Origin of the sequence: Acinetobacter sp. YH01005 (genome assembly GCF_013420465.1) — a bacterium.
GTDB classification, from domain to species: Bacteria; Pseudomonadota; Gammaproteobacteria; order Pseudomonadales; family Moraxellaceae; genus Acinetobacter; species Acinetobacter amyesii.
This window is the reverse complement of the sequence record NZ_VOYA01000005.1, coordinates 115,344-173,014: the sequence shown is the minus strand read 5'-3', so window position 1 is coordinate 173,014 and position 57,671 is coordinate 115,344. Positions and strand designations below refer to the sequence as shown.

Sequence of the window (57,671 nt, the reverse complement as noted above, 5' to 3'; positions counted from 1 at the left end):
GAGTAACCTATTAGACTTTTTGGTGCTTGGTAAGAAACGTTTTGGGGAGCGTTCAGAGCATCAAAAAGTCTAGCCTATTTTTTTTGTGAACATTTTTGTGGTTAAATCTTTCAAACAATAGACCTTTTCTAAGGCCATAAAAAAAGCCTAGAGAAGGTCACTCTAGGCTTGGAAAACTGGGGTTTATCGTCTATTTATCTTTCAGATAAACAGTGAATAAACAATATGAACATTATTAGACTAATCACTCTAAACTTACAAGTCATTTACTCAAAAAACTACACCAAAATCAATATAAATTAAACGTTTGATTAATAAATAATTAACTATCAATCTTATCTAAATTACGGTCTTTTAAGCTTAAGTTCCCCTTCACAATATCAGACAGCATGCGCCAATCGGAAATAAAGCTGTATAAAGGCTGCTTGAAACTTGCCGGCTTATTTTTTTCAAAGAAAAAATGTCCGACCCATGCACAGGCATAGCCTGAAACCAGACCATAAGCAAAATACTTTGGTTGTTTTTTTAAAATTGCTTTCGTGAAGAAATAGAGTCCTATACTGCTGCCTGTGGCATGTAAACGTCGGCTCATGATATTTCGATGTTCAGTCAAATAAAATCGATAAAATTGCGAGTAGTCACGAATAGGCAACTGAAATTCGGGCTTTAAATCTCGATTAAACTCGGGTTGTACTTGTGAATTCATGTTGTGCTCATCCTGAACTTATTTTAATCAACATAGCTTAAAATTCGTCCGCATTAAAGGCGTAAAATTTTATTTTGATCCCATGAAAGTCGAACCATTGTGAATTATACAATTGATGGAATATCCATCTTTTAAAACTTTTCTTCGTCCAAAAGCAGAGTTTTCAAATCCGTCAAGTCTTACTTCTCAACTGTTTTTCGCTACAATCGATACGCGTTTAACTCATAGAAAATTTACGCACATTTTAGTTTTTCATTTTTATAAAAATTTAAAGATCGCTTCATGCCAGATCATGAAGTTGTGACATCAGGACAGAAAACCATGGTTGAAGTTGAATTAAAGTTCCAGATTCCAGAAGCACGTCGAACTGCATTATTAAAAGCACTCGATCCAAAAAAATCGGAACAAATTCAACTTAAAGCTAAATATTTTGATACCCCAGATCGACAAATGGCCCAGCAGCATGCAGCCTTGCGTCAACGTTTAGAAGGAACGCGCTGGATTCAAACCTTGAAAGCTGCTGGTAAAAGTCACATTGAACGGTTTGAACATAATTTAGATTTGGGTGAACTTGAACAAGCCCCTGCCCTAGATTTATCTGTTTATAGCAATGAAGCTGAAGTTCAGTCGGTTTTAAAAACCACTTTAGGTGATCAGCAAGATTCGCTACAACTTCAGTTTGAAACTGAGATTCTGAGAACTTATCGCGTCATAGAGTTTGAAGATGCCAAGATCGAAGTTAGCTTAGATATCGGCTGTATCCGTAGCAACAATACAGAAACAGAGGTTCACGAAGTTGAATTTGAACTTAAAAGTGGCTCTATTCAATCACTCCTTGCCTTTAGTTTTGAATGGGTTAAAAAGTACCATTTGTGGTTAGATGTTCGTAGTAAAGCTGAAATTGGAAATTTGCTGGCATTGAATCAAACTGTGAGTCCAGCAGTTGAGGCTAAAGAATTTCAACTCAGTAAAAAAGACACTGCCGCAAAAAACTTACGACTTTTAATTGCACAGGAAATGCAGCACCTTCTGCCTAATATTGCCGCAATTTCTGCAGGTGTTGCTCAGGCCGAGCACATTACACAAGCTCAAAAAGCACTCCATCATTTACAATTAACCATTTCGCTGTTTAAAGATTGGAACAGCGATATCGTTGAAAAATGGGCTGTGCAATTGGGCGCATTTAAACAGCAGTTTGAACAATTACACCATTTTGAGCACATGCAAAATACCTTGGGTGGCTTTTTACAAAACCCAACGACCTCAGAAAATTTAACCAAAGATATTTTGTATGCCAAAGAGAAGTTAGGCAATTTGGTTAAATCGACTCAAAATGTGCATCATTATCTTGAGCTTTTAATGTTTAGTTTGAAAGTCGATGAAGCACCGCAACAACATGATTTTAAATGGTATGCTCAAACTACCCTTCAAAACCAATATAAAGCCCTGCAAGAGGCTTTAAATGATGCCGACATTAACAATTTTGAAAGCTTAGATGTGCTTTCTCAGCGCATACAAGAGCTTAAATTTAGCTTCCCAATTTTGACGTCTATTTATGATGTAAAAAATTTGCAGAAATACAGTAAAGCACTCAATGATGCACAAGTTGCGGCACAGGAATACCAAGTCCTTTCCTCTTCTGCACAGTATATTCAGCAAACAGAGCTGGAAGCTAGCGATTGGTTTGTTCTCGGTTGGTTGACTGCAAAGCAAGAGGTTTATGCAGATAAACTTTTAGAAGCGACAGAACAATTCCTTGTCAGCCGAAAACTTATTAAATAAAACCTAAGGGAGATTGAATGAGTCTCCCTTTTTATTTGCGTCCCACATTATTATATAGATATTCATTTATTGGACATTCAGATTCGAATTCGGCTATTTTCAATTCATCAATTCCTTAGTTTGACTCAGTTACATTGAAATATTTTGAGAAGCTATTATTTTTGTTTTCTGGATAAAAACTTTTAAAATAAGCTATCTGAAAAATTAGATTCAGGGTGGTTTTATGTTGAATAGTCACATACCTGTAATTTATCCCCTATTTTCATTTTCACTTATATTTATCCTTTTCCCATTACTAAGTGCTTGTAGTGAACAACATAAGCCTGTGCAAAGCACCGAATTAAGGCGCACGGCATCCTTACAAGTCGAAAAGCCGCTTTCTCCAACTCAAAACTTTGATCAGACACGACGAACCTTTAAAGTCCTGCGCAATAATAATGAGGACTATGGTGATGAGTCTTACCAAATCAAAACCGATGCTGGCACACTGAGTATTTACAGTATGAACTTGAATCCGCAACAAGGTCAGTTACTATCTAGCGTCAAGTCCGGAGAATGTCTAACTCTATCGAGTCAAAGCGATAATTTAATTGCGGTTGACGGTTATATCAGTGTGATGGAATTGGGCGACATTAAAATTCATCCCTGCAAATAAACTTCAATATAGTATTTGCATATCAATCATTCAAAAAAACTAAGAAAATTGCCTTAAGGCTACACTGCTATTGGGGGTTTAATTCATAATCCATACTGATTTAACCTTGTGCTAATAACCCCCATGATTTCATGGCATTACTCACCATGCGTTGTAATTGTGTCAAGGCCATACCATCACGTGCTTGTATCGTCATCCCTTGCAATAAGGTCATATAAAAATCAGTCAATTGCTCTGCATGAGCCAAACTTTCAATTTCGGCATTTGCCATAGTGGCTATTTTCACATTAGGGCGTGGATTACATAATCCAAAGCATCCTTGTGCAGCGAACTAAATTCACGTTCTAAGTAATATCGTCAACATATTTAATTAACTGATGTTACGCACGTAAAAGTAATTACGCATTTTTAAAATGATTTTTAAGTCTATTCGACGGAGTCTTACATCTAGGGTTTAAATAAAGGGATTAGCCTTCGGCTGGAGGTACTCTTACGAAACGTTGTTTCTCATTCGGCAAAAGTACCCAAAACCATTGTCATCCGCAAAACTCGTTCACTAGCGTCTACTTATTCAAAGTATCGCAAAAACATCTTTAAATAGATGTAGTTCTGTCTCAAACACTTGCGGATGACGTTGCCGCGTATCGCTCTTTTATTTGAATCAAATGGCGCTTCTGATGTTACTGCGTAACATCAGTAATTAACGATATTTATTAATTAACGATATTTCCCAAAGATTTTCCACGTATTGTTATCTGCTAAAGGGTCACTATAGCTATCACTACGGGCTTTACGTGGTTTGTCACGGGCATCCACCAATTTAAAGTCGTTTTCGACACTGAGTACAATGCCATTCACATAAAAACGGGTACGGGTATAATCACTTTGCCCATGTTGAAATACATAGGTTCTGAGGTCAATAAATTCACGGTGTGCGACTAAAGCTGCCGTGTCATCGCTGTCCAGCCATAGTCGCATCGCTTGAATTTGATCAGCTTCAAACTGCCCACATTTTTCAACTAAGCTGGCAATACCCCGAAAGGTTTTAGATTCTTTCGCCCGTGTTTTGTTGATTCGAATACGATCCACATGAAAATAAAAAAGCGGCAGATTCAAATGACTCGGCAAATGGACTGCATCGAGGACTTCATCTTCCATAAAGGGCTGAAATAAGTCCTGAGCACGTTCAATTAAGCCAGTCCACTGCGCATAATATTCGGCTACTTCAGACGCTGTACCATAATAAATGGGCAGCCCTTCTACATTGGCTAAGGTTGAGGGCGGCCAAACATTTTGTCGAAGTAATGCAATATCACTTTTCAGACTTTGCACTGCGATTGCATCTTGCATGAAGCATTCCATTTTACTTAGGCTATTTTTTAGATTAAGTCAAAGGTTTAGTTTCTGCAAGGCTTTGCCTATAATACTGCATTAGATTTTTATGCTAGGACACATTCATGGTTCAAAAGATTGAAGCTACTGATGTAACCGAAGAAGAAGCGTTGAATGCAGCTTTCTTTGAACGTGCGGATGAATTTATTAAACAAGCCAATGAATTTTGTCGTGTTGAAAAAGGTTCTCAAGTTAAACCTGCAGAAATGCGCGGCCAAGTGAGTGCTGCCATGTTATTTGGTACTGCTCGCTTTAATACTTGGGTTGCTGCCAATGGCTTCAAAGATGGCAAAGAAATGCGTGATGCCAAAGATCAAGTGATGTCTTATATTCTTCAACAATTTCAAATGATGCTTGAAGATAATTATGATGAATATTGCGAACAGTTTGAAAACTATCTTCGCTTCCGTCATAACGAAGAATTCCATGCAAATAAGCATGATGACCACCACGATCATCAGCATTAATCAAAAGCCCTTCGGGGCTTTTTTTATACAACTTCTCTTTCACAAAGCTTTGATTTAATATTCAGTCATAACGTTGTATTTTCATCATTCAAACTATTTTCAGTACCTTGCGTATTCGGAAATACAATGAAATACGCAAGAAATGGACATGGTTTTAAGGACAAGGATAGCAATGCAGACGCTCGATTTTGCCATCGTGGATTCACATATACATCAATGGGATCCATACAATACCCCACATGCCGCTTCACTTGCCGTGAAATTATTGGGTAAACATCCCTACTTGCTCGACAAAATGATGCGCTTAGTTAAGCCGCAAGAGTTAATTGACACAGTTGGTTTAACCAAACATGTGACGACACCGTATTTGCCTGAAAATTATAAGCAAGATGCAGGACATTATCTGGTCGATCAAATCGTACATGTAGAAGCGAGCTGGCATGACCATAAAGGCAAAGGGGTGGTTGGTGAAACAAAGTTTATTGAATCTTTAGACTTTAATGCTCAAAAGATTAAACTTGGCGCCATAGTCGGCACTGCAGACCCATGTGACAGTAGTTTTAAGAAAATTCTTAAAATGCATAAACAAGCTTCCCCACATTTTCGTGGCATACGAAAAATGGCAGCTGTACATGAAGACCCAAAAGTTCATGCATGGACCAATGAGCCCCATCTCTATACCAATAAAAAATTTATGAAAGGTTTTGAAGCTCTTGCTCAAATGAATTTAAGTTTTGATGCATGGGTTTATTCAGACCAAATTCGTGATTTAACCGCTTTAGCACGTGCTTTCCCTGAAACATCTATCGTTCTGGATCATTTTGGGACACCTGTCGGTGCCTTTGGACCTGTGGGCTCACATACAGGCTTAACCCAAACTTCACGTGACAATATCTTGTTTCGTTGGAAAGATGATTTAGCTGAACTGGCAAGTTGCCCAAATGTTTATACCAAAATGTCTGGATTATTCATGCCGGTGCTGGGTCATCAGTTTCATAAAGAACAACGCCTTGCATCCAAACAAGAGATTTTCGATTGCGCCTTTCCGCTTATTTCTCATGCTCTACAATGCTTTGGGAAATACCGTGTGATGTTTGGCTCTAACTTCCCGATGGATAGTGTGAGTGCATCCTTGGTGAATATTATTGACGCCTTTTCAGATGCGGTCGCGAGTTATGATCATGATGCACTGACTTTAGTCTTCCAACGAAATGCCCGTCAGTTCTACCGCCTATAAGTTCGTTAAGATAATCTTACAATCAAGTCATACAATGCAGCTCAAAAAAAATCCTCCAGATGGAGGATTTTTTTATTAAGTTTATTTTTGAGTAGATTTTACAGCTTGACCATATTGGTCAGCCATCACCTCAACCAAACGCTCAGGTTGAATATATTTTTTGATGACAGCATTAACATCCGCTTTGGTCAAACTAGCAATGCGTTGATCACGCTTTTCACGATAGTTTAAATCACGACCTTTTTCTAACTGTGGAATCAACATGCTATGAATGCGACGGTCATCTTCAAGTGCAGTTAAACGCTTTTTCAAAATACTGGCTTTGGCTGCTTCTACTTCCTGTTCCGTCACGCCATTTTTCAATAAGTCTTGCAACACTTTATGAACAGACTGAGAAACTTGTGCTGATTTACCCGCAGTGTAGTTTGCATCAATACTCAGTACACCTGAATTCACCCATTCATCAAAATTAATGTCTGCACTAAAACCATAAACCAGTGCATTCTTTTCACGTAACTCTTGAGCTAAACGTGAAGACAACTGTGAATCACCAAGTATGTGGCGTAATACTTGTAGTGCAGGAGAATCGGTATGCTCTACACCTACAGGTAGAGTCATAATGGCTTGGTAACTACCAAACTCACGCTGTTCAGACAATGCATGCACTTTCTGTGCAGGATACGCTGTAAATGTAGACTCTAAGCGTTGATAAGGTTCGCTGGTTTTCCAATCTGCAAATTCTTTTTTCAGAATTTTTTCTATTTGCTTGGTATCAAAATCACCTGTTACCGCAATTTGTGCATGCTGTGTTTTAAAGAATTTTTGATGTAACTGCTGCACTTGATCACGTGTAGCCGACTCAATTTGTTTTTTCGCAAGTTCAGGTTCGAAGTGATAACGAATATCCCCCGGCTCATAGATCTCGACAATACGCGACAGTGTCATTGCAGCAACGGTATCCGGCTCTGTATAAGGTCGATCTAAACTCGATAAACTTTGCGCTTTAATTAAATCAAATTGTGACTGTTCAAATGCTGGATTTTTAATAACATCAATAACATATTGCAAAAAGTCAGCAAATTTTTCTTTGCGAGCAACCACTTGAATCATCAGGCCATTATCATTTGCACTGATCGTTGCACCACCACCAACATCAATAATTTTATCGGCAATTTGCTGTAAACTTTGATCTTTAGATGCACGGAACATGAGATAAGCTGTCAAATCTAGCAACTCACCTTTATTCATTAAGCTTTGCGCTGTACCAAAATCCAATGCAATCGTGGCATAGGTTTTGTCATCACGGGTTTTAGTTGGAAACAATGCATACTGAATGCCGTTTTTAAATTTAGCTCGCTGAATCTGTTTTTCTTTCTGATTTAGATATTGCTTAGACTCAGCTACATATTGCTTCACTTCAGCTCGATAAACACTCGCATCTTTCAATGGCTCTTCTGCAGGCGCTTGCTGATCTAAAGTTTCAGCAGGTTTCGACGCTGCTTGTTGCTGTGCTTTCTTTTGATCTTCAGGTGTAGGCAGAATATTTCCTGTGACACGGTATTCAGGCTTTAGAAAATCCTTATACACTTGATTCACGTCGCTTACACTCAGCTTTTGTACTTTATCTAAGTCTCGGAAATATTGAGACCAGTCCCCGTTATAAGCCACAGTATAAGAACTAAGACGCTCGCCAAGTGCTGTTGCGCTATTTTTGACATTGTCAGCCATATTTCGAGTCAGGCTTTTAACACGGTTTAGCTCGACGTCATTAAAGGCTTTGGTTTGCTCCACACCTTGTGCAAGACTGGTTGCCACTTTGTTTGCATCATGACTTGGGCCATATATCGCCCCCATAAACACCAAATTAAAATCTTTATCTAACCATGTGGTCGATTGAACTGCGGTTGCTGTCCCTGTTTCCACCATGCTTTGATACAAATGCCCACTTGGCTGTAAGGTATACAAAGTTGGAGATACCGCCAAAGCAGTTTTAATCGGTTCGACTGCACCATTTAAATAAATATTAAATTTACCAAAGTCACTGCCCTTATGAACTGTAAATTCGCGTTGCTTTAATTTCGTTCCATCTAATTTAGGGACTTTGGCCTGTTCAGGAATTTGACGTGCGGCAATTGGGCTAAATTGTTGATCAATTTGTTTTAATACTGCCGCTTTATCGAACTTACCAGAAATCACCATCACTGCATTATTTGGCGCATACCAACGACGATAAAACTGATTTAATTCGTTCATATTAATCGATTGGAGCTCTTTCAAATCACCTATCGGTAAACGACCTAAAGATTGATTGCCATAGGCTTCTTTTAAAACTTGGTCGATTAACACTGAAAATGGCTGATCTAAACGAATTTCACGTTCACGCTTTACGATATCAATTTCTGTCGGTACAAATTTTTCCTGAAGTACCAATTTATCCATCCGTTCTGCTTCTAAATGCAAAACTTGATCGATTGAACTTTGTTCAGGACGAATCACATTGGTATATTTCGTTGAATAATAATCCGTACTGGCATTGGTCATCAGCGTGAATTGGTCTAAGCGACGCTGAAATTCATCACCTTTGACATTTTCAGTCCCTTTAAAGGCCAAATGTTCAAGCAAATGTGCCAAACCACCTTTGCCCGCAGGGTCATTTAATGAACCCGTGAAATACACCGTATTCATAAACACTTTGCTTTCTTTATCGTTTTGCGCCAAAACCACACGAAAACCGTTGTCTAATTTATATTCTTCAATGGCTTGTTCAGTTTTAACCAATACAGGTTGAGCAAAGAGGCTTGTACTTAAACCTGCAAAAAAAAATGAAAGCGTTAAATGTTTAATACGCATGTAATTCAAGTGTCCTTTATATTTAGTATCGATCAGCGCTGTGCTGTCGATCAGATTGGTTTTGATTTTATGCTGAGCTTTTCAGGATTAATAGTTACTTTTTATTAAATACATGCTGCAGAATGAGACAGCATGTATTTGATTTATGTTCAGATATAAATGTCAGACTGCATATATAAACAAGCATAGCCTGAGATTTCTATACGGTCATTTTCGAGCATTTGACAATGTAACTCACCACCACGGCTTGATGCTTGATACGCCAAGATCTGACGCTTGTGTAGAAGTTCTGCCCAAATAGGCACGATTCCGGTATGAATAGAACCCGTAACAGGATCTTCATTGATGCCATTACCCGGTGCAAAATAGCGTGAAATGCAGTCATATTGCTGGGCTGCCGCAGTGATTGCAACATCAGTAATCGTACCCGGCGCGGTAATTGCGGTGCGGATTTTGCCGAGTCGTTTTAAAATTTCAAAATTCGGTTGTTCATCCAAAACCTGTTGAGCCGTTTCATATTCCACGATATACGCCTGCGCATTCAGATAAACCTGCTTAAAAGGTTGACTCAACCCTAGACGTAGCTCTTCAGGATATTCGCTCACGACCTGTGCCCGACGCACAGGGAAATTCATCAGAATTTTTCCATCTTCAGCTTTATTTACGCTAAAAATACCGAGATTTTTGACATGAAATTGGATGTTTTTTTCTACAGTATAAAACTCAAAAAGCACATAACTGCTGGCCAATGTCGCATGTCCACAAAAATCCACTTCAGTGGTCGGCGTAAACCAACGAATTTCATAATTGCTGCTGTCGATTTTTTTCACAAATGCAGTTTCAGACAGATTATTTTCCAAAGCAATCTGTTGCATCAAGTGTTCATCTAACCATTCATCCAACACCAAAACCGCCGCTGGGTTGCCTTTAAATAACACTTGGGTAAATGCGTCCACTTGATACATTTTCATTGATAGAACTCCTGATTTAGTGATTTATATTAAAGGCTTTTGAAAATATTTCATGCGTTATATGCTATGTAACAACACTTTTTAATAAAACATCTAAGTTTTAGATGCACTTAAATATAGGTACAATTTTGAAAACGCATATTCACCCTGTTCCTTTAGAAAAATCATACCGACTTTTAAATCATGGGCCGACTGTGCTCGTCTCTGCTCAGGATCAAACCCATACTGGTGTCATGACTGCAGCATGGGCATGCGCCTTAGAGTTCAATCCTGCAAAAGTGACGGTAGTACTGGATAAATCAACTAAAACACGTGAGATTATTGAAAATTCAGGTTATTTCGCCTTACAAGTACCGACACTGAAACAACTCAAACTGGTCTATGCACTTGGCATGATGAGCCAACGTGATGCGCCAGAAAAATAACGCCAATGTGGCGTGGAATTATTTCAATTTAATAACTCAAATATTCCTGTGGTTGAAGGTTGTGCTGCTTGGCTACTGTGCAAACTTATTCCTGAGCCGCACAATCAACAAGCGCACGATCTGTTTATTGGCGAAGTCATTGCTGCCTATGCAGACGACCGCGTCTTCCGTAACGGACATTGGTATTATCATGAAGTAGCAGATGAATGGAAAAGCCTACACCATGTTGCTGGCGGGCACTTTTATACCATTGGTAATCCCGTATCTGTAGACGAGACACCAGACTAAAATAGTGCTATGAACTCTGTCGTTTACCTAAGGTTGAAAATCAATAATCATCCGTTTTGAGCATTTTCATGCTAACTTTAACTTAATTTTAAATATTGAATGAATGGATATGACGTTTAAAATACATACATTGGATGTCAAAAATTCACTGCAAAATTATATTTGGCTGCTTGAACACACCGAAAGCCATGATGTCATTGCAGTAGATCCTACTGAAGCTGCCTTGGTCGAGCGCTATTGTCAGGAACATCAACTCAATCTTACGCAAATTTGGCTAACGCATTGGCATAAAGATCACGTCGGTGGCGTACCAGAACTTATTCAGGATAAAAACATTGCTGTTTACGGTCCCCGTGCAGAATTGAGCCGTATTCCATGGGTGAATTATCCTCTCGATCATAATGACCGTTTTGAATTTCATGGTCTTGAAGTTGAAATAACAGCAACGCCCGGCCACACCCTCGGTCATATCGTATATTTTATCGATGACATTCATACACTTTTCTGTGGCGACGTATTATTTGCTATGGGCTGTGGACGTGTATTTGAAGGTACTTTTCAACAAATGTACGATTCATTGAACCGTATTGCCGCATTCCCTGCAGAAACTCAAGTGTATTGTACTCACGAATACACCCTGTCGAATGCGCAGTTTGCGCGGCATGTTGAACCCGACAACCTTGCCATACAACAGCGTTTTGATGAGGTTGAATCCCTACGCATGCTTGGACAATGTACTTTGCCAAGCAGCATTGAATTAGAACTAGAAACCAATCCATTTTTACGCGCAGAAAGTGTTGAAGCGTTTCAGCGCTTAAGAGAACTCAAAGACAATTTTTAATTGGATTGCGAGTTATAAGCATTTTAGATTTCATCACAAATAAACTGTTTTATTTGTGATGAATGTTTCGGGTCGATTTATCATTTTATATTTATAAAATTTGATTGCTTGCAGCAAATTCGTCCAATTCAGCTTGAGTCACAACTCGAACCGCTTGCATTTCATCGATACGCACCATCAATAAGCCACCTAATGCAGGCTGATAACGTCGCGCACTGCCAAAAGGCGTATATGCCACTTTGGATTGCTCCGAAAAGACCAACCAATCTTCATGTCCAAGCATCACCGCAATAGGCGTCTGCCCCGCTTGTTGCATCTGTTCAATTTTTGCTTTGACATCGTGCTCAATGTTTTGCATGCATTCAATCTATTTATATCGATGGGACATAGTATAAAAGCATTTCGACAAATCTTGATGAGAAATAGCTTTGCAAGCTCACCTATCCAGCGAATTAGGCTTTGAATAAGCCGCATTTTTGCAATCAATACCGCACACCTTATCCACTGTGATTTAAGTTAAGCAATCGATTATTTTGCGCACAGCTTCTCTATGCACATAGGACAGATTTTAAGCCAGCAGTTAAAAACCAAATTTTTAAAATACGTTATATTTACTTACATTAAGTTTAGCTTTTTATAAAACAGCAAGTTAAATGAGTTTATACAGTTTACAAGCCGATAATCTGTTTATTTATCCATCAAAATTTCATATTTTAAATAAAAGTTTTCCATTTCCCCTTTAAAAAATATTTTGACACCCCTATTTAATATTTTAATGATTGATAAGGAGTTCGCTCGTGAAAAAAGTGGTTAAAGCAAAAAATTTAGTTGCCTTCCGTCTTTGGTTAGAAAAGTTAGGATATTCTGTTCGCACATTGGCAGATAATCGTGGATTTACATTCAGTTTTAAAAAAGAATATGGTCTAGTGACTGTAGATTTGTCTGGTAATGCTTTGGCCATGCAGCTCGGTGAAGAGTTTGAAGATCATTTAAAGGCGTAATCTTCTCTATAATTTATTCGAACGATTTGAAATAAATGATTTAATTCGATTGATTCGAATCCACATTTCAAAATTTGCCCGTATATTCGGGCTTTTTTTCACCTTTGTTTTACTGATTCATTTTAACGAGAGAAATTTCAGACAATAAAAAAACAAGATAAGACATCTTGCTGTATCTCTTGGTTCATCATCTTTCCTTTCATTAGATTTATTTCTTTAGATTATGTCTTCAGAAAAGACCATGTTTAAGACACTGATTTTTTCGCATTTCAAAAACAAAAAAAGCAAGGTATAAAACCTTGCTTAATCTAATGGTGGGGACGGAGAGACTCGAACTCTCACACCTCGCGGCGCTGGAACCTAAATCCAGTGCGTCTACCAATTTCGCCACGTCCCCAACTCGGGTGCTGACAATGTCAGACTTTAATTTGTTTTAAAAACCTGTTTATTTGGCAACTTAATAAATTAAGTGGTGGGGACGGAGAGACTCGAACTCTCACACCTCGCGGCGCTGGAACCTAAATCCAGTGCGTCTACCAATTTCGCCACGTCCCCAACAGGGTTGCTGACAATGTCAGACTTTTTAAAACTTGGCAGAGGATCAAGGATTCGAACCTTGACGAACGGTTTTGGAGACCGTCATGCTACCATTACACCAATCCTCTGTGACCTTCATTACCAAACTCATGTTTAGTAATTCAGTGGTGGGGACGGAGAGACTCGAACTCTCACACCTCGCGGCGCTGGAACCTAAATCCAGTGCGTCTACCAATTTCGCCACGTCCCCGATGGCTGTGTATATTATAGAGATCACCCCTACATGACAAGCCTTTTTTATAAAAAAGCATCTTGTTTGTTTAAATAAAAAACAATAGTGCTTTTTTTGTATTTTTCTTAAGCAAATTCAGCAACTAAGTCGCTTTTTAAGCGATAAAAATCCACCAATCTGTCATTTTTTTGCTTCATCAACATGTGTTGCAATAGCTGACTAAACCCTTGATATTGCATTGGCAGATCAAGCTTTAAGCGTTGGCAATGTAAATAGGCCCAATCTTGATAGTTTTTTGCCTCCAAACGCTGTGATGTCAGCCATTCCAAGAAAATAATCCCCAAAGCGTAGATATCACTGTGCAAAGATTTTGCTTGTCCATGGAAAAGTTCTGGAGCCATATAACGTGGTGTCGCAGTTAAGGCATTTTGTTGGTCAACAGCCAACGGGAGCGCTTGCTCAAAATCGATGAGCCTGCACTGCCCCTGCCAATTCACAAAATGCTCTTGTTTTAAATCTGCATGTATCCAACCGTGCAAGCTTAATCGTTCAACCACATCGAGTGCTTGCCATAGCACTTGCCTCACCTGCGCAAGGCTCAAATTCGATGCAGGCTGTACGAACCAAGGCTCGGCATTCGGGAGTATTAATAGGCGATCAATAGACTCTTGCTGAATACTGAGATGCGACTGTTTTATCACTTGAAAAGGTAGCGTGATGCTGTTTTGTGTAGACGCTTGACTAAATAGTTGGTACAGCTCAATTTCACGACCAAAACTAGCTACATGTTCAGGACTGCTGTCACTGACTTGCGCCTTGAGCCAATAACGTTGTTGATTGAATTGAAATTGATATAGACGACGCCCAAAAACCAAACTTTTAGATTTGGTTTTTGGCTCATAAATGATTTGCGTTAAATCTGTGGATTTAAACCGCAATAAACTCTGCATGTCGTTGGCTGGGTTCATTTTGATAATTTAATAATTCCAAACAATGCTGAATGGTCTTACCGATACGGGCTTGCGTTTCGATTAATGAAATCTTCGGCCATGTGGCTCTTTCACCTTCACGTTGCAATACCTTAAACAGATAAGGTCGAGGATTTTGCAACATATAACTATAGTGTCTTAAGCCATATTTCCCCACAATATTGACATCACCATAGTAACGCTGATCCATCACGCCATAACCATGATCAAGCAAACGTCTAACAGGTGGAATACTTCCTGCGCGCTCACGGGCAAAATCCATAACCCCTTTACTAATCACCTTACCTTGACGACGAACGATCCGCTCAGGCCAACTCAACATGCTTTTACGAAAGCGTGCAGCATCATCCTGCATAAACGGCACAATATGCGGATTGACCTGACTGGCGATACTATAATTAATATTATATAGACGTGCCATTTTCTCCTGTGGGAAATCACTGCGCACACTACCATCTACCCAACGTGTTGCCGACATATATGGCGTAAATTGCCCGTCATAACGCTTACTTGTCAGTCGTACCGGTGGAAATAGAATGGGCACTGCACATGATGCCAGCACTGCACTCCATACCAACAAATCGGGTGATGTATAGGCATTCATAATTCTTGCATCTTGTGATGCATCATAAGGCGCAACTGCCACATTGATATGCAGACCAGATTGCTTATAGGCTTCGGAAAAAGTTAAGTCACCTAAGTTTTCAACCAAAAACTTTTTCAGATATTTTACATCCGCCAAGCCGCCATTACCCTGCACTAACTCAGTCAATTTCCGAAAGTGAAATGCCTCACTAAAGAAGTTTTGTCCGTTTAATAAATTGGTAAATTCTGACGGTTTAGATACACCCAACATCCCTGTCATAATGGCGCCAGCACTGGAACCTGACAAAACTTTTGGCATGAGGTCTTGTTCCATCAGCGCTTTACACACACCGGTATGAAACAAGCCTAAAGTTGAACCGCCGGAAAACATCAATACAGGTTGTCCATAGGCTTTTTGGCTTTGTTCAAAGAATTCAATTTTTTGTGCAGCATCAAGACAAACGCATTCTTCAGATGCGATAAAAGCCAAACTTTGACTCACCTCATCAACATAGTCTTCAATAATTTTTTTGGTGCCGACGTAGGCTACTGTAAACAGCAAGGGATGGGCAATATTGCCCACATCATAAGTTAAACCTTCACTTAAAATATACATCAAATCTCGGGTACGTTTCTGAGCACGATATCGTCTCAGTAACCCTAAACGATGAGTAATAATTTCTGCATCAAAATACGGTGAACTATTATCGAGTTTCCATTCTTGCGCACCCGATTCTTCATCTATTTTAAGTGCGATATCTTTCCATTCTTCATAACATTCAGCACAGTCGAGCTGACGCTTTAATTTTTTTATCCGATATGCCTGATGTGGATTAATACTTTTTGAAAACCCTGTAAACAACATGACTATCCCTCAGCACACTTTAAACTGTTCCCTCAGCTAGATTTATAACAACTTTTTGGTTGTTCGAATAGCGCATATCTGCCTGAACAATCATTAAACTTTGACATATTTCAGCGATTATAACTGCATTATTGATGTACACTGCTGTCATATACCAACCAACAACAAGACACGACACGCTGACTTATCATGGCTACAATTGATTTACCTGACAATATCCTTCAATCGCTATCTACTGTACTCTTAAAACTACAGCACAGTTTGCCTGAGCTGAAGCAAGCACCCGATTTTTCGAGTATCGCGTTTAAATGGCAAGATAAACAGCTTAAAGCCATTCAACAGCCCAAAGTCATGTATTTAGAAGATTTAAAAGGAATTGAACGTCAAAAAGAAAAAGTGATTCAAAACACTTTACAGTTTTTAAAAGGCTTACCTGCCAATGATGTTTTACTCACTGGCTCTCGTGGTACAGGTAAATCATCCATCGTCCGTGCTCTGCTCACCCATTATGCAGACCAAGGTTTACGTTTAATTGAAATTGAGCGTGATGATCTATCTGATTTACCAGAAATCCAAAATTTAATTAAAAATCGCCCTGAAAAATTTATCGTATATTGTGATGATTTGGCATTCAATGCTGAAGATGAAAACTATCGCAGTTTAAAAAGTGTTTTGGATGGTTCATTACAATCAGGTTCAAGTAATTTTATTATTTATGCTACCAGTAACCGTCGTCATTTATTGCCAGAATTCATGCATGAAAACACACCTGTAACCAAGGTAGATGTGCCTCAATATACTGAGCTCCATCCACAAGAAGCTATCGAAGAAAAAATATCTCTTTCTGACCGCTTTGGGATGTGGCTGTCGTTTTACCCAATGGATCAAAATTTATATCTCGAAATTGTGGAACACTATCTTGCCAAGGCTGATTTAGCCATGACCAGCGAAGTTCGTGCTGAAGCCTTAAGATGGTGTCAGTCTCGTGGGCAGCGTTCAGGCCGTGCTGCTTATCAGTTTTCAAAGCATTGGATTGGGTCTGAAAATCTAAAGGCTTTGGAAAAATAACGTCTACAATATTTTTATGATCTGAAAATATAAGTTCTGCAAAGCCAGTCAGACAATTTCAGCTAAAAGCAGCCACATCCTCGTTGGCTGCTTTTAAATGCTAATAAACTCTTGATTGAACCAATTTCTTGAAAATCATTAAGAACACACCACTTATGGCGCTAAATTGAGTTGACCAATCACATATAAGGTATTGCAATCAATCACATTTTTCTCCGCATCAAGGTATTTTTGCTCCAAGATCCCATCCGTTTCTGTAAAACCATAATCATCATTTATAATTGCCAAATGCTGTTCATCAATCACCCACAAGCCTTCAACTTTATCGTGTGGATAATGTAAAGTTTCGACTAAATCGACAACTAAGCTCTTTGCCACAGGCAAAATATTTAATTTTTTTAGCGCCTCCCACCCCTCATTAAGCACATATTGTTCAGGTGTTTGCCCATCAATGAGCAATCCTAAAGATTCATTTTGCTGAAAATGATCACTTAGTTGAACTTTTTCTAGGTTTGTCGCCGCATCGAGATATATTTTATAGATTCGTTTAAAAGCGTTTGGATTATCTTTATAAAAATCATCATCACGTTCAGCCACTAAAAAACATGTTTCACTCAGCGCGACAATGGCTGTATTTGAGTTTGACTTAAGTTCTTGCCGATATAGATATTGTTCAATTGACCCATCGTCTAAATTGACCACCACAATACGAACCAAGTCCGATGTTGTGACTGATGAATCTGGATTACTCATCGTCGATTGCATGATGCCGACCAATTTTTTTTGATCAGGTGTAATCGTCAGACCTTCCATCCCCCGATTTTGCTTACGGTTGGCAAATTCATTTGGAAGAAAATAACCCGACTTGCAACGCTCATCTTGTTTGTATGCATTAATACGGTCTATTTCCAAGCCTTCACTATTAAAATGAACAAGATGAGGCCCATATTCATCACTCACCCAAAAAGTGCCATCTTTTAATGCAACTAAGCCCTCAGAATCTAAACCATATTCATCTGTGCCAATTGCTAAAACCACACCATTTTAATCATAAGCCACTTCTTTTGTTGCACCAAAATGCCGATTTGGCAAACCTGTTATAGGTCTCCCAGTTGGATCTTTTAGTAAGATTTCTTTCAATTTTTTAATCGATCCATCGAACTGCAATTCAAAAAGCCCGATTTTTGGCGTATAGCTTGGATCTAAGAATATCTTGCCTTTATCTCCATTCACATCATAGGTCGTATTCGGACCTCGATTCGTAAGAGCATAAAATTGATATTTTTGAGTGGGATGTGGTGAAATTTCCGAGCCAAAACCTCCACAACGAATTTCGATAAAATGGTCTTGTTTTGCCCCATCTGGAATATTATGGATATCCAAAATTTCATAGGGTAAAGAAACACCTTTGTAAAATTTCTTTAGGTCAATATGACTTTGATTTGGTTTTGATTGATCCAAAGCTTCATTATTTTTTGTCATTATTTCACATGGCTCTAATTATTTATTGAGCCATCATATCCACAATAATGATCTAAAACCACAATCTCTTTTTTGAAACACACAATAAAAAAGAGGCTAATTTAGCCTCCTTTTTAAACGATTTTTACGCTTCGTTTGGATTAGTCAACTCAGTCATCGGCCAACGCGGTGTAGTTGTAACAGACAAACCATCATGCTGACCCGCTTTAAGACGCTGATAACCAGCAAATGCAATCATTGCACCATTATCTGTACACAGTGCAGGTTCTGCATAAAACACATTTGCACGGATTTTTGCCAAGTCAGCTTCTAAGCGCTCACGTAAACGCTTGTTTGCACTTACACCACCGGCAATAACTAAACGTTTTAAACCAGTTTGTTTTAAGGCTTTCACTGATTTTTTCACCAATGTATCAACCAACGCTTCTTGGAATGATGCAGCGATATCCGCCTCACGACCTTCGCCTTCAACTTTTTTCAATTGAACTGAAACGGCAGTTTTTAAACCACTAAATGAAAAATCTAAACCTTGGTGTAGCATTGGACGTGGAAATTCAAAGGCATTGATGTCGCCATTGATCGCCAATTTCGAAATATTTGGACCACCTGGGTATGGTAGACCCATCATTTTAGCGACTTTATCGAATGCCTCACCTGCTGCATCATCAATCGACTCACCCAATAATTCATATTGACCAATTCCATAAGCAGCCATCAATTGAGTATGTCCGCCAGAGACTAAAAGTGCCACAAATGGAAATTCTGGTGGAGTTTTAGACAACAGCGGCGCCAACATATGACCTTCCATATGATGTACACCAATTGCAGGTTTATTCAGTGCAAATGCCAACGTACGACCAAACAATGCGCCTGTCATTAATGCACCCATCAAGCCCGGCCCGCGAGTATATGCAATTGCATCAATTTCTGATTTATCAACTTTACTTTCTTCAAGCAATTGTTTTAATAACGGAATTAACTTACGCACATGGTCACGTGAAGCTAATTCAGGTACCACACCACCATATTCTGCATGCAGTTTGATTTGGCTATACAATACTTGTCCGCGTAATCCTTGCTCACTATCGTAGAGTGCGAGTCCTGTTTCATCACACGAAGTTTCCAAGCCTAAAACGATCATTAAACTGCCTTTTGCCCATTTCATAATATTGCGAAACCTATTATAGACTTGTGATATGAGATGTAAATGAGTAAAATACCGACCTTCACTTGTGATCAAGGGTAATTCGACCCGAGATCTTATCCATAACTTAATGAGGATTCTTCATGCCACAAGTTAAATTGAAAGAAGGCGAACCAGTAGACGTAGCTATCCGTCGTTTCAAACGTTCATGCGAAAAAGCGGGTGTTCTTGCTGACGTTCGTAAACGTGAATTCTACGAAAAACCAACTCAAGAACGTAAACGTAAAAAAGCTGCTGCTGTTAAACGCTACCAAAAGAAATTGGCTCGCGAATCAGTACGTACTACTCGCCTTTACTAAGATTAATTTGTGATTGATTGACTAACCTGGACAAGATAAATGACTACTTTAAAAAACCAAATAACTGAAGTTTTAAAAGCCGCTATGCGTGCTAAAGAAATGGACAAGTTAACGGTAATACGTAGTCTACAGGCAGCAATCAAGCAAATCGAAGTCGATGAGCGCATAGAGCTTGACGATAAGCAAGTTCTTGCGGTCATTGAAAAGCAAATCAAACAACGCAAAGAATCGGTTAAAGCCTTTTTAGGTGCAAATCGAGATGATTTAGCTAGTAAGGAACAAGCCGAGATTGAGGTGTTATCTCAATTTCTACCAGAAGCTATGACTGAGGAAGAACTTGATTCCATCATTGCGCAAACAATTACTGCGCAAGAAGCTACTAGCATGAAAGATATGGGTAAGGTGATGAACTCTCTACGTCCGCTCATAGCCGGACGTGCCGATCCTGCACAAGTTTCAGCTAAAATTAAAGCGAAACTCTCTTAATCTTTCATCTATATTGTTTGATTTGGTCTATTTAAGTACGCTGATGACTTAAATAGCCAAATTATCCAAATTCAAAAAAAATTCAAATCCACACATCATTTATTTTTTCTTTATCATCTAACGATTTCATACTTACAAATATCTCGCCAACTTCCATCTACTGGATTTTAAATTGCCGCTTCATCGATTTCAATCAATTTAAAATTTGCTCGTTCACATAGACGTCGCGCTCGCTTGTTTTCCACATCTACAAAAGCGTTTAATTGCTGAAATCCTAGACCATTTAATAATTGATCCACAAATAACTGCAAGGCTTCAGTCATCAAACCCTGCCCTTTAAATTCAACATTTCCCCAAAACCCAACAGCAGCTTGGTTTTCCATCCAATTGATTTGATGAATATCCATGACACCTAAAAAGTTATGCGACTGTTGCTCACGAATCACGTAAACAAAATTTTCCTGATTTAACGCAGCCAACACCCTCGAATCACAAAATGCCAATGAAGCATCTAAATTAGGTTCTTGTAAGGACCAAACCAAACTTGCAGGAAACATTCGTAAGGTTTCTATACTTTGACAAATAGCCTCATAAAGTGCTTTTGCATCGTGGCGCTGAATCAACTGAAGCGTGATTCTGCCATGACTCATATCAAAATCATCGAGTTTCATTTTTATTCAGTTTCTCGTAATGATTTAAAATGCTTATAAATTTATTTTTAATTTAGGGCACATTGCACATTATATTTTTTTAATAATTGCATCTCTTTTGATGCGATCACCTGCTGAATCACATCCTGCTTATTCATATTACGGTACTCACGATCTAAAAATGCGCGATTTTCATCTGCCGCACGATAAAGATCATTCACATAAGTCTGAACAATACCGCAGTATTTCACTTGCTGGTCTGCTTTAAATCCCTGTTGCTGCGGGTCTAACTGACTAAAAAATTGGCGTACATCGGTTTTATATTTTTCGTTAATATCATTCACAGCGATCACATATTGCTCTGCGCTCGCTGCTGCAATATTCGTTGCTAAGCCCAACAGACAGGCCGCTAAAATTATATTTTTCATTTGTAAGTTCTTAATCATAAACATTTTACATCCAGCTAGTTTACACTGATTAATCTAAACCATTAAAACTACAATTTGCACTTTATAATCGACATAGATAAGTGCATCACATTTGAAATCTTTATATTTTTAATTTCCGTTCATTTTGCATTTCGTCCACACGCTGCTTGATTTTCGCAGCAAGACTTTTCGAGTCTTTGGCGATGCGCTGCGCCTGTAGCAAAGATTTAATCGCGCGTTCTTCATCCCCACCCCAATACTCTACTTCAGCTCGATATCGTAGTACATTGACTGAACGGAAGCTTGCGTCTTTGTCTGCATCAGCCATTTGCAACATCAGTCGCCAACCACTCAAGTCACGTGGATTTGCTTGTAAAAATCGCTGTAGAATCAGTTGTGCTTGCGCATATTCTTTGTTTCGAATCAAAGCCTCTGCATATTTATAATTTAATGCACGATTTTCAGGCATGATGATTGCCGAACTTTTCACAGCGTTCACAGCATCGGCTGTTTTGTTTTGACCCAACAGCACATCGGTCTGTAAAATAGTAAAAAGTGCATGCGATGCATTTTGTTTTGCCGCTTCATTCAATAACTTTTGAGCAGCACTAAAGTCACCTTGCTTAATATGCAAGCTCACCAAAGCCAACTCAGCTGCATAATTCTTTTGCGCCACCATCGCATTTAATTGCAATTCAGTCGCCTGACCTGACAATACTCGACTATACCAGCGCAGAATTTCAAAATCTTGATCAACCAAACTGGTTTTAACTTGAGGCAACTGATTGGCACGTAAGCGCGCTTCGCTCATACGCTCCGTGGTTAAAGGATGCGTCAACCAAAAATCAGGCAGAAAGCTCACTCGACTCGTAGAGCGATGCATCACTTCAAAGAAGTCAGCCATGCTCTGCGGATTGTATCCAGCACGATACATATACTGCATCCCGATACGGTCTGCTTCACGTTCTTGGTTTCGGCTATAGGTTAGCTGTTTATCCATCAAAGCGGCTTGTGAACCCATCATTACAGCCGCACCGACATCACCATCTGCCTGTGAGGCCACCAAGGCGCCGACCAAGATACCGGCTAGGGACAATAAACCTTGCCCTTTAAAGGCTTCTTGTGAACGACTGTAATGACGTTGTGAGACATGTGCAATTTCATGTGCCATCACCCCTGCCACTTCATCCATGTTGCGAGCTGAATTAATTAATCCAGCATTTAATGCAAATAAACCACCCGGTACAGCAAAAGCATTAATTTGTGGATCATTAATTAATAACAATCCGACCGGTTGGTTGAGTTGGGTTTGGCTCAAAATATGCGTAAAGACAGATAAAAGACGATCTTCCATCCACGGATTTTCAGTCACAGGAAGTTGACGATGCACCTCACGATACACCTTCTCACCAATGGCACGTTCTTTTTGTTGATCCAACAAGCCGACGCCACTACCAATTTCAGGCACAGAAAATTGTGGGGATGAACTAAAATCTACGGACTGCGTCTGCGCCAATGTCGAACAAAGCCCGAGACCACATGCCAGTAAAATCTTTTTCAAAGTCTATTCTCTAAATTTCATATTCGTACTTCATCGAATATAGCATTGAATTTTGGTGAATTATGGAGAAAACTGTTGTGATTGTTTATTCAAATTTTGGATTAACCACATAGCGTGGCGCGCGTTCATGCACCAAAACATCCACTAAATTTTGATAAGCCAACTCTGCCATACGTTTACGGGTTGCCGCTGTTGCTGAACCCACATGGGGTAATGTCACGACATTGGCTAATGTAAATAAAGGTGATTCTTGAAGTGGCTCTTGCTCATACACATCTAAGCCTGCTGCAAAAATTTGACCACGACTTAATGCATCGATTAAAGCGGCTTCATCAATCACTGAACCGCGTGAAATATTGACCAATACCGCATGCGATTGCATCAAGGCCAACTCACGTTCACCAATTAAAGCTTTCGATTCTGCATTTAAATCCACTGCAACGACCACAAAGTCAGCACGTTGCAACAAATCATCCAAATCGCAATATTGCGCTGATAAAGATTCAGCCAATTCAATTTTTTCTCGGCGATTATGATAGAGTACATTCATATTAAAGCCGTAGCGAGCACGACGCCCAATGGCTGCGCCAATATGTCCTAAGCCAATAATACCAATAGTTTTAGCAAAGACATCCATGCCAAATTGCTCAGGGCCCACTGTACGCTTCCACTGCCCTTGTTTGGTCCATTGATCCAATACAGGCACTTTACGTGCTGCACTCATCAACAAGGTAAATGCTAAATCTGCTGTAGTTTCCGTCAATACATGTGGAGTGTGGCTCAACCAGATATTTTTTTGGTTTAAAAATGCTAGATCATAGTTGTCATAACCGACACTTACACTTGAGATGACTTTTAATTGTGATGCATGGGCTAAATTTGAGGCATTCAACAAACGTCCCGCACCGATCATGGCGTCAGCATCTTTTGAATGCTCAAGAATTTGCTGATTCACATCGCCCAATTTAGGGCTAATTTGGAAAACTTTAAATTGCTGTTCTAAACGTTGAATTATTTCTTGCTCTATTTGACTAAAAACCACTACTTTTTTTTGCATAAATTTTCCATTTACGTAATTTAAGTATTTTGTCCTGCCTTGTTTTGCATAAATTGCCATAGGCGTTTTTTCAATAAAGGCTGTTCAATCATTTGCTGTAAAGATGCCAGTGGATACACCTTCGCATGCTCTAAATGCGGAATATCGCCTAAGCAAATAACATTTTTATCCAAGCTCATCGCATCGATAAAGCCCTGCACATAAGATGCTGCACCACGACCATCTTGCAAATTCACCCAACCAAACGGCCACTGTAAAGCAAAGAAATCTGCACTGACTGCGCGCTGAATATTGCTCCACAAAACTTGCTGCTCTGCAGTTAATTCTGTGGCATTAATGACAATGACACAGTGCATTAAACAGATGGCTTCTAAGTTAAACGAAGGGATTTGAACAATCGGACGAACTTCAACAGGCTCAACACCCTTAGGTTCATCTTTAGGTGCTTCTACAGGTTGATTTATAACAACATCAACGTTCTTTTTAAGCTCAGTCTGTGATGGAACAGGCGTTGGCTGAGGCGCATTTTTGAGTAGGATTTCAGAGACTATTTCAGGAGCCGCCTGATCTCGCCAAATATTTGAGCTAAATTGCTGACACGGAGCCGCCTGAGGAATCCATACATCAATTCCCATTGCCGCCATTATGCTTCGCTGATGCCCAATCATGCTTTCATTTTCACCTATTCAAGGCTTGTTATTCTAACGGGATTCACTCTGTTTTGCTGAACTTTTATAAATCAATTAGACCACTCTATTTCTCTATTGATTATGTAGACTTGCTCAGACTACTTTTGACTTAAAATTAAACAATTTATTCATAAATCAAACCGCTATAAACAATTATACGATCATTAAACTATTTTTCTTTTGCATTAGTTCAACTATCTCAACTGATTCAAATCCAATACGCCAATATAGTAGCTGCAAAACATCCAACTCATCTTGCGTGATAATTCGATCATTCCATAAACATATTTCTGCAACCCCAAGGATGCTTAACCGCTCACGCAGCAATAATCCTGAAATATCATTTAGGATTTCAGCCAAGTCTATTGGCTCATCAGAAATATCGCGATAGAACTCTAGTTCTTCTTTCGTTAAGATTCGATTGAGGATTTTTTCACGCACTTCGAGTTGGTTATCACTGTTAATTTGTTGCACATGCAACAAGGCATCAATCAAACGCACAATACTCGGTTTTACATCTTCTAAAGATGTAGGTGTATGTGCAGGCAACAGATTTAACTCATATTTGACTGTTTCAAGTAGTAATGCATCGAGCAAACCAATTTCACCATCTTCCTGAATAATTTTGGCCAGCTTGGTTAAGAACTGCCGTGAAATTGTTGCTGGCATGGTACCAATATTTTTACATGCCTCATGAAAAATTGAGATATGCACACGACCATCAAGATTCAATAATGCATCTACAATCGCACGACTCACTTCAGCTTCAGTCGGAATAAACTCTCGATACTGACGAATCATTAAAATAGCAACCATCACCTCACGCGAACCCGTTGCTGTTTGCAAGGCACGTTGGATCAATTCAGGCCGCTGCCAATTTTCACGAATCTCAGGGTTCAACGGTTTAATTGCATCTCGTATCGCAAAACTAATCGGTGACAAGCGCAGTAAAGGTAATGGTTGTGGCGAGTTCCATGGTGTTGCAACATCTGGACTAGCTTCTTCTAGTGAACGGAATAAATAAAATAGCGGCTGGTTTCGCAGTTTTTTTAAATTTTCTAGTTGCAGGTCATGAATGAGCGCCGGATTTAATTCAAAAATACGCTGTTCAATACTTGGGTGAATATTCATCCAGTTTTGCGGACTGAGTGAGTTTGCAAAACACATATGAGAAATCGATTCCGCATATTCACTATGAATTTGCGAACCTGAATGATGCACATAAATCCTTAATAAGGTTTGAATATTGGCATCATTTTGAATCAGACGTTTGGTTTTCTGATCATTGCGATAGGTTCGAGAACCCAAAGAGATATATTTAATAAAGCGGGAAATCAAAACACCCAAGCTTCCGATCAACCAAATGACCGCGCCAATCGCTACAAAGAGGGTTTCAAACTTATTGTCCCGTGCTTGTCCATTTTTATAGAAACCACGTTTTGCAATTTTACTACCCCACTGACTAAAGGTCGTCAAACCGCTATATAAGATTTTCAAACGGGTATTTTCCGCAGCTTCCCCTGACAAGATTTTATTAAATTCATGGCTCAGCAAACCATACATTTCCATCTCATCTAAGGTTTGTAATGCACCCCAGGTTAAAATGATCGATGTATCTCGAGGGCTAAAACCTGCGGTGAGTGCATTTACACCCACTTCATCGGGTAAGACATAAAGTGCAGGAGTATCGATTAGAAAGGTATCTGCCAGCTGCTCCGTCATACGCAGTGCAACACTTTCTTCAGGAATACTTTCTATCAGACTCAGACGACGCGCACCCAACTGTTTAGCAAGTGAATAACCACCTAAGCGAAAGGTGTAAAAATCATAGAGAACTGAAACCAACATAATCAGCAGTACAGCAGCCACTAAAAATGGGCTAAGAACATGCCAATAGATAGACTGAGTGGAATCATAATAATCCACAATTAAACCGACAATTACATTAATAATTGCGACGGTCAAAAACACTGCCGCCATACACATGGTGACAGGCCAAAACATATTTTTGTTTTTTATAAAATCATAACCCACACGTCTCAATGTAATACCCTTAAGCTACATTGTCTTTTGTTTGCTCATCATAAATGAAAAAAGCGGGAAATTCCCGCTTTTTCAGTGTGTTTTCAGCAGATTATTCTTCGCGAACACCTGTTAAATCCACAGAAGCTGCATCAATGTTAACATCAATATAGGCTGGCTTTTCATTTTTTGCAGAGTCATTACGCTTACGCTCTAAAGCTGCCAAATATTCAGCATCAATACCGCCTGCCACATATTTACCATCAAATACCGAGCAATCAAAGTCCTGTAACTCAGGGACTTTCTTGGTGCGTACTGCAGATTTCAAATCTTCCAAATCTTGGAAAATTAGGCGATCAGCACCAATAATTTCACGAATTTCTTCTACACTTCGTTCAGACGCAATCAGTTCAGATTTGGCTGGCATGTCAATACCGTACACGTTTGGATATTTCACCATCGGTGCAGCAGACGCAAAGAATACTTTTTTCGCACCCGCATCACGCGCCATTTGAATGATTTCGTTACAAGTTGTACCACGAACAATCGAGTCATCGACCAATAGTACGTTTTTGCCTTGGAACTCTAGCTCTACAGGGTTAAGCTTTTGACGCACAGATTTCTTACGAAGTTGCTGACCGGGCATAATGAAGGTACGACCGATATAACGGTTCTTCATGAAGCCTTCACGGAATTTCACACCTAAGGTATTTGCAAGCTCGAGCGCAGAAGTACGTGAAGTATCAGGAATTGGGATCACGACATCGATATCGTGCTCATCACCCCATTCACGCAGAATTTTCTGAGCAAGTTTTTCGCCCATTTTCAAACGTGCTTTGTAAACTGAAATACCATCAATAGTCGCATCTGGACGCGCAAAATAAACGTATTCAAAGATACAAGGACGATATTCAGGGGCTACTGCGCACTGCTTGGTCGACATCACGCCATCAGCAGTAATATAAATTGCTTCACCCGGTGCAATATCACGTTCAACCTTAAAGCCGAGCGCTGTAATTGCGACAGATTCAGACGCAATGATATATTCCATACCATTTTCAGTCTCACGCGAACCGTAGATCAATGGACGAATACCATTTGGATCACGGAAACCCACAAGGCCCTGACCTGTGATCATAGCAACAACCGCATAACCACCTTTGCAACGTTCATGCACACGTGAAACCACGTGGAATACATCTTCAGCGCTTGGTGTAAGTTTTGCGCGTTTTTGCAATTCGTGAGCAAATACGTTTAACAATACTTCTGAGTCTGAATCGGTGTTCATGTGACGTAAGTCAGTCGTGAACAAGTCATCATGAATTTCAGCAGCATTGGTTAAGTTACCGTTATGTGCAAGCGTGATGCCATAAGGTGAGTTTACATAGAATGGCTGAGCTTCAGCACTGCTTGAAGAACCAGCAGTTGGGTAACGAACATGGCCAATACCATAATTACCCTGTAATGCACGCATATGACGTGTGTGGAACACATCACGCACCATACCCGTATCTTTACGCAGGAATAAACGACCATCCTGACAAGTTACGATCCCGGCTGCATCCTGTCCACGATGTTGTAACATCGTTAACGCATCAAACAACATTTGGTTAACAGGTGATTTACCAGCTATACCAACTACTCCACACATAGCAACCTCGCAGACAAGCTAGGGTTAATAAAAAGGATTATTTGTTGACTCACCCGATCCAGAACGTCCGTGCTTGTTCTGCGACTCAGATGGTAGGTCTGAAGATTTCTGAGCATCTTCAGACTGAATATGATGAAGTGCTTGATTTGCAGCATCTTTGGACAATTCGGTTGCCCAAGGCGCATATGGCAATAATGACTGAACCATTTTAGATTGTTTCCAATGTGGTGAACTTTCCACCCAAGGACCTAGTCCCTGCATAGTGATCAACACCACCAACAATCCTTTTAAGCTTCCGAAAACACCACCTGCCAGTCGATTTAGAGGACCAAGCTTTAATGTTTTCAAAATACTGTTCAATAACCATGTCGCGACCCAAGTCATGACTACAATCAACAATACAATAAATGCGAACGCGGCAATCTTCTGTACCACTGGATCTGTACTTAAAGATGTCATCGAAGGTGCAAGGACGGTTGCATACTTTGCCGCAATGACAAGTGCAAGAATCCATCCAATGAAGTTCGCAAAGGCTTTTACAAATCCTTGACGCAAACCGTTAAGCCCTCCAATGAGCAAAATAATCAGTATAAAGATATCAATGGTATTCATGATATTTACAATGCGTCTACGCAGTCTTTTACAAGTGTCGGACCTGTATATATGAGACCACTATACACTTGTACAAGGCTTGCTCCTGCTTTTTGTTTCGCAACAGCATCCGCGCCCGACAAAATACCACCCACACCGATCAATGGAATTTGACCGTTTAATACTTTAGCAAAAGCCGCCAAACATGCCGTACTTTTCTCAAAGACTGGCGCGCCAGATAGACCACCAGCTTCATCACCATATGGAAGGCCTTCAACACCTTCACGTGACAAAGTCGTATTGGTAACAATCAGACCATCAATTTTAAATTTTAACAATTGTTGTGCAATAAAATTAATGTCTTCAGGTTCTAGATCTGGTGCAACTTTAAGTACTAAGGGTACATAATGTTGATTTTCATCCGCCAACTCGAGTTGACGTTTCTTGAGTGTCTCTAACAGTTCAGTCAAAGCATCACCGCTTTGTAAGCTGCGAAGATTTTTTGTGTTAGGAGATGAAATATTAACCGTAATATAAGAAGCGTAGTTATAAACTTTTTCTAGACAAATCAGATAATCGTCAACTGCTTTTTCAACAGGTGTGACTGCATTTTTACCGATATTGATCCCAAGTACACCCTTAAATTTTGCAGCTTTGACATTTTCGATCAGCTGATCCACGCCATCATTATTAAAGCCCATACGGTTAATAATGGCTTTTGCTTTCGGTAAACGAAATAAACGCGGTTCAGGGTTACCTGATTGTGGAAGTGGTGTAATTGTACCAATTTCAATAAAGCCGAAGCCCTGGCTCGCCAGCGCATCGATATAAGCACCGTTTTTATCAAGACCGGCTGCTAAACCAACTGGATTCGGAAATTCGATTCCCATACATGTCACTGGTTTAGACGCCACGTTTTGACGCATCATTCCCATCTTGTGAGAAGATTTCAACAGCGATAATGTCAGCTCATGTGCACGCTCTGGTGCTAAAGTAAACAACAAAGGGCGGGCTAGAGAATACAACATATCTATAAAAGTCTACTGCTTTTTAAGTCGGCATATTATAGGCACAGCACAAATAAAACACCATGCTTAGCAGATCTTTATTTTTACCGATTATTGTACACTCGCTGTTAATTTGACCTGTCCCGCTTCAGAACTTAACTCCATCTTTTCAATACTTAAGCCCATTTGAACCAATTGAGTCAAAAAATTGGCCAGAATTGCATAATTTTCATGCATCACTGCAATCTGTATTTGCTCACCGACTTGTTGAGATGCCACGGATAAACCCTGTTGTTGCGATACCCGCTGAACTTTTTCCAACGCGCTCAGTTGTGTATCACCTGCTGGTTTCATCGTGACGGCATTACTTTGCATCCAAACAACAGTATCCTTAAGTTCATTCACGCGCTTTTGTTGAAAATTTGCAGCTTTGTTCATATAAAACAGTGCCGAACCAATCGCTGCCACTACAACAAAAATCGTGGTAAAGATCACCATGACTCGTTCACGTGTTGACAGTTGGTCTAAATAATCAGTGATGCGCTCAATTTGCCCATCTATACGTTGCTGTAGGTTTTCCATTTTTGTCATTATTGTATTTTCACCAATCCAATCGCGCCGTTGGCACCTGGTTGAATATTCCCTAATTCAACTTTAAAACCTTGTTGTTTTAATTGATTGGTTAGGGTTTGTAGTACTTCTGCCGAATTGGCTTTTAGCTCCATATTTAACATCGAGGCTTCATAGCTCACACGATTTGCAGAAATTTGGTTTTGCATTAGAACAGGACCAACACGGCTCAGTAAAGACAAAGCCTGTGCATTGCCCGTTTGACTCTGACGCAATTGTGATTCGAACTGGCTTTTCAGCGTTTGTTCAGTGACAGGATAGCTTTGACCAAACCAATATTTAAACTGATCAATCGCTTGTGCCGCAGTGATATTGGCCACTTTTTTGTATTGATACCAGCGAACTGCATCATAACTAAACTGAGTAATTAGAGCCGCAACCAAAACAGCTGCACATGCTTTCCAATAGCCACTCACACCCGTATTGGCTTTGGCTTTCGGCAAAACATTGAGTGGGTGTTGTTTCGGTTTTTTTATATTGGGTAATTCATAATGAAAAGATTCAATGTGATCATGCGTTACAGCGGCTTCAAGACTATGCGTCTGATCTGAACTTAGATTTGAAATCTTATAGTTCGGCTGACCAATTTGATAATCTAAGTACAAAGCCAAATCATCAACGGATTGCCCGACATATTCACCATTTCGGACCAATAAATGACCGCTGACATTTGCCAAAACATGTTGCCCAGCTTCTGGGCTTGGCAAGACCAAAAAGTCAGGTAATAACGAAATGACTTTTACAGGAATTAGCGTCAAAGCATGCTGCATCGTTTCAACTGTACTATGCGCAATCCCCATGACCGTTAATTCATCTGGACTTTGAAAATGATGCAATACTTTCATTGCATCCAAAGGCAAAATGACATATTCCTCAAGTAAATATTTTACGCCGTCTGGGCCAAGTTTTTTATATTGGTTTTTTGGAAAATTTTGCTGAATGATTTGTACATCACGACTCGGAAAGAAAACAACCGCGTCCTTTCCCGCATGTGGCTGAATTTCCTGAATCAACTGTTCAAGTGTCGATGACTGCTTCCAGAAATCCCCTTCTGACCATTGCCAAACCCCATTGGCTTCGGGCATCCATAAATACAACATTAATTTTTCTGCCGTTTTAATTGGTTTTTATGTTGATGGTATAAACGTTTTAATTTGTGTCGACAATCCTGGAGCAATGACCGCTTGTTCATAAATACGCGCTTCTGCCAAAGCATAGGGATTAAAATATTCTGAGACCAAAACACTGGCCATATGTGCCACAACGTTCATATGGCACACCACCACAATAGACTCATACGGTAAATGTGACAACCATTCCACTGCAACTTTGGCATCATCTTCCGGTTTGATGGCATTACAAATAACCACAGGCACATGTGGAAAATGTTTTTGCAAAGATGAAAGTGTTTGCTGCGCACGCAGTAGCGGACTCACCACAAAAACGTCTGGTTGAATTATATCTTTCAAATATGCTGCAGTTTCTGCCGCTTGAGTTTGTCCGCGCGCTGTTAAAGGACGCTTTTCATCATTCCCCATTACTGGCGGAGCAGCTTCGCCATGCCTAACCAATGTCAGTTGCATAAAATTCCCTATTCTATTCCGCACATTATATACAGCCAGTATGACAAAGCTATGTGTATTGCATATTAACCCGAATCGCGGATAAGAAATAAACTTGAAAATAAGAAGACTAGAGCCATCAGTTGAGTTACCACACAAAACTCACAACTCTAGTCCTAATGTTCAATAGTACCGAATTATTCTGCGTAATTGATGATTTCTTTCTTAAATTTGAAGCAACTTATTGGAACTTTCTCAAACAAAATAACCATTCTTTAAGAATCAGACGTGCTCATCTGACGATCTCAGAAATCTGCTTTATTGCCATTTGGTATAAATGTTCTTATTTCAGCAATTTCAAAGCCTTTTTCACATGGTTAAAAGAAGATAAAAGACATTTGTTTAAAAGCTTACCATGTTACCAACGGATGATTCATCTGATCAATATGCACCAATTAGCAATACATGCTTTACATGTGGCTCTGATGAAAGGTCAAAATACCCAATATTTGTGGATTGATTCAACGACTTTGCCAGTCTGTAAAAATCAACGTATTCAACGCCATAAATCATTAGCTCAAATAGCATCTCGTGGTAAAAGCTCAATGGGCTGGTTTTATGGCTGTAAGCTACATATTGCGATGAACCCATTTGGTGAAATCGCTTGTTCTGCTTTATCAAATGGGCATATAGCTGACATAAAAATGGTTGAGCAATTGGCTGACGGCTTAGAAGCAAAGCTATATGGAGATCGTGGTTATATCAGCCAGGAACTAAAAAGCAGGTTAAAAGATCAAGGTATTGATTTGATTACTTACCATCGAAAAAACATGCAATCCATCCAACTATCTGCATCAGATGAATATCACTTAAGACAACGAAATAAGATAGAAACGTTATTCAGCTTATTGAAAGGACAATACAATTTAGTGACGAGTAAAGCTCGTAGTATTCATGGATTTCTGAGTGGGATTTACGCATCGTTATGTGCATATCAACTTAATCATCAAAATAAACCAACAATTCAAATTATGGAATCATTGGCTTAAGCGGGATTCGGGTATATTAATCAGCAAACTTAAACTTGCTGATGTGGCAAGACAAATTCAACGTCACTGCGATGTCCATTTTTCATCAATGACAAAGCAATGTTCAGGGCCGGCGCACCTTCAAAAATCACTTCGTACAAGGCACTGGTAATTGGCATATACACATCGAGCTCTTCAGAGCGTGCGCGTACTTGCACAATAGTATTAATCCCTTCCGCAGTTTGTCCCAGTTCTTTGGTGGCTTGTTCTAAGCTTTTACCACTACCGAGTGCAAAGCCGACTTGGTAATTACGGCTGAGCGGACTACTGCAAGTTGCAAATAAATCACCGACACCAGATAAACCTAGGAATGTTAATGGGTTTGCGCCTAATTTCACAGCAAAGCGGCTCATTTCTGCCAAAGCACGTGTCAAAATCATACTCTTGGTATTTTCACCGACACCATAAGCCGCAGCTAGACCCATCGCGACTGCATAGATATTTTTCAGAGCACCGCCCAATTCCACGCCATGCACATCATCACTTGCAAATACACGGAACAACGCACTGTGTAGCGCTTGTTGAACTGCATAACGAACCAGTTCAGATTGGCTTGCAATCACAGTCCCCGCAGGTTGTCCTGCAACAATTTCCTTCGCCAAGTTTGGCCCTGAAAGCACACCATAAGGGACTTCAGGAAGTTCTTCACGAATAATATCGCTCATAAAGCTAAAGGTATTGGCTTCAATACCTTTGGTTAAAGACACCACTGCTTGTGACGTGATAAAAGGCTTGATCTGCTGTAAAACACTACGGAAAGAATGGCTCGGAATGGCCACCAAAATAATATCACGATTACATACTGCTTGTTCTAAATCTGAAACAGCGAGCAAACCTGCTTCTAATTGAAAATCTGGCAAGTAACGTTTATTAATATGTGTTGCATTGATATCCGCAGCCACCGCCTCATCACGAATCCATATCATGGTGTCACAGCCATTACGTACTGCAGTATTAGCCATCGCAGTACCAAAACTCCCACCACCCAGCACCGTAACACGCAGTGCAGTTTTTTGATCAACTGACACAGGGCTAACAAGACTTGCAAAATCAAGTTCTGACATTGTTCTTTTATCCTAATTTCTTTACTGATCGATCTTGTTCAATCGACCTATTTTTCACTTTTATTGGTTTGCTTTATGCCAATGGCTTACAAAGTCAGCAGACTGTATTTCAGCACGCGGTGGAATGGCTTTCACTGCTGTACCGATATAAATAATGCCTGAAATCAAATCATTTTCCGTTAAACCCAAGGCTTGTTTAAACAATTTAGATTCAACCACCGCCCCACTACGCCACATGGTTGAAAAGCCTTGTGCTTGTAGAGAGAGCAAAAAGTTTTGTACTGCTGCGCCTGAACTTAAGATTTGTTCGAAATGCGGAACTTTGGGATGATCTTGTAATTGAGTTAAAGCCAAAACCAATAGTGGCGCACGAAATGGATGGTGTTTCACACGTTCCAACTGCGCTTCTTCTGTTTGTCCAGTATCGGCTAAAGCATGTGAAAGCAACTCACCAAATGCTTCACGTTCAGTTTCAGGAATAATCACGAAACGCGTAGGCTTAAGACGATGATGATCTGGCGCCGTTAAAGCGGCTTGAAACGCATTTTCCAATTGCTCAGCATTCGGCGCAGGTTCAATTAAATGACCAATCGACTGACGCTGATGAATATTTTGATGAACTGTATCAACTGCTGATTTTAGAATTGACATCTATACACTGTACTTTAAAACGTTTGCTCAAGATTAGCATATTCTCAATAACTTACTCTAGAATGTTTACATCAGACTCGGTGCTTATTTGCTAAGTCAGCTTTATTCACAGATTTACTATAAAAAAACCGCATAACTTGTACAGCAGTTCCCTGTTCTATAAGAAATTTTATGTTCAAATAAATCAAATTGTTTCTAACTCGGGGCACCGCATGAAAAAATTCAACAAAACTGTTGCCATTGTTAGCACGCTAAGCGCAACTGTGCTTTTAGCTGCATGTACATCTACGCCAACAAAATCTTTAGCGATTCAAAAACCAAATAATCAATATGAAGTGACTGCCGTAGGTAAAACCAGTTTAGCGGCAAAAAATAATGCAATTGCAGCTGCAAATAGTACCTGTGGTAAAAATGCGACCCCTGTCGTGGTGGATGAAAAGCAAGAATACAACGGAGTTTTAAAAGGCGTGGTCGATGAAAAGACAGGTCAAATGATTCAGGCGGCGGCTGGGGTACTTGGCACCATTACAGGAAATAGCGGTAGCATCAGCAAAGATGATGATTACCAAACTGTACTGACCTTTAGTTGCCGTGCCAACTAAAACGTTAGTCTGTGATGTCGTTTTGTCATTAACTCAAAATGAAATTGTCGTTATGAAATAGTCGACATGAAATAAAAAAGCCTGCAAATCTGCAGGCTTTTTTTGAAGCAAAAATTAGCAATAACCGTCTAAACGGGTTAAAGGTAATTTTTGACCAATGGCTTTTTCAATTTCAGGTAGTGAAAAAGCATCATCTTCAGACAAGAAACTAATACTGACACCACGTGTTCCTGCACGACCTGTACGACCGATACGGTGTACATAATCATCAGACTGTTCAGGAAGTGTAAAGTTCACGACATGAGAAACGCCATCGACATGGATACCACGACCTGCAACGTCTGTTGCAATCATGATGTTATGTTGACCATTTTTAAACTGATCAAGCATTTTCAAACGCTTATCTTGAGCGATTTCACCTGACAACATCACCACTTTATAACCGTCTTTTTTGAGATGATCATAAAGTTTACGCACTTGATCACGACGATTGGCAAAGATCATAACTTTTTCAATTGGTTCATCACGTAAGATGTCTTCCAGCAATTTATATTTATCAGACTTCGCCACCATGTAGACACGTTGCTCTACATCTGCATTAGTTTTTTTCTCAGGTTCAATTTCAACAGTTACTGGTTCAAACAACCATTGCTGTGCCAAATTTAAAACGTCATAACTAAACGTCGCAGAGAACATTAGCGTTTGGCGTTGTTCTTTACGTGGTGAAAAACGCACAATACGTTTCACTGAAGGAATAAAGCCCATATCTAAAAGACGGTCAGCTTCATCGATCACTAAAAATTCAATTTGATCGAGCCAAACTTCTTTTTGTTCAACAAAGTCAATCAAGCGACCCGGTGTCGCCACCATAATGTCGACAAAATTACGATTTAATAGATTTTTTTGCTTATCAAAATCTACCCCACCGAGCAAAGTCATGACATTGAGATCAGTGTATTTCACTAATTCTTTTGCATCACTTTCAATTTGCAAAGCAAGTTCGCGCGTTGGTGCAAGAATCAATGCACGCGGTTCACCACGATAACGCTGTTCTTTAATTGGATTATTCAACAAGTCATTGATCACACTGACCAAGAAAGCCGCAGTCTTCCCAGTACCAGTTTGAGCACGACCAATAGCGTCATGTCCAGCCAATGTAAATTTTAAAACCTTTTGCTGAATAGGCGTCATATCCTTAAAACCTAAAGCATCAATGGCTTTTTTAAGGTTCGGATGTAAATTTAAGGTTTCAAAACCTGATGACATATAGATGTGCCCTAATTGAATAATCACAAAATTGCTGAAGCATTATAAACAAAAAACGCCCCAATTTACATTGGAGCGTTTTTGAGTACATTCAGACGATTAGTCTAAAGGTTGTACTTCTTCAGCTTGGAAGCCTTTTTGACCTTTAACAACGCTGAATTCTACGCGTTGGCCGTCACGAAGTGAACGGTGACCTTCGCCCATAATTGCGCGGAAATGAACGAATACGTCGTCGCCGCCGTTACGTTGAATAAAGCCAAAGCCTTTAGTGTCGTTGAACCATTTAACAACGCCTTGTTCACGAGCTGTCATAAGTTAATCCTTATCGTATTTAAAAAAGAAGGACCACCCGGTGTTGCAAACAGCAGACCAAACAAGGTTAAAAAAAATATTTTTATTTCTAAGCTTGTAATCATTCTGTAAAACTATCAACAAAATCCCGGTTACATCCAAATATATCAAGAGTTAAGAGGCTTCACAGCCAACAAAAATCTTAACAACGCAACGAGCTTAACACGGGTTTACCGCAATTAATAGATTTTTTTGATCTATTTTCCTTTTGAATATTCTTATTTTTTCACATCGTTTGAGTTATAAATCACAAAGGATTTTTACCTATTTTAGGTTGGGATTTGGCACTGTATTTGCTAATATTTCCATTGAAATGTAAACATGTTGGATCTGCTTCGTGAGTGACAGCCAAAATTCGCTTTTAACTGTAGATGCAATGGGTAAACCCTGCCCGATGCCACTATTGATGCTCAAAAAAGCTTTAAAGAAAAGTCCAGACCAATCTTTATTGTTAAAGTCATCCGATCCGCACAGCCAACAAGATGTATCACGATACTGTCAAATACATCAGTTAAACTGTGAAATGCGCAAAATTTCAGATTCTGAGTTTCATTACTTAATTGAATCTTAAAAAGATTCAGTTAAACTAAATTGCTTCATAATTGAATAAAAGTTTACATTTCTATACCCAATTTTCCATAATTTACGGAAATATTGGATTAAGATGAATCTTAGTTATTGGGCTTACCCATTTTTAGTTCTCAAGGAGAAAACATGAGTGACAGCAGCAATCAATTGATGCCCCTGTCATTATCGGCACCTGGGGTGAATCTTGGTGCTTATATTAGTACTGTTAATCAGATTCCAATTTTATCGGCCGAACAAGAAAAAGAGCTGGCCGAGCGTTATTATTATGACCAAGATTTAGACGCAGCTAAAATGCTAGTAATGTCGCATCTTCGTTTTGTTGTGCATATCGCACGTAGCTATGCAGGCTACGGCTTGCCACAAGGTGACCTGATTCAAGAAGGTAACTTGGGCTTAATGAAAGCGGTAAAACGTTTTGACCCAAACATGGGCGTACGTCTCGTATCTTTTGCTGTGCATTGGATTAAAGCAGAAATTCATGAATATGTGATTCGTAACTGGCGTATTGTCAAAATTGCGACCACTAAAGCGCAGCGTAAATTATTCTTTAATCTACGTAGCTTAAAAAAGTCATCTAAAAAATTAACTTTGGCTGAAGCACAGTCGATTGCCAATGACTTAAATGTAACACCTGAACAAGTCTTGGAAATGGAAGGCCGTTTAACCGCTTATGATGCTGCCTTTGAAGCTCAAGGTGATGACGACGATGAAGGTTCGACCCATGTCGCTCCTGCCCTTTATCTCGAAGATAACCGTTACGACCCTGCGCGTTTAGCGGAAGATGAAGATTACGAAGAACAAAGCACTTCAGCTTTACATGAAGCCATGGATCAGTTGGATGACCGTTCACGTAACATCTTACAACGTCGCTGGTTAGATGACGAAAAGTCGACGCTGCATGAATTGGCGGCGGAATATAATGTATCTGCTGAACGTATTCGTCAGTTGGAAAAAAATGCGATGGAAAAAATTAAAGTCGCAATGTCCTCAAACTAAGTTGAAGGCTTTTCCAGTCATTCTTAAAAAGAGCATTTCGATGCTCTTTTTTTTATGTCTAAATAGTATTGAATGACAAGCTACAACACAAAAACTTTGGGCATTTTTGCTTTAACCCTGCGTGCTAAATATGCTATGGTTATGCGCAAATTTTGTTAAGGTGAATGCACATGTGGATTGCTATTTCCGCACTTAACTTAGCTTTTGCTGTAATGCTTGGTGCCTTTGGTGCACACGGATTAAAAGCTCGCGCGACTGAAGCCCAATTGGCTTGGTGGCAAACCGCAACGGACTATTTCTTTTATCATGCACTGGGCTTACTTGCCCTCGCGATCTTATCCAAAGTCATTCCCCAACTTCCAATAAAAGCCAGTTTCCTCCTTATACAAGTTGGTATTTTCTTCTTCTGTGGTTCTTTATATGTGATGGCTCTAGGCTTACCACGTGGTCTCGGAGCCATTACCCCGATTGGTGGAGCGCTGATGATTGCTGGATGGCTCATATTGGCATGGAATGCGTTGAAATACGCAAAATAATCAACAGCAGATATTGGTCTTACTCAACAGGTAAGGCAGCAAGAACGGAATCCGCAAATGCAAATCTATTTAAACGGCGAAGCTACACAAACCGAATGTGTCAACCTCTTGCAATTGGTTCAACAATTACAACTGGAAGGCAAACGCTTCGCTGTTGAAAAAAATGAAATGATCATCTCGAAAAGTAAATTGGAACAAACCCCAATTACTGAGCAAGATCATATTGAAATTATTCATGCCGTAGGTGGCGGCTAAAATGGAGCTCCCATGGAAGATACACCCCTAATCATTGGTTCACGTACATTTAATTCACGACTTTTAGTTGGTACAGGCAAGTACAAGGACTTAACGGAAACTGACCAGGCCATTCAAGCCAGTGGTGCTGAAATTGTGACCGTTGCCATTCGCCGTGTGAATATTGGTCAGCATCCAGACCAGCCGAACTTGCTTTCTGTAATTCCACCTGAAAAATATACAATCTTGCCAAATACAGCAGGTTGTTTCGATGCGAACAGTGCGGTCCGTACTTGTATGTTGGCACGAGAACTCTTAGATGGTCACAATTTGGTTAAACTTGAGGTTTTAGGGGATGAGAAAACCCTATATCCAAATATTACTGAGACTTTAAAATCTGCACGTACATTGATTGACGATGGCTTTGAAATCATGGTTTATACCTCAGATGACCCAATTGTGGCACAAGAACTGGAAAGCATGGGCTGTGTAGCCATTATGCCTTTAGGTAGTCTTATTGGCTCAGGTTTAGGTATTCTCAACCCACATACTATTTCAATCATTAAAGACAATGCCAAAGTACCTGTCTTGGTCGATGCTGGTGTAGGTACCGCAAGTGATGCAGCGATAGCAATGGAATTGGGCTGTGATGGCGTATTAATGAATACGGCAATTGCAGCAGCTCAACACCCTGTTCTGATGGCTTCAGCGATGAAAAAAGCTGTTGAAGCTGGTCGTGAAGCTTTCCTAGCAGGACGTATGCCTCGTAAACGCATGGCAAATGCCAGTTCACCTGAAACCGGATACTTCTTTAAATAAGAACTCAATCACGGTATAAAAGAGGACTCTATTGAGTCCTTTTTTTGATTTTAAAAACTGATAACAATGAAAAAATCCCATATATTGTGTACTTTGAGTCTTTGTGCCGCATCTAGTTGGCTGTCTGCCCAAGTGCCTAGCACAGCCAAATCACTTGCGCCTCAAGGTTGGAACATTTTGATGACTACGACTGGCGACCTAAACAAAGATCAAATGCAAGATGTTGCGATGATCGTGGAAAAGCAAAAAGTCGATGTAGCGACCTATGATGACGATGGCAAAGTCGTTCATAACCATCCACGAAAACTCATCGTGTTTTTTAAAACCGCAAAGGGATATCAACGTATCGTTGAAAACAATAGCATCCCTGTCGCTCAGCAACCCAATTCATGCTTACTTGACCCACTTGCTGAAGCAGAAGACATCCAAATCAGTAAAGGCAATTTACTCGTTCATTTTAGTTATTTTATGGCTTGTGGTGGCTGGGAATGGCCCCGACATAGTTATACCTTCCGTTGGCAAAATCAACGCTTTGACCTGATTGGTTTTGACTACAGTAGCTTTCACCGAGCTTCAGGTGAAGAAACATCGAAAAGCTATAATTTTTCGACCTTAAAACGTAAGGAAATTGTAGGCGGCAATATGTTTGAAGATGCCAAAACTCAAACCAAATGGTCAACCTTCAAATCACCACAGCAACTGACGCTTAAAAATATTAACTTTGATGATTTCTATACACAGTTCGAGTACTAAGTTGAACCTGAGCAATGCCAATCTAGCAATAAACAAACCGCCAATTTCGGCGGTTTGTTTATTCAATTTCAAAACTTAACTTAAGGAATTAAACCTTCATCACGCATCGCAATTTGAACTGATTGACGCTCTGCAACTTTGTTACGCAATGCAATGATATTTTTATATGGCGTTAAATCATGACCGATGCCATTTGACCAATTTGTCAGTACAAAGAGATAGGCATCTGCAGGGCCAAAGTTATCATCGACTAAATAGTCGTTATCCGATTCACCAATCGCTTTATCGATATATGTCAATAAACGATCAATTTCTGCATAGGCTTTTTCTTTAGCGTCTGCATCTAGTGGAGCACCAAAGAATACGGCATAAGCATCATGTAATTCTGAGTTCAAATAGCCAAGCCATTCTAAAACTTTGGCACGACCTAAACCTGATGGCGGAATTAAGTCTTGTTTTGGATCATGCTGTGCAAGGAACGGTAAAATGGCCACGTTCTCGGTCAGGATCAAACCTGGGTTAATTTCTAATGCAGGTACATAACCTTTTGGGTTGATCTCGTAATAATCCACCCCTTTTTCTGTTTTATGGTTTTTTAGGTCAACACGGACCAAATCAAAATCGACATTAATTTCATTTAAAATTATATGTGATGCTAATGAACATGCACCTGGAGAATAATAAAGCTTCATATCTGATCCTTGTTATGTACTATTCAATGTTTTAAATCTCTTCTGTCAAACTTTCAAGTGATCAAACCTGTAAATTGCAAAAAAGCGTAAATGCTGAAACACATATACTCATTGACTATTGTCCATTATCAAGAAGATTTCAAGTCAATCTGTTATGCATTTTTATACTCAGTTGTTTTAACATAGCCGCGTTTAAGATTTGATGAAAAGTTACCGTGTTACAACTTAAAAAAGAACAATGGTTTTCCAATATTCGTACCGATGTGCTCGCTGGCTTAGTAGTTGGACTGGCGCTAATTCCAGAATCGATCGCCTTTTCAGCCATTGCTGGGGTTGACCCTCAGGTTGGTTTGTACGCTTCGTTTTGTATCGCCGTCACCATTGCCTTTTTTGGTGGTCGTACAGCAATGATTTCAGCTGCTACGGGTGCGATGGCCTTACTTATGATCACTTTGGTCAAAGATCATGGTTTGCAATACCTTTTGGCTGCCACGGTTTTGACTGGTGTGATTCAGATCATTGCTGGCTATTTTAAAGTCGCAAAACTTATGCGCTTCGTCTCGCAGTCAGTGGTGTATGGTTTTTTAAATGCACTCGCGATTTTGATTTTTGTCGCACAGCTACCTGAAATGTCAAAGATGGATAGTTGGGGCTATGTCTTTATGCTTTTAGGGCTTGCGATTATTTATCTTTTTCCATATCTACCTAAAATTGGCAAAGCCATTCCATCACCACTGATTTGCATTATTGTCCTCAGTGGTTTGGCATTATTTTTAGGTGCTGACCTGCGTACTGTGAGTGATTTGGGTAAGTTTCCAGAGACTTTACCTATTTTCTTGATTCCTGACATTCCTTTCAATCTTGAAACCTTCACGATTATTTTCCCTTATTCCATCACCCTAGCAACAGTTGGTCTATTAGAAACCATGATGACCACGACAGTGATCAATGAAGTCACGGGAACTGAAGGAGATCGTCATCAGGAATGTCGTGGTCAAGGGATTGCCAATATTGTCAGTGGCTTTATGGGCGGCATGGCTGGATGTGCCATGATTGGGCAGTCGATTATTAATGTTAGTTCTGGCGCGCGAACTCGCCTTTCCACTTTGGTTGCAGGTATATTTTTGTTGTGTTTGGTGGTGTTCTTAAAAGACTGGTTGGCTTATGTCCCAATGGCGGCCTTAGTCGCGATTATGGTCATGGTGTCATTCACTACGTTCCAATGGAATTCAGTCAAGCAATTTTCAAAGCATCCGATGTCTTTTAATGTCGTGATGATAGCTGTGGTGATCGTGGTGCTTGCAACACATAATTTGGCGCTTGGCGTATTGGTTGGTGTGCTCCTCTCTGCGTTGTTTATTATCAATCAACTGGAAAGTTCGGTAAAAGTCACATCAGAACTTAAAGACAATATTCGTAGCTACACAGTCTATGGACAAATTTTCTTTAGTAGCTCTGAGAGTTTTTATCAATTTTTTGATTTTCAGGAGAGGGTTAGTCATGTGCGAATTGATCTGAGTCATGCACATATTTGGGATATTACTTCTGTTAATATTTTGAAGAATGTCGTGCAAAAATTTGAATCAAGACAGATTCAAGTAGAGGTTTTTGGCTTAAATGAAGCAAGTAGCACTTTACTTGACCGTGTCAGTGACTAATGGATTTTTGAAATATTCACTTTGAATCAAATCAATTTTCAATAAAGTGTGACCTATTGAAACCCTATGCAGGATGTATATAGCAAAGGGTTTCAAAGATCGAAGCTCTGATGTGTAATGACATTACATATAATACTAAGCCTATAAAAAAGAGAAAAATTCACCATTCATTCGATTTAACTGTATAATTCATCTCATAAAATTATAACTATTAAAAATAAAACAAAGATTTGATGTGACTTTCTATATATTTTTTTAAATTGTGGATACACAAAATTGGGGGAATTTTGATGGTTTGGTTTTGGTCACGACACTGCATTCAAGCAAATCGGCTGCTGGTCTTAGCGAGTCTATTTTGCCTGCTATGTTGTATCGCTATACCCAGTTTTGCCAATGCCACCCCACAGATCTCAAGCAGTCATTGTCCTGTTGAAATCACCCATATTGCCACAGCTAAAATCGCTGTCGAGCAAGAGCGCCCACGTACAGGTTGGCAAAATCTGCAAAAGCTTCCAGACACTTGGAATAAACGTTGGCCGGATTATCATGGTATCGCTTGGTACAAAATCCAATTTAAGTTGAACTGTGACCTCCATCAGTTAAATCAACCCATTGCTATCGCTATACAAGGCATCACCCAAAGTGGACGGGTTTATATCAACGAAGCCCTACTTTGGCAAGATTACATTTCAGCAGAACATTTTTCGCGAAGCCAACATCAACCTAGACTGTTGAACTTACCTAGCTCGAGTTTAAAGCAAGGTGTAAATACCATTTGGGTGCAAGTGTATGGTTCGGTGACCCAAAAATCAGGACTCAGTTCAGTTCAAATTGGGGAATACCCGCAAGTCTATGACACCTTTAAAATTTGGTTACTCGAACAACGACAATTAGTCGAACTGAATACGATGATTAATTTCGTCGTGGCCGTGTTCTTTTTTTTAGCATGGCTCGCCAATCGTAATGAAAGAGCTTACTTATGGTTAACCATTACAGGCATGGCTTGGGTGTTTTATAGCCTGTGTATTATTTTTAATGGGCCAATTGCATTTCTAACCACCGTACAGGTCGACCGCCTACAAAATATTATTTTCTGTTTTTATACGGTATTTGGCTGTATTGGTGCGTGGTATTTTGCAAACCATCCCTTCCCGAAAATTCAAAAACTATTATTAAGCCTTGCTACTATCGCAGCGCTCTGTATTGGTTTTGCACCAGAGGCTTATTTAAAGACCGTCATCCAAATTTGTTTTAGCTTCTTTGTTTTGGTCTTTGTGGCCAAATGTATTAGCTACCCCTATTTAGCCTATAAAGCCAAAATGGCTGAAACCTATTTGCTTGCAACGCTGTATCTGATTTATTTACCGATTGCGGTACATGATGCGCACTTTATGATGACCATGGAAGGTCATGCGCTCTCGCCCTATACCGGGCCAGTGACCACCCTCGTCTTGGGCGGTGTACTGGCTTTGCGTTTAGCTCGACACACCCGTCAAATTGAGCGTTTTAATAAGACCTTAACTGAAAATGTTCAACGAGCTGAACTGAAACTCGCCACTTCACTTGGTCAACAACATCAACTCGCACTTGAAAATGCACGACTTCAAGAACGAATTCATTTATCTCATGACTTACATGATGGTTTAGGCGGATCAATTGTCCGTTCAATTTTACTGTTAGAACAAAATGACAAAATTGAAAAACCACAAATCATGTCGATGCTTAAACTGTTCCGAAATGATTTAAGACAAGTCATCGATTCAGGTTCGAGTATAGGGACGAAAGTTCCAGACACCCCGATCGAATGGGCAGCACCGATTCGCCATCGCTTTGTACAGCTCTTTGAAGAATTAGACATGAGCTCAAGCTGGAAATTTGCTACCGAATGGATTCACTCACCCTCTGCGACCCAATGTCTCAATTTGACTCGTGTCGCAGAAGAAACCCTGACCAATATTCTAAAGCATAGTCAGGCAAGCAAAGTTCAGGTCAGTTTGTGCGAAACAGAGACTCAACTGATATTACGTATTGAAGATAACGGTATCGGCTTCAACCCTAGTGATGTTGAACAAGGTCTACATGTTGGTCTACATAGTATGCAAACACGAATCCATCGTATCGGTGGTGAATTTAAAATACAGTCACAGCCGGGTTGTACCGTTCTTGAGGCCATTTTGCCATTTAAACCTGATGGTGCTGACAGTGAAGATCTTGATGAAAAAACAGCCTAGATTAATGTTAATTCATGACTTTTGAGCTGAGTAATTCACTGTACATGGCAAATGCTCAGCACGGCTCCAATCAGTAAGATTGAGCAAAAAGCGGATTTATTCACGGTAAAAATTTGACTTGTGCATCTCAGGACTTAAAATACGGCATTCGAATTTTTTACATTTGCCAAAGTTATGTCGAACGATCAATTAGACCAGCACGCTGTAGATCTGGATAACCTAAACGAACACCGTGAAATCGTGACGTTTATGCGCCGCTCTGCGCCACTTAATACTTCGCAACGTACTGCGCTGGAACAATATGGTCATCTAATTTTGGAATACCCTGTTGGGGATTTGCGTCAGCATTTTGAACACCCTGAACGCCCACTAACTGTCGAAATCGGTTTTGGTATGGGTCGTTCTTTGGTGCTAATGGCAAAAGCAAACCCAGAACGTAACTTTGTCGGCATTGAAGTGCATGTTCCGGGTATCGCTCAATGTGTTTATGAAGCCGGTCTTGCAGGTTTAACTAACCTTCGAGTATTGGATGCTGATGCCATCCAAGTGCTACGTGAAATGCCAGACAACAGTATTAACACTGTGCAATTATACTTCCCAGATCCATGGCAGAAGAAACGTCATTTCAAACGTCGTTTTGTATCTCATGACCGTATGCCATTGGTTGAAGAAAAATTAGAAATCGGCGGCACATTCCACTCAGCGACTGACTGGGAACCGTATGCTGAATGGATGATCGAAGTTCTTGAAGAACGCCCACGTCTTGAAAACCTTGCGGGTAAAGGCAATAGCTACCCTCGACCAGACTGGCGTCCACAAACTAAGTTTGAACGTCGCGGAATTGAAGCAGGCCATAAAATTAATGACTTCATCTTCAAAAAAGTATATTAATTTTTGAATGAAGCAAAAAACCACCGTTAGCGGTGGTTTTTTATTGCTGTTTTTGATCTAAGATTTATCTGTGTTGTATCAAATCACAGGAAAACTGCTTACACCTAGGCTACTTGCGCTTGGAGCTGACTTTGACGAATCATATCCACGGCTTTTTCAGCAATCATCACTGTTGGGGCATTGGTATTGCCATTCACCACAGAAGGCATGATGGAGGCATCGACTACACGAAGGTTTTGAATCCCGTAGACTTTCAATTCAGGGTCAACCACAGACATCTCATCTACGCCCATCTTACAACTACCGACAGGGTGATAAACCGTATCCACACGCTGACGTAAGATTGCACGTATGTCATCATCTGTTTTGACCAGTGAGGTAAATAAATCTTGCTGATAATGACTCGATAAAGACGGCGACATCATTAACTGCTGCGTCAACTTAAAACCTTGTACCAAATCTTCTAAATCCTGCTCATCCCTTAAAAAGTTTGGATCAATCAATAATGGATCATTTACACTAGAACCACTCAATTTGATCGTACCGCGACTTCTTGGATTGAGCAGACACACATGACACGACAAACCATGACTTGCATGAAATTTCCGTGCATGGTCATCTACTAACGCCACGACAAAGTGTAATTGCAAATTTGGCATTGCTAAATTGGGTGAAGACTTTAGAAAACCACCGCATTCTGCAAAATTTGAAGCAATCATGCCTCGTCGTTCCTTACGATAGCGACCAATCTGCTTAAACATATCAATTGAACCGGGTAAAGATACGCCAAATGTGCCTTGGTATTCTTTGACTTTATAACCAAAAATGAAATCGGGATGATCGTGAAAGTTCTTTCCTACACCCGGTAAATGGTGTTTCACTTCAATGCCATGAGCTTGGAGTTCGGCCTGATCGCCTACTCCAGACAACATTAAAATCTGCGGTGATTGCATCGCACCGGCACTGAGCAAGACTTCACGTCTGGCTTTTAGGTGTTTCATTTGCCCTGCATGTTGGACTTCAACACCTGTGGCCACTTTATCTTCTATAATGATTTTATGTGTTGTGGCTTTGGTCAATACAGTTAAATTTGGCCGATCTAAATGTGGAAATAAATACGCACGTGCCACACTACAACGCTCTCCATTGATATGCGTTACCTGATAAACCCCTAAGCCTTCTTGTTCTGCGCCATTAAAATCATCGAGGACTTTATGGCCTTGTGCACGAGCCGCTTCGGTATAGCGTTGATGGAAAATATTGTCACTTTGTACATCTGTGACGGATAGAGGGCCGTCATTTCCGTGGAATTCATTGTGTATTCGGTTGTTATTTTCTGAGCGAATAAAATATGGCAAGACCTCGTCGTATGACCAACCAGTATTGCCCTGTACCGCCCATTGATCATAATCATTTTTATGACCACGAATATAAATCATGGCATTAATACTAGATGAACCGCCTAGGCATTTTCCACGTGGTTGATAGCTTTTACGACCATTCAAGCCAGCTTGTGGCACAGTTTCAAAAGCCCAATTATTGATCTTGGTCGGCAAGCTCACCACGCATGCAGCTGGAATATTGACCGTCCACTGATCACCTTGTCCACCTGCTTCTAGCAAGCACACAGATATATTCGGATCTTCACTGAGTCGTGCAGCCAGTACGCAACCCGCACTTCCGCCACCAATCACAATATAATCAAATTCCATTTTTGACATTATTTTCATCCAATTGATTCTTTTTATAAATGCACAATAAGTGATTTAACGCTGACTGAAAAGTTTCTTTTTAAAAAATGACGCGCGATACCGTGCAAGAAGGATGAAACTGATGATCGAAATTTTGAGGCAAGCGTCACTCATGCAAGGTAGCAACTATGTCGGTCAAAATGATCGATGAACTTAACACCCAAACTTGGTCTTTTTATATTTTTAATCTATAGACGTTTTAAAAGCACTGTAAGCTGCATAGCTAAAGATTTGGCTGAAACAATGGATTTGATCAAAGCCTATTTCCGTTAGTAAATTTTGATAGTGCTGCTGGCTAATCAGTTCAAAATCATCCTCTAAACGCTGCATCATTTTTGTCGCTTGTACAGCAGATAAACCTTGCATTTGGCAAAATTCAGGTAGGACACGCTGCTCAAAATTCGAATGAGTTTGCATCAAGTCAAAACTTACAAAAATGCCCTGCGGTTTAAGCAATTCAAAAGCTTTTGCTAAAAAGTTAGTTTTCTCTGACAACAGAATGAAATGCGTCACCAAGATACTCAGCGCCGCATCAAAACAACTCGCCTGCTCAAAAGTAGTGTGACTGCCCAAAACAAATTTGACGCGATGCAACTGTCCAGCAGCTTCAACACTTTGCCGTGTTTGATTCAGCATATTTTCAGATAATTCTGTAACGGTAAATGACCATGTTGGATTCAAGGCCATGAGATAGCCCAATTCATAGCCCGTCCCACATCCAATAATCAGTACATGGGCATCTTCAGCGACATAGCAATTTAACACCGCCTGAATCTGTTGATGGACAAGTTCATAACCGGGAATTAATTTACGTATATGTGCATCATAACTTTCGACCACTTGTGGGCTATTAAAATCTTTTGCCATGTAACATCCTGATTGACATGTATTTCTATGCTAATAAATATTCATTGTTCTTTATAGATTGTTTATTTCTGATGATGCTCAAAAATCTGCTGACTCAGCATTTCATAGACCACTTTCAGATCGACTTGATCAGCTTGCTCAAGCATATTGGCGTGCATCTGCATGATATTTTGATCCCCACGCATTGCAGGGCCTGTTTGCATGTTACGCGGTTCAGCCTGAGTCGCTTTATTGGCTGTCTCTAAAATCAATGGATAAAGCAAGCTAAAATCGACGTATTTTGCATCGACAACCTGCTTTGCCATGTCATAACAATAATTACTAAAATTACATGCGAACACCGCAGCAAGATGCAGACTTAAACGTTGTGCCGAATCATATTGATAAACCCTTTGACTCATGCTGTTTGCTAAATCTGTTAGTGTCCTCAAATCTTTAGAATCCGCGGCTTCTACAAAGATCGGTGTAGACGTCCAGTCCACATCTCGATCTAAACTAAAGGTTTGTAAAGGATAAAACACCCCTGCTCGCAAATGCTGCTGGGTCAGTACCGTGATATTGGTGCTACCTGAAGTATGCACGATCAAAACCTGTGGCAGATAGGCTGTAACTTGCTGAATAACGGTTGCAATCGATTGGTCGCTCACAGCAATGATCAAAAGATCAATATCATCATTCAACTCACTTGGGGTATGAATGGCTTCTGCACCTACAGTTGCCGCAAGTTTTTCTGCATTATCAAGATTTCGCGCATAAACTTGCACAATGTGATGTTGTGGATGAAGCACATTGAGCAAATGATGTGCAACACGACCTGCACCCACAATACTGATTCGCATATAGTTTTAACTCATTTTGGATGGCTACAGCATGTCAGGAAAATATCCGACGTGCAAATCGAGTCGTATCGATAGAATGATTTATTTTCAATTCTTCGCATCAGTTTCGCTCAGATAAGCACAAAAAAAGGGATGCACTTCATCCCTTTTGCTAGACGTCAATCTGCGTCTGATTCATGTCATGTCCATTTCAATCTAGACAATATCCACGATATGCACTTTAGCTTTTACGATTTACCAATGATCTGATTCAGAGTCTGTAGGTATTGTTCTGCATCGCGGCGCGCATTGAATTTCTTTTCAAATACACCTGTGTTTTGCACACTATTGGGTGTGTATTCTACCGAAACAACAAAGGTATCAAGCAAATCTCTATTAATTCGAATTGCAATAATATGATGTGAGTTTAAATAAAAACCTTCATCAACCTTAACTAACATGACCCGCCTCAAAATCTTGCACAATGAAATAGATAAAAAAATCTAAACATTCATGAACTTGGATGCCTTACCGCATACAGTCATTCATGTGTTAGACCTATTTTATTGTAGCGCCATTATGTGATTTATATTGCAATTATTATGTAATTTAAATAAATGCTCAGAGAAATTTTTTGAGTTTCAGTCATCTAAACATGATTGATTTTCAATCCTAACTAAAGTTTAGATAAAAAAGACTGGATATAAAAAAGCCTGCTGCCATACCTATGACAACAGACTCATTTTAGTAGGACTGATTTAACTCAAATCAATCGTACAGAGAGGTTGAATGATTAAACACTCAACATACTGTTTAATGTTTCTGACACATTCTTCGATTTCACAACAGGTTTAAGTGCTTCAAGTTTTGCTTTGACTTCACTACGCTGCGGTTCTGCCAAAGTGTACCAACGGGACAAAATTTGCAGTAACCGTGAACCGACAATTGGATTCTTCTCATCGAGGAATTTTGCCAATTCAACAATGTGCTGCACACCAAAGCTCCATGTATTAACAGGATTGCTATTTAAACCGCCTGTAACCGCACGAATACGGTTCGGTACTTTCAAGTCATAGTCAGGATGAGCAGTAAGTGCTTTGATGGTTTCCGCAGTTGCTTTCGGATGAGCCGCTTGCAACATAAACCATTGGTCCATCGACAAAGCTTCATTTTTAAAGCGTGTATAGAAGGTTTCTAAAGCTTGCTGTGCTTGTGGTGCATCATTCCAAACCAATACTTTTAAAGCACCAAGGCGTTCAGACATATTTTGCGTGGTTTTAAACTGTTCAAAGGCTAAATCAAATACTGACTTATCCCCCTGACGCGCCATCATATTCAAAGCGATATTTTTCAGCGCGCGCACACCCATTGCCTGACTGAACTCTGCAGGCGCTTCTAATGTTTGATAAATATTTTTCCAGAAACCGGTAAATGACAATGCAACAGCGGTAAGTAAAGCATTGCGCTTTTCTTGGATCATGGCTGGATTGTAGTTCTCATCAATACGGCTGCCCAAATAGCCCTCAGCCGGAACATCCAGCAAGCGTGAAGCCAATAACGGATCTTTGCAGACCAATTGAGGCAGCAGCTTAGGCGAACTGATCGCATCTAAATAAATTTGCGCATCATGATCTTTCAACAGAATGTTTTCGACCAGGCTCTGCGCCGCCTGCCATTGGTTAAAGCCATTGGTTTCATACTGCAGAAGGAATGCAAGCTCTTCATCTGAATAGTTAAATTCAAGATTAACAGGTGCAGAGAAGTTACGTAGTAAAGAAACAACAGGCTGAGTTTTTACACCGCTAAATGTAATGGTTGCAGTATCGGTATCAAATAAATACACGCCATCTTTGATACCATTTTCAACCAATGCATCTGAGCTGAGAACTAACTGTTCGCCACTTGTCACATCAAACAATGCCAAAGCCACAGGAATTGGCACTGCTTTTAAATTTGGATATTTCGGATGCGCTTTTAAGCTTTGTTTCAAACTTAAAGTATAGGTTTGATTTGCAGCATCGTACTCACCTTTTGCTTCAAGTTTTGGTGTGCCCGGTTGGTTATACCAAATCAAGAAACTCGATAAATCTACACCTGAACCTGCTGTCAGTGCTGCTACCCAATCTTCAACAGTCACGGCTTGACCATCGTGGCGTTTGAAATATTCGTCAGTACCTGCACGGAATTTTTCTTTGCCCAGGAGTGTTGCCATCATGCGGTTAATTTCCGCACCTTTTTCGTACACTGTTGCTGTATAGAAGTTATTAATTTCAACAAAATGATCTGGACGCGGTGGATGTGAAAGCGGGCCTGAATCTTCTGGGAACTGATGTGCTTTTAATACTGCAACATCATCGATTCGTTGTACCGCAGCAGATTGTAAATCTTCTGAGAACGACTGATCACGGAATACCGTCAAACCTTCTTTTAAACAAAGTTGGAACCAATCACGACAGGTAATACGATTACCTGTCCAGTTATGGAAGTATTCATGTGCAATCACAGACTGAACGCGCATGATCGCAGCATCAGTGGTGTATTCTTCATCAGCAAGCACACAAGAGGTGTTGAAAATATTCAAACCTTTGTTTTCCATTGCACCCATATTAAATGCACTGGTTGCCACGATCATATAATTGTCTAAATCATAAGGACGACCATAATGTTCTTCGTCCCAACGCATCGAGTGCTTTAAAGCTTCCATCGCAATATGACATTTTGGAATGTCTTTTTCTTCTGCATAGATTTCTAAAGCAACATTACGACCTTCAGACGTCACATAAGAGTCTTTGAGTACTGCCAAATCACCAATCACACAAGCAAATAGATACGATGGTTTTTTGGTTGGATCTTGCCAAACGGTATAATGACGACCTTCCCCGGTTTCACCCGCTTCAATCAAATTACCATTGGCAAGTAATACAGGGAATTTTTTATCCGCTTCAACACGTGTAGTAAATACCGATAGCACATCAGGACGGTCAGGATAATAGGTAATTTTACGGAAGCCTTCAGGCTCGTTTTGAGTGACGAATAAATCGCCTGCCGCTTGGTATAAGCCTTCGAGCTGAGTATTGCTTTCAGGATGAATCACAACTTCGGTTTCAATGACAACTTGGTCAGGCGCATTTGAAATCACCAGTTGTTCTGCATCGACCACATAGGCATCTGCTGGCAAAACTTGACCATTTAAGCGAATTGATTTGAGTTCCAAATCACGACCCAATAACACCAAATCCCCAGCAGTTTGACGCTGCATCACTAATTTTGCATTTACATTGGTATGCTTATCAAAGACTTGAATATCAAGATCGATACTATCTACGACAAATGATGGTTTTTGATAATCTTTTAAATAAACAGTTTGGTCTGCTTCGACCACTGGATTTGCCGCAATATTCATATCTCGTCCTATTCCTTAGTTATTGCTTCATCAGCTTTTTGAACACATTGTGAATGACTTGATCATACGACAAGATGTACAAGCTGTCTTCGCATTTACAATGATTTATATATGGGCTCAGCGCATGTTGTTTTCAATCATCTTTATAGAATAATTTAAAGGCTGGCACATATTTTCGCCATGTTTAAGCAAAATAAATGCCTGAGTTGAGTACAGCTATAACAATGTGCAAATTTTTTATCTACCTAAAATAAATAAAGCGCCTATATACTAGAAAGAGAAAGTACCGGTGCTTAATCCATCTGTACGTTCAAATTATTGCGCTCAAACTTTCCTGCTTAAGACTTAGAGGATTATTGATTTGCGAAAATTAAATCGAGTGCACTGTCGTAGTCTGCTGCAAAGTAAAATTGAAATGCCGTGACTTTTGAGGTGAGGAATTGCTGAATTTCTTCCGTCGCACCCGCCACATAAATTTTAGATACTTGATGTTGCTGCGCCAGGCCAAGTAACTCGATCGTCTTTTCCAGTGTTTGATCATGCCCAATAATCAGCGCACCAACCGTACCCTGTGACTGCTTATATAATTGCATACGGGTGATATTGCTGTTTTTAAGTGCGTCTGACATATTTATTCCATACAAAGAAAGGATAAAAAAAGATCAAAACCTTTAGAAATCCAGCTGAATCATGCTGTGTATCAAGTTCAGTAGATTCCGCTTGGTTTCAATCCTAGAAGCCTAGATCATTAAAAATTATAAGCTCAATATATACAAATATACTTTTCAAATCCAATCGCTTAGGTGATTCCTTCCAAAAAGCACCTTAGTACGTAATTCATATCAATCTTCTAATTTGTATTTGATTGCATACTTCTGTTTAAACGATGCACCAAGATGTTTCTTTTTCAACAGTTTAAGCATTTTGAGAATTCATTAGACATAGCCATACGCATCAATATTATTTTGTTACTTTTAAATTAATAATTTATTTTCAATATCTTAGTAAATAATTATAAAGTATATCTGCTTTAAAATCTCTACTCAAAACATTTGAGCATGCGTTTTGCATCTACTTAATTGCCAAAAGCAAAATATTCAGGCTAAAACAAAAAGAGGTGCATTATGTTTATTAAAGAACACATCATCCGTATTGAAAATATGAAGACACTGCAAGCACTTGATGCTGCAAATATCGACCATCAGGTGATTGCAATGTTTATGACCTGCGAAGGGATTCCACTCAAAGCCTTTGAGGTCAGTTCATTACTTAATTCATATAGTGCATTAGGCACTAAAAAAGTCGCGTCTAAAAAAGTGCAAGCTTTAATACAAGCCAAACAACTTGGAGAGGAGGACGAATCGATCCCATGCCCAGCCGCCTATTAATAATCCATTCTAACTAAAAGCTGCATCATCACTATGCAGCTTTTTTTATTTGTCGACTTCTCGCCTGAGCTGCTGCAACTGAAATTGCAAACCCGTCTTTAAACAGAGATGTGTATAATCAATTTAACCTTTCAAGAAACGCTGGCAACATGTTCAATATTCTACGCAAACAAATGGATGAAAGTACGCAATGCCCGTTGTGTCGTGCATCTATGTATTGGGTAGATGCTGAAAAATTAGATGAGCAAGAATTTAATTTTTATCAGTGTAGCCACTGTCATCATCAAATATTTCCAGAACAGCAATACAACTGTCATTGTGAAAACTGTCAGGCTGCGCGAAAAAAACTACTGAAAGAAACCCGTTTACAAGAACAGCGTAAACTCAAAAATAAAGATATCGTTGAACGTGAATTAAGTGAACTGAGTTTTTTACAGAAACTCTTTTTGCTGGCTTTATTGGATAATCACGTCCAAGAACATACGGCGCATCAAGAATTTATCGACTGGGACGCTATTAAGTATCATAACATCAGCCCGAATTATTTCTTCCAACAATCACTCAAAAAGCATCTCGTGCATGAGCAAATTTTGATTGTGAAAGATGATGCACTACAAGCTGAACAGTATTATATCAATGTCCGTCTGGATGGCTATTCGGAGCCCAGTCTTTTTAGCGTAGCGCAGCAACTCCGTCATTGGTTTTATGAAAATTTAGCCTTGGGTGTTCCCTTTAAAAGTGCTGACGAAGTGAAAGAGTGCTTGTATCTCCTACTTTTCCAAGAAATTGTGCAATTCATGCAGTTTTACTGTAAGACATGGGGTATTCAAATTGCAGGGAATAAAAGCTTTCAGGTGTTCTGTTATCGCTTACTCGACCATTTAGCGGTTGGGCAGATTTATTATATGATTCAGTCAGCACTCGAATACCTACATAAACAGAAAGCCCTGCAAGTACGTAATGAAAATTTCATTAATACCAATCTGTTAAAAAAGACCTTACAGCAATATCGTGAACGTGGCTTAAAGGAAAGATGGGAAACCTTTACCCTCCCTCGTCCGCCACAATTACCGTTTAGTAAAATGAGTGAAATTTTGCTCTTTAACTTTTTAGGACTCGATGAAAGTATCTTTGTGCAACCGATACACCATGCTTGGAAAAAAATCGAACCTCGATTAAATTTTTATTCCACAAAGCGCTGCATGTACTGTGGTTCACAAGAGCTCTCTGTCGATTATGATGCCGCAGATTATGTGACCCTGTTCTGCCGTAATTGTAAACATCAAGACCATTACTTCACCCGCTAAGGGAGAAAACGATGAATCAATCTGAAAATTTTGAAACGACCATGAACAGTGAATTAACTGACTTAAATAGCCCTCTTTTGCAAAGCGTTATCAATGCGTGGATTGAACTTCAATCCAAACAACCCTTGGTGCATATCATCACCAATGCAGTCGCGAGCAATTACGTCGCCAATGTCCTTTTGGCTGCGGGTGCTTCTCCTGCAATGATTGACAATCCCTTTGAAGCCGAAAGCTTTGCCTCAATTGCCAGTGCCTTGAATATCAATTTAGGCACGCCAACGTCTGAACAAATGCAGGCCATGCAAATTGCTGCACAAACAGCACAAAATTTAAATAAACCTTGGGTGCTTGACCCTGTCGGTTATGGCCCCGTTTTGCCGTGGCGATCTGAAATGGTTGACCAATTACTCCAGTACAAGCCAAGCATAATCCGTGGCAATGCATCAGAAATCAGTGGTCTTGCAGGGAATCAAGGTGAATCACGCGGTGTCGATAGCACGCTAAATAGTGCCGAGATTTATTTAAATGCCGTACCCTTATTAGAACACTGTGAATGTGTGGCAATTTCAGGCGAATCAGATTTCATCTTGTCGAAAGAAATGAATGCGGTGATACAAATTAATGGTGGATCTTACTTACAACCCAAAGTAACGGCTTCTGGCTGCGCTTTAGGTGCGTTAACAGCAGCGTATTGCGCCGTGAGTGAAACACTAACTGCCGGTACAGTCGCAGCGCATTTGCACTTTGCGATTGCGGGTCAAAAAGCCTATGAAATTAGCTCAAGTGTCGGCAGTTTTAATGTTGCTTTTTTAGATGAAATTTATAATCTCAATGAAGATGATTTCAATCAACTTGCCAACATGCAAATTTATTCACTATAAAGCTATGATACCTTGAGAAAACAAAAACAGCTTGAGTATAGGACTCAAGCTGTTCAGGGATTCATACTGTTTTGTACTAATTAATATGCGAAAAAATTTACTGTGCCGTACTGTCACTTGCAGCATTGGCATCAAACATTTCTGAATCTTCGATCGTTTCTGTTGGATTACTCAAAATCATGTCGAGGTCATAGTCCCCCGCATAAACAATATTTTTGATTTTTGAACAGTCGCCATCACTCATTTCATAATTTAAGACTTTGGCTTCATCACCAATTTTAAACTCAGCACGAACGACGTTTTTATTTTCATCAAAACTCAGTTTAGGCTGAACACCTTTTTTCGAATCTTGCTGCGGATCTTGGCTATCCGTGAAAATATCAAAATCCACATTACACGCTTGTTGCGACTGCTTACAGTTAATTTCTGCTTGCATACGTTCCGCTAACGATGGCTCAAAATAGGCAGTAAGTTGATCTTTACTCAAAGCATGCAATTTCAACTCTTGATCATAAATTTGTTTGACCAGTTTTTCGGGGGCAACACATTTCTGCGATTGCTCCTGTACTTTTTGCTCTGCTGGCTGACAAGCCGTTAAAAAGATTGCCGCGCCGAAACCGAATAAT

The 57,671-nt window shown here is 39.8% G+C and carries 58 protein-coding genes, 4 tRNA genes and 1 pseudogene (1 of these 63 only partly in view); 24 read left to right on the top strand and 39 right to left on the bottom strand.

Going from position 1 to position 57,671, the window contains the following annotated elements; genetic code table 11:
• Nucleotides 1-322: 322 nt before the first annotated feature.
• Entirely contained in the window at nt 323-706 is a 384-nt protein-coding gene (locus FTT72_RS04855) for a DUF962 domain-containing protein (RefSeq protein WP_180002975.1), read from the bottom strand.
• Between the two features lie 321 nt (nt 707-1,027).
• Here FTT72_RS04855 and FTT72_RS04850 point away from each other — a divergent pair, with 321 nt between their 5' ends.
• Together FTT72_RS04850 and FTT72_RS04845 are read left to right on the top strand one after the other, a co-directional pair.
• Nucleotides 1,028-2,488: an inorganic triphosphatase gene (locus tag FTT72_RS04850; RefSeq protein WP_180003176.1), complete on the top strand. Its 1,461-nt coding sequence runs from the start codon at nt 1,028-1,030 to the stop codon at nt 2,486-2,488.
• A 223-nt stretch (nt 2,489-2,711) separates the two neighbouring features.
• Nucleotides 2,712-3,143 carry a hypothetical protein gene (locus FTT72_RS04845; RefSeq protein ID WP_180177954.1) on the top strand — a complete coding sequence of 144 codons (432 nt, stop codon included), beginning with the start codon at nt 2,712-2,714 and terminating at the stop codon, nt 3,141-3,143.
• A gap of 100 nt (nt 3,144-3,243) precedes the next feature.
• On the opposite strand, the gene FTT72_RS04840 is transcribed toward FTT72_RS04845, so the two are convergent.
• Together FTT72_RS04840 and FTT72_RS04835 are read right to left on the bottom strand one after the other, a co-directional pair.
• Nucleotides 3,244-3,414 (bottom strand): hypothetical protein, encoded by a 171-nt coding sequence (locus FTT72_RS04840; protein ID WP_180002979.1) that lies wholly within the window; start codon nt 3,412-3,414, stop codon nt 3,244-3,246.
• 446 nt (nt 3,415-3,860) lie between these two features.
• Nucleotides 3,861-4,493 (bottom strand): hypothetical protein, encoded by a 633-nt coding sequence (locus tag FTT72_RS04835; protein WP_180177953.1) that lies wholly within the window; start codon nt 4,491-4,493, stop codon nt 3,861-3,863.
• Between the two features lie 107 nt (nt 4,494-4,600).
• Here FTT72_RS04835 and FTT72_RS04830 point away from each other — a divergent pair, with 107 nt between their 5' ends.
• Together FTT72_RS04830 and FTT72_RS04825 are read left to right on the top strand one after the other, a co-directional pair.
• Nucleotides 4,601-5,002, top strand: a complete 402-nt coding sequence (locus FTT72_RS04830) for a DUF3144 domain-containing protein (RefSeq protein WP_180007294.1) — start codon at nt 4,601-4,603, stop codon at nt 5,000-5,002.
• Between the two features lie 172 nt (nt 5,003-5,174).
• The gene (locus FTT72_RS04825; protein ID WP_180177952.1) at nt 5,175-6,239 is read left to right on the top strand and encodes an amidohydrolase; all 1,065 of its coding nucleotides are present in this window, start codon (nt 5,175-5,177) and stop codon (nt 6,237-6,239) included.
• A gap of 81 nt (nt 6,240-6,320) precedes the next feature.
• On the opposite strand, the gene FTT72_RS04820 is transcribed toward FTT72_RS04825, so the two are convergent.
• Both FTT72_RS04820 and FTT72_RS04815 read right to left on the bottom strand, forming a co-directional pair.
• Complete coding sequence (locus FTT72_RS04820; RefSeq protein ID WP_180177951.1) at nt 6,321-9,089, bottom strand: pitrilysin family protein; 2,769 nt, start codon at nt 9,087-9,089, stop codon at nt 6,321-6,323.
• 149 nt (nt 9,090-9,238) lie between these two features.
• Nucleotides 9,239-10,060, bottom strand: coding sequence for a PhzF family phenazine biosynthesis protein (locus tag FTT72_RS04815; RefSeq protein WP_180177950.1), 822 nt, complete (start codon nt 10,058-10,060; stop codon nt 9,239-9,241).
• A 104-nt stretch (nt 10,061-10,164) separates the two neighbouring features.
• Here FTT72_RS04815 and FTT72_RS04810 point away from each other — a divergent pair.
• Together FTT72_RS04810 and gloB are read left to right on the top strand one after the other, a co-directional pair.
• A pseudogene (locus tag FTT72_RS04810) lies at nt 10,165-10,773 on the top strand (flavin reductase family protein).
• Between the two features lie 109 nt (nt 10,774-10,882).
• Nucleotides 10,883-11,614, top strand: coding sequence for a hydroxyacylglutathione hydrolase (gloB, locus tag FTT72_RS04805; RefSeq protein ID WP_180002990.1), 732 nt, complete (start codon nt 10,883-10,885; stop codon nt 11,612-11,614).
• A gap of 91 nt (nt 11,615-11,705) precedes the next feature.
• On the opposite strand, the gene FTT72_RS04800 is transcribed toward gloB, so the two are convergent.
• Complete coding sequence (locus tag FTT72_RS04800) at nt 11,706-11,930, bottom strand: hypothetical protein (RefSeq protein ID WP_171525918.1); 225 nt, start codon at nt 11,928-11,930, stop codon at nt 11,706-11,708.
• A 481-nt stretch (nt 11,931-12,411) separates the two neighbouring features.
• On the opposite strand from FTT72_RS04800, the gene FTT72_RS04795 reads away from it, so the two are divergent.
• Complete coding sequence (locus tag FTT72_RS04795) at nt 12,412-12,615, top strand: hypothetical protein (protein ID WP_078188846.1); 204 nt, start codon at nt 12,412-12,414, stop codon at nt 12,613-12,615.
• Between the two features lie 312 nt (nt 12,616-12,927).
• Here FTT72_RS04795 and FTT72_RS04790 read toward each other — a convergent pair.
• From FTT72_RS04790 to FTT72_RS04765, 6 genes are all read right to left on the bottom strand, one after another.
• Nucleotides 12,928-13,012, bottom strand: a tRNA-Leu gene (locus tag FTT72_RS04790).
• 73 nt (nt 13,013-13,085) lie between these two features.
• Nucleotides 13,086-13,170: transfer RNA gene (locus FTT72_RS04785), tRNA-Leu, on the bottom strand.
• Between the two features lie 36 nt (nt 13,171-13,206).
• Nucleotides 13,207-13,280: transfer RNA gene (locus FTT72_RS04780), tRNA-Trp, on the bottom strand.
• Nucleotides 13,281-13,317: 37 nt separating this feature from the next.
• Nucleotides 13,318-13,402, bottom strand: a tRNA-Leu gene (locus FTT72_RS04775).
• 107 nt (nt 13,403-13,509) lie between these two features.
• A complete protein-coding gene (locus tag FTT72_RS04770) occupies nt 13,510-14,334 on the bottom strand; it encodes a protein kinase (protein WP_180054510.1) in 825 nt (274 codons plus the stop codon).
• Nucleotides 14,312-15,823 (bottom strand): DUF3336 domain-containing protein, encoded by a 1,512-nt coding sequence (locus FTT72_RS04765; protein ID WP_180054512.1) that lies wholly within the window; start codon nt 15,821-15,823, stop codon nt 14,312-14,314. The genes FTT72_RS04770 and FTT72_RS04765 overlap by 23 nt, the downstream gene beginning before the upstream one ends.
• Before the next feature lie 189 nt (nt 15,824-16,012).
• On the opposite strand from FTT72_RS04765, the gene FTT72_RS04760 reads away from it, so the two are divergent.
• Entirely contained in the window at nt 16,013-16,891 is an 879-nt protein-coding gene (locus FTT72_RS04760; protein ID WP_180054514.1) for an ATP-binding protein, read from the top strand.
• A 153-nt stretch (nt 16,892-17,044) separates the two neighbouring features.
• Here FTT72_RS04760 and FTT72_RS16250 read toward each other — a convergent pair whose 3' ends face one another.
• From FTT72_RS16250 to tsaD, 3 genes are all read right to left on the bottom strand, one after another.
• Nucleotides 17,045-17,929 (bottom strand): esterase-like activity of phytase family protein, encoded by an 885-nt coding sequence (locus tag FTT72_RS16250; RefSeq protein WP_373684060.1) that lies wholly within the window; start codon nt 17,927-17,929, stop codon nt 17,045-17,047.
• Nucleotides 17,930-17,935: 6 nt separating this feature from the next.
• Nucleotides 17,936-18,373 carry a hypothetical protein gene (locus FTT72_RS16245; protein ID WP_257233398.1) on the bottom strand — a complete coding sequence of 146 codons (438 nt, stop codon included), beginning with the start codon at nt 18,371-18,373 and terminating at the stop codon, nt 17,936-17,938.
• Nucleotides 18,374-18,497: 124 nt separating this feature from the next.
• Nucleotides 18,498-19,514 carry a tRNA (adenosine(37)-N6)-threonylcarbamoyltransferase complex transferase subunit TsaD gene (gene tsaD, locus FTT72_RS04750; RefSeq protein ID WP_180108786.1) on the bottom strand — a complete coding sequence of 339 codons (1,017 nt, stop codon included), beginning with the start codon at nt 19,512-19,514 and terminating at the stop codon, nt 18,498-18,500.
• Nucleotides 19,515-19,660: 146 nt separating this feature from the next.
• On the opposite strand from tsaD, the gene rpsU reads away from it, so the two are divergent.
• A complete protein-coding gene (gene rpsU, locus FTT72_RS04745) occupies nt 19,661-19,876 on the top strand; it encodes a 30S ribosomal protein S21 (protein ID WP_001136722.1) in 216 nt (71 codons plus the stop codon).
• Nucleotides 19,877-19,915: 39 nt separating this feature from the next.
• Nucleotides 19,916-20,362 carry a GatB/YqeY domain-containing protein gene (locus FTT72_RS04740; RefSeq protein WP_078193617.1) on the top strand — a complete coding sequence of 149 codons (447 nt, stop codon included), beginning with the start codon at nt 19,916-19,918 and terminating at the stop codon, nt 20,360-20,362.
• Between the two features lie 167 nt (nt 20,363-20,529).
• Here the strand turns inward: FTT72_RS04740 and FTT72_RS04735 are convergent, their stop codons facing one another.
• From FTT72_RS04735 to FTT72_RS04680, 12 genes are all read right to left on the bottom strand, one after another.
• Nucleotides 20,530-21,033 (bottom strand): GNAT family N-acetyltransferase, encoded by a 504-nt coding sequence (locus tag FTT72_RS04735; protein WP_180177949.1) that lies wholly within the window; start codon nt 21,031-21,033, stop codon nt 20,530-20,532.
• Nucleotides 21,034-21,080: 47 nt separating this feature from the next.
• Entirely contained in the window at nt 21,081-21,440 is a 360-nt protein-coding gene (locus tag FTT72_RS04730; protein WP_168378953.1) for a hypothetical protein, read from the bottom strand.
• Nucleotides 21,441-21,561: 121 nt separating this feature from the next.
• Nucleotides 21,562-23,001: a M48 family metalloprotease gene (locus tag FTT72_RS04725; RefSeq protein WP_180119824.1), complete on the bottom strand. Its 1,440-nt coding sequence runs from the start codon at nt 22,999-23,001 to the stop codon at nt 21,562-21,564.
• A gap of 85 nt (nt 23,002-23,086) precedes the next feature.
• Complete coding sequence (locus tag FTT72_RS04720) at nt 23,087-24,058, bottom strand: D-glycerate dehydrogenase (protein ID WP_180170684.1); 972 nt, start codon at nt 24,056-24,058, stop codon at nt 23,087-23,089.
• 20 nt (nt 24,059-24,078) lie between these two features.
• On the bottom strand, nt 24,079-24,726 hold the full coding sequence (locus FTT72_RS04715) for a hypothetical protein (protein ID WP_180177948.1): 648 nt from the start codon (nt 24,724-24,726) through the stop codon (nt 24,079-24,081).
• A 174-nt stretch (nt 24,727-24,900) separates the two neighbouring features.
• Nucleotides 24,901-26,790, bottom strand: coding sequence for a M48 family metalloprotease (locus FTT72_RS04710; protein WP_180063109.1), 1,890 nt, complete (start codon nt 26,788-26,790; stop codon nt 24,901-24,903).
• Nucleotides 26,791-26,881: 91 nt separating this feature from the next.
• Entirely contained in the window at nt 26,882-28,420 is a 1,539-nt protein-coding gene (gene purF / locus FTT72_RS04705; RefSeq protein ID WP_078188865.1) for an amidophosphoribosyltransferase, read from the bottom strand.
• 24 nt (nt 28,421-28,444) lie between these two features.
• Complete coding sequence (locus FTT72_RS04700; protein WP_078188866.1) at nt 28,445-29,032, bottom strand: CvpA family protein; 588 nt, start codon at nt 29,030-29,032, stop codon at nt 28,445-28,447.
• Nucleotides 29,033-29,037: 5 nt separating this feature from the next.
• Nucleotides 29,038-30,039: a quinone-dependent dihydroorotate dehydrogenase gene (locus FTT72_RS04695; RefSeq protein WP_180003012.1), complete on the bottom strand. Its 1,002-nt coding sequence runs from the start codon at nt 30,037-30,039 to the stop codon at nt 29,038-29,040.
• A gap of 90 nt (nt 30,040-30,129) precedes the next feature.
• Nucleotides 30,130-30,609, bottom strand: a complete 480-nt coding sequence (gene gspM, locus FTT72_RS04690; RefSeq protein ID WP_078188869.1) for a type II secretion system protein GspM — start codon at nt 30,607-30,609, stop codon at nt 30,130-30,132.
• Complete coding sequence (gspL, locus tag FTT72_RS04685) at nt 30,609-31,748, bottom strand: type II secretion system protein GspL (RefSeq protein WP_180177947.1); 1,140 nt, start codon at nt 31,746-31,748, stop codon at nt 30,609-30,611. Before gspL ends, gspM begins: the two co-directional genes overlap by 1 nt.
• Nucleotides 31,749-31,775: 27 nt before the next feature.
• The gene (locus FTT72_RS04680; protein WP_078193626.1) at nt 31,776-32,231 is read right to left on the bottom strand and encodes a histidine phosphatase family protein; all 456 of its coding nucleotides are present in this window, start codon (nt 32,229-32,231) and stop codon (nt 31,776-31,778) included.
• A gap of 158 nt (nt 32,232-32,389) precedes the next feature.
• Here FTT72_RS04680 and FTT72_RS04675 point away from each other — a divergent pair, with 158 nt between their 5' ends.
• Nucleotides 32,390-33,259, top strand: coding sequence for an IS982 family transposase (locus FTT72_RS04675; RefSeq protein WP_005137615.1), 870 nt, complete (start codon nt 32,390-32,392; stop codon nt 33,257-33,259).
• A 29-nt stretch (nt 33,260-33,288) separates the two neighbouring features.
• On the opposite strand, the gene FTT72_RS04670 is transcribed toward FTT72_RS04675, so the two are convergent.
• Nucleotides 33,289-34,362, bottom strand: coding sequence for an NAD(P)H-dependent glycerol-3-phosphate dehydrogenase (locus FTT72_RS04670; RefSeq protein ID WP_180177946.1), 1,074 nt, complete (start codon nt 34,360-34,362; stop codon nt 33,289-33,291).
• A 60-nt stretch (nt 34,363-34,422) separates the two neighbouring features.
• On the bottom strand, nt 34,423-35,013 hold the full coding sequence (locus tag FTT72_RS04665) for a nitroreductase family protein (RefSeq protein WP_171525909.1): 591 nt from the start codon (nt 35,011-35,013) through the stop codon (nt 34,423-34,425).
• Between the two features lie 212 nt (nt 35,014-35,225).
• Here FTT72_RS04665 and FTT72_RS04660 point away from each other — a divergent pair, with 212 nt between their 5' ends.
• Nucleotides 35,226-35,615, top strand: coding sequence for a hypothetical protein (locus FTT72_RS04660; RefSeq protein WP_078188876.1), 390 nt, complete (start codon nt 35,226-35,228; stop codon nt 35,613-35,615).
• 114 nt (nt 35,616-35,729) lie between these two features.
• On the opposite strand, the gene rhlB is transcribed toward FTT72_RS04660, so the two are convergent.
• Nucleotides 35,730-36,881: an ATP-dependent RNA helicase RhlB gene (gene rhlB, locus FTT72_RS04655; RefSeq protein ID WP_180003018.1), complete on the bottom strand. Its 1,152-nt coding sequence runs from the start codon at nt 36,879-36,881 to the stop codon at nt 35,730-35,732.
• 99 nt (nt 36,882-36,980) lie between these two features.
• Entirely contained in the window at nt 36,981-37,193 is a 213-nt protein-coding gene (locus FTT72_RS04650) for a cold-shock protein (protein WP_005014923.1), read from the bottom strand.
• A 415-nt stretch (nt 37,194-37,608) separates the two neighbouring features.
• On the opposite strand from FTT72_RS04650, the gene FTT72_RS04645 reads away from it, so the two are divergent.
• The 6 genes from FTT72_RS04645 to FTT72_RS04620 all read left to right on the top strand — a co-directional run bounded on the left by FTT72_RS04645 (nt 37,609) and on the right by FTT72_RS04620 (nt 41,158).
• Complete coding sequence (locus tag FTT72_RS04645) at nt 37,609-37,803, top strand: sulfurtransferase TusA family protein (RefSeq protein ID WP_078189214.1); 195 nt, start codon at nt 37,609-37,611, stop codon at nt 37,801-37,803.
• A 143-nt stretch (nt 37,804-37,946) separates the two neighbouring features.
• Nucleotides 37,947-38,816, top strand: a complete 870-nt coding sequence (rpoH, locus tag FTT72_RS04640) for an RNA polymerase sigma factor RpoH (RefSeq protein ID WP_078188879.1) — start codon at nt 37,947-37,949, stop codon at nt 38,814-38,816.
• Nucleotides 38,817-38,986: 170 nt separating this feature from the next.
• Entirely contained in the window at nt 38,987-39,352 is a 366-nt protein-coding gene (locus FTT72_RS04635) for a DUF423 domain-containing protein (protein WP_180175626.1), read from the top strand.
• 57 nt (nt 39,353-39,409) lie between these two features.
• Entirely contained in the window at nt 39,410-39,607 is a 198-nt protein-coding gene (gene thiS, locus FTT72_RS04630) for a sulfur carrier protein ThiS (protein WP_180007313.1), read from the top strand.
• 12 nt (nt 39,608-39,619) lie between these two features.
• Complete coding sequence (locus FTT72_RS04625) at nt 39,620-40,405, top strand: thiazole synthase (protein ID WP_180177945.1); 786 nt, start codon at nt 39,620-39,622, stop codon at nt 40,403-40,405.
• 66 nt (nt 40,406-40,471) lie between these two features.
• Nucleotides 40,472-41,158 (top strand): hypothetical protein, encoded by a 687-nt coding sequence (locus tag FTT72_RS04620; RefSeq protein WP_180177944.1) that lies wholly within the window; start codon nt 40,472-40,474, stop codon nt 41,156-41,158.
• 80 nt (nt 41,159-41,238) lie between these two features.
• Here the strand turns inward: FTT72_RS04620 and FTT72_RS04615 are convergent, their stop codons facing one another.
• Nucleotides 41,239-41,850, bottom strand: a complete 612-nt coding sequence (locus tag FTT72_RS04615; RefSeq protein ID WP_078188886.1) for a glutathione binding-like protein — start codon at nt 41,848-41,850, stop codon at nt 41,239-41,241.
• 215 nt (nt 41,851-42,065) lie between these two features.
• Between FTT72_RS04615 and FTT72_RS04610 the strand changes: the two genes are divergently transcribed.
• The 3 genes from FTT72_RS04610 (at nt 42,066) to trmB (ending at nt 46,630) form a co-directional block, all read left to right on the top strand.
• Nucleotides 42,066-43,508 carry a SulP family inorganic anion transporter gene (locus tag FTT72_RS04610; protein WP_180177943.1) on the top strand — a complete coding sequence of 481 codons (1,443 nt, stop codon included), beginning with the start codon at nt 42,066-42,068 and terminating at the stop codon, nt 43,506-43,508.
• 290 nt (nt 43,509-43,798) lie between these two features.
• Entirely contained in the window at nt 43,799-45,739 is a 1,941-nt protein-coding gene (locus tag FTT72_RS04605; protein WP_180177942.1) for a sensor histidine kinase, read from the top strand.
• A gap of 174 nt (nt 45,740-45,913) precedes the next feature.
• Nucleotides 45,914-46,630: a tRNA (guanosine(46)-N7)-methyltransferase TrmB gene (gene trmB / locus FTT72_RS04600; RefSeq protein WP_180023891.1), complete on the top strand. Its 717-nt coding sequence runs from the start codon at nt 45,914-45,916 to the stop codon at nt 46,628-46,630.
• Between the two features lie 104 nt (nt 46,631-46,734).
• On the opposite strand, the gene FTT72_RS04595 is transcribed toward trmB, so the two are convergent.
• From FTT72_RS04595 to FTT72_RS04570, 6 genes are all read right to left on the bottom strand, one after another.
• Complete coding sequence (locus FTT72_RS04595; RefSeq protein ID WP_180177941.1) at nt 46,735-48,351, bottom strand: GMC family oxidoreductase; 1,617 nt, start codon at nt 48,349-48,351, stop codon at nt 46,735-46,737.
• A gap of 213 nt (nt 48,352-48,564) precedes the next feature.
• Nucleotides 48,565-49,248 carry a class I SAM-dependent methyltransferase gene (locus FTT72_RS04590; RefSeq protein ID WP_180022464.1) on the bottom strand — a complete coding sequence of 228 codons (684 nt, stop codon included), beginning with the start codon at nt 49,246-49,248 and terminating at the stop codon, nt 48,565-48,567.
• A gap of 62 nt (nt 49,249-49,310) precedes the next feature.
• Nucleotides 49,311-50,087: a Rossmann-like and DUF2520 domain-containing protein gene (locus FTT72_RS04585; RefSeq protein ID WP_180177940.1), complete on the bottom strand. Its 777-nt coding sequence runs from the start codon at nt 50,085-50,087 to the stop codon at nt 49,311-49,313.
• Nucleotides 50,088-50,314: 227 nt separating this feature from the next.
• Nucleotides 50,315-50,527 (bottom strand): hypothetical protein, encoded by a 213-nt coding sequence (locus FTT72_RS04580; RefSeq protein ID WP_078193638.1) that lies wholly within the window; start codon nt 50,525-50,527, stop codon nt 50,315-50,317.
• Nucleotides 50,528-50,859: 332 nt separating this feature from the next.
• Nucleotides 50,860-53,469, bottom strand: coding sequence for an aminopeptidase N (gene pepN / locus FTT72_RS04575; protein WP_180177939.1), 2,610 nt, complete (start codon nt 53,467-53,469; stop codon nt 50,860-50,862).
• Nucleotides 53,470-53,822: 353 nt separating this feature from the next.
• Nucleotides 53,823-54,098, bottom strand: a complete 276-nt coding sequence (locus tag FTT72_RS04570) for a hypothetical protein (RefSeq protein ID WP_180026862.1) — start codon at nt 54,096-54,098, stop codon at nt 53,823-53,825.
• Between the two features lie 495 nt (nt 54,099-54,593).
• Here FTT72_RS04570 and FTT72_RS04565 point away from each other — a divergent pair, with 495 nt between their 5' ends.
• The 3 genes from FTT72_RS04565 (at nt 54,594) to thiM (ending at nt 57,045) form a co-directional block, all read left to right on the top strand.
• Nucleotides 54,594-54,857 (top strand): hypothetical protein, encoded by a 264-nt coding sequence (locus tag FTT72_RS04565; RefSeq protein WP_078193641.1) that lies wholly within the window; start codon nt 54,594-54,596, stop codon nt 54,855-54,857.
• Between the two features lie 149 nt (nt 54,858-55,006).
• Nucleotides 55,007-56,164: a hypothetical protein gene (locus FTT72_RS04560; protein ID WP_180177938.1), complete on the top strand. Its 1,158-nt coding sequence runs from the start codon at nt 55,007-55,009 to the stop codon at nt 56,162-56,164.
• A gap of 11 nt (nt 56,165-56,175) precedes the next feature.
• A complete protein-coding gene (gene thiM, locus FTT72_RS04555) occupies nt 56,176-57,045 on the top strand; it encodes a hydroxyethylthiazole kinase (protein ID WP_180177937.1) in 870 nt (289 codons plus the stop codon).
• Nucleotides 57,046-57,142: 97 nt separating this feature from the next.
• Here thiM and FTT72_RS04550 read toward each other — a convergent pair whose 3' ends face one another.
• Nucleotides 57,143-57,671 carry the 3' portion of a hypothetical protein gene (locus FTT72_RS04550; protein WP_180146469.1) on the bottom strand. 23 nt of this gene lie beyond the right edge of the window, so 529 of the gene's 552 nt are visible here — the last part of the coding sequence; the start codon falls outside the window, past its right edge; it ends in the stop codon at nt 57,143-57,145.

What these genes read in the sequence shown, in the direction of transcription:
- FTT72_RS04855 (WP_180002975.1), bottom strand. Translation starts at nt 706, where the DNA reads ATGAATTCACAAGTACAACCCGAGTTTAATCGAGATTTAAAGCCCGAA.
- FTT72_RS04850 (WP_180003176.1), top strand. Translation starts at nt 1,028, where the DNA reads ATGGTTGAAGTTGAATTAAAGTTCCAGATTCCAGAAGCACGTCGAACT.
- FTT72_RS04845 (WP_180177954.1), top strand. Translation starts at nt 2,712, where the DNA reads ATGTTGAATAGTCACATACCTGTAATTTATCCCCTATTTTCATTTTCA.
- FTT72_RS04840 (WP_180002979.1), bottom strand. Translation starts at nt 3,414, where the DNA reads ATGGCAAATGCCGAAATTGAAAGTTTGGCTCATGCAGAGCAATTGACT.
- FTT72_RS04835 (WP_180177953.1), bottom strand. Translation starts at nt 4,493, where the DNA reads ATGCAAGATGCAATCGCAGTGCAAAGTCTGAAAAGTGATATTGCATTA.
- FTT72_RS04830 (WP_180007294.1), top strand. Translation starts at nt 4,601, where the DNA reads ATGGTTCAAAAGATTGAAGCTACTGATGTAACCGAAGAAGAAGCGTTG.
- FTT72_RS04825 (WP_180177952.1), top strand. Translation starts at nt 5,175, where the DNA reads ATGCAGACGCTCGATTTTGCCATCGTGGATTCACATATACATCAATGG.
- FTT72_RS04820 (WP_180177951.1), bottom strand. Translation starts at nt 9,089, where the DNA reads ATGCGTATTAAACATTTAACGCTTTCATTTTTTTTTGCAGGTTTAAGT.
- FTT72_RS04815 (WP_180177950.1), bottom strand. Translation starts at nt 10,060, where the DNA reads ATGAAAATGTATCAAGTGGACGCATTTACCCAAGTGTTATTTAAAGGC.
- gloB (WP_180002990.1), top strand. Translation starts at nt 10,883, where the DNA reads ATGACGTTTAAAATACATACATTGGATGTCAAAAATTCACTGCAAAAT.
- FTT72_RS04800 (WP_171525918.1), bottom strand. Translation starts at nt 11,930, where the DNA reads ATGCAACAAGCGGGGCAGACGCCTATTGCGGTGATGCTTGGACATGAA.
- FTT72_RS04770 (WP_180054510.1), bottom strand. Translation starts at nt 14,334, where the DNA reads ATGCAGAGTTTATTGCGGTTTAAATCCACAGATTTAACGCAAATCATT.
- FTT72_RS04765 (WP_180054512.1), bottom strand. Translation starts at nt 15,823, where the DNA reads ATGTTGTTTACAGGGTTTTCAAAAAGTATTAATCCACATCAGGCATAT.
- FTT72_RS04760 (WP_180054514.1), top strand. Translation starts at nt 16,013, where the DNA reads ATGGCTACAATTGATTTACCTGACAATATCCTTCAATCGCTATCTACT.
- FTT72_RS16245 (WP_257233398.1), bottom strand. Translation starts at nt 18,373, where the DNA reads ATGACAAAAAATAATGAAGCTTTGGATCAATCAAAACCAAATCAAAGT.
- tsaD (WP_180108786.1), bottom strand. Translation starts at nt 19,514, where the DNA reads ATGATCGTTTTAGGCTTGGAAACTTCGTGTGATGAAACAGGACTCGCA.
- rpsU (WP_001136722.1), top strand. Translation starts at nt 19,661, where the DNA reads ATGCCACAAGTTAAATTGAAAGAAGGCGAACCAGTAGACGTAGCTATC.
- FTT72_RS04740 (WP_078193617.1), top strand. Translation starts at nt 19,916, where the DNA reads ATGACTACTTTAAAAAACCAAATAACTGAAGTTTTAAAAGCCGCTATG.
- FTT72_RS04735 (WP_180177949.1), bottom strand. Translation starts at nt 21,033, where the DNA reads ATGAAACTCGATGATTTTGATATGAGTCATGGCAGAATCACGCTTCAG.
- FTT72_RS04730 (WP_168378953.1), bottom strand. Translation starts at nt 21,440, where the DNA reads ATGAAAAATATAATTTTAGCGGCCTGTCTGTTGGGCTTAGCAACGAAT.
- FTT72_RS04720 (WP_180170684.1), bottom strand. Translation starts at nt 24,058, where the DNA reads ATGCAAAAAAAAGTAGTGGTTTTTAGTCAAATAGAGCAAGAAATAATT.
- FTT72_RS04715 (WP_180177948.1), bottom strand. Translation starts at nt 24,726, where the DNA reads ATGATTGGGCATCAGCGAAGCATAATGGCGGCAATGGGAATTGATGTA.
- purF (WP_078188865.1), bottom strand. Translation starts at nt 28,420, where the DNA reads ATGTGTGGAGTAGTTGGTATAGCTGGTAAATCACCTGTTAACCAAATG.
- FTT72_RS04700 (WP_078188866.1), bottom strand. Translation starts at nt 29,032, where the DNA reads ATGAATACCATTGATATCTTTATACTGATTATTTTGCTCATTGGAGGG.
- FTT72_RS04695 (WP_180003012.1), bottom strand. Translation starts at nt 30,039, where the DNA reads ATGTTGTATTCTCTAGCCCGCCCTTTGTTGTTTACTTTAGCACCAGAG.
- gspM (WP_078188869.1), bottom strand. Translation starts at nt 30,609, where the DNA reads ATGACAAAAATGGAAAACCTACAGCAACGTATAGATGGGCAAATTGAG.
- gspL (WP_180177947.1), bottom strand. Translation starts at nt 31,748, where the DNA reads ATGTTGTATTTATGGATGCCCGAAGCCAATGGGGTTTGGCAATGGTCA.
- FTT72_RS04680 (WP_078193626.1), bottom strand. Translation starts at nt 32,231, where the DNA reads ATGCAACTGACATTGGTTAGGCATGGCGAAGCTGCTCCGCCAGTAATG.
- FTT72_RS04675 (WP_005137615.1), top strand. Translation starts at nt 32,390, where the DNA reads ATGTTCAATAGTACCGAATTATTCTGCGTAATTGATGATTTCTTTCTT.
- FTT72_RS04670 (WP_180177946.1), bottom strand. Translation starts at nt 34,362, where the DNA reads ATGTCAGAACTTGATTTTGCAAGTCTTGTTAGCCCTGTGTCAGTTGAT.
- FTT72_RS04665 (WP_171525909.1), bottom strand. Translation starts at nt 35,013, where the DNA reads ATGTCAATTCTAAAATCAGCAGTTGATACAGTTCATCAAAATATTCAT.
- FTT72_RS04660 (WP_078188876.1), top strand. Translation starts at nt 35,226, where the DNA reads ATGAAAAAATTCAACAAAACTGTTGCCATTGTTAGCACGCTAAGCGCA.
- rhlB (WP_180003018.1), bottom strand. Translation starts at nt 36,881, where the DNA reads ATGTCATCAGGTTTTGAAACCTTAAATTTACATCCGAACCTTAAAAAA.
- FTT72_RS04650 (WP_005014923.1), bottom strand. Translation starts at nt 37,193, where the DNA reads ATGACAGCTCGTGAACAAGGCGTTGTTAAATGGTTCAACGACACTAAA.
- FTT72_RS04645 (WP_078189214.1), top strand. Translation starts at nt 37,609, where the DNA reads ATGGGTAAACCCTGCCCGATGCCACTATTGATGCTCAAAAAAGCTTTA.
- rpoH (WP_078188879.1), top strand. Translation starts at nt 37,947, where the DNA reads ATGAGTGACAGCAGCAATCAATTGATGCCCCTGTCATTATCGGCACCT.
- FTT72_RS04635 (WP_180175626.1), top strand. Translation starts at nt 38,987, where the DNA reads ATGTGGATTGCTATTTCCGCACTTAACTTAGCTTTTGCTGTAATGCTT.
- thiS (WP_180007313.1), top strand. Translation starts at nt 39,410, where the DNA reads ATGCAAATCTATTTAAACGGCGAAGCTACACAAACCGAATGTGTCAAC.
- FTT72_RS04625 (WP_180177945.1), top strand. Translation starts at nt 39,620, where the DNA reads ATGGAAGATACACCCCTAATCATTGGTTCACGTACATTTAATTCACGA.
- FTT72_RS04620 (WP_180177944.1), top strand. Translation starts at nt 40,472, where the DNA reads ATGAAAAAATCCCATATATTGTGTACTTTGAGTCTTTGTGCCGCATCT.
- FTT72_RS04615 (WP_078188886.1), bottom strand. Translation starts at nt 41,850, where the DNA reads ATGAAGCTTTATTATTCTCCAGGTGCATGTTCATTAGCATCACATATA.
- FTT72_RS04605 (WP_180177942.1), top strand. Translation starts at nt 43,799, where the DNA reads ATGGTTTGGTTTTGGTCACGACACTGCATTCAAGCAAATCGGCTGCTG.
- trmB (WP_180023891.1), top strand. Translation starts at nt 45,914, where the DNA reads ATGTCGAACGATCAATTAGACCAGCACGCTGTAGATCTGGATAACCTA.
- FTT72_RS04595 (WP_180177941.1), bottom strand. Translation starts at nt 48,351, where the DNA reads ATGTCAAAAATGGAATTTGATTATATTGTGATTGGTGGCGGAAGTGCG.
- FTT72_RS04590 (WP_180022464.1), bottom strand. Translation starts at nt 49,248, where the DNA reads ATGGCAAAAGATTTTAATAGCCCACAAGTGGTCGAAAGTTATGATGCA.
- FTT72_RS04585 (WP_180177940.1), bottom strand. Translation starts at nt 50,087, where the DNA reads ATGCGAATCAGTATTGTGGGTGCAGGTCGTGTTGCACATCATTTGCTC.
- FTT72_RS04580 (WP_078193638.1), bottom strand. Translation starts at nt 50,527, where the DNA reads ATGTTAGTTAAGGTTGATGAAGGTTTTTATTTAAACTCACATCATATT.
- pepN (WP_180177939.1), bottom strand. Translation starts at nt 53,469, where the DNA reads ATGAATATTGCGGCAAATCCAGTGGTCGAAGCAGACCAAACTGTTTAT.
- FTT72_RS04570 (WP_180026862.1), bottom strand. Translation starts at nt 54,098, where the DNA reads ATGTCAGACGCACTTAAAAACAGCAATATCACCCGTATGCAATTATAT.
- FTT72_RS04565 (WP_078193641.1), top strand. Translation starts at nt 54,594, where the DNA reads ATGTTTATTAAAGAACACATCATCCGTATTGAAAATATGAAGACACTG.
- FTT72_RS04560 (WP_180177938.1), top strand. Translation starts at nt 55,007, where the DNA reads ATGTTCAATATTCTACGCAAACAAATGGATGAAAGTACGCAATGCCCG.
- thiM (WP_180177937.1), top strand. Translation starts at nt 56,176, where the DNA reads ATGAATCAATCTGAAAATTTTGAAACGACCATGAACAGTGAATTAACT.